Source organism: Chelatococcus daeguensis (genome assembly GCF_001887265.1).
Classification (GTDB): Bacteria; Pseudomonadota; Alphaproteobacteria; order Rhizobiales; family Beijerinckiaceae; genus Chelatococcus_A; species Chelatococcus_A sambhunathii.
The window spans coordinates 2,411,870-2,465,773 of sequence record NZ_CP018095.1 but is presented as its reverse complement, the minus strand read 5'-3'; the positions used below and the strand labels follow the sequence as shown (position 1 = coordinate 2,465,773).

The window sequence follows — 53,904 nt, the reverse complement described above, 5'->3', positions numbered from 1 at the left end:
GATTCCCCAGCGGCAAGAAACATGAATCCCGGTCAGTGGATAGCGCATCTTCTCATTCGTGGCTACCAGCTCACGCTGTCGGCCTTCGTCGGGCGCCAGTGCCGGCACTGGCCGAGCTGCTCGGCCTATACGGACGAGGCGATCCAGGCGCATGGCCTGTGGGCCGGCGGGTGGATGGGGTTTGCCCGGATCTGCCGTTGCACGCCGCTCGGCACGAGCGGCATCGATCCCGTGCCGGAGGCGTTGCCGCCGGCAAGCGCCTGGTATAAGCCGTGGACCTATGGGCGCTGGCGCGGCGTCAACGCGCCGCCGGCCTTCGCCTGCGAGGCCGTCGAACCGGGCGGCGACGGTGCCTCGCCCGCGCAAGGAGCGCCGTCCGGACAACCCTGAGATGAAAACGCTTACCTGCCGTCGTTTGCAGGAGTGAGCGGGAGACTGTTGATGATCACGCTGACCTTTCCCGATGGCGCCGCGCGCCAGTTCCCCGAAGGCATTTCCGGGCGCGAGGTCGCCGAAGGCATCGCGAAGTCGCTTGCCAAGCGCACCGTGGCCATGGCGCTTGACGGCAACCTCGCCGACCTTGCGGACCCGATCACGCGCGATGCCAGGATCGAGTTCGTCTCGCGCGACGATCCGCGCGCGCTGGAACTCATCCGGCACGACTGCGCCCATGTGCTGGCCGAGGCGGTGCAGACGCTCTTTCCCGGTACCCAGGTCACCATCGGCCCGGTCATCGAGAATGGTTTCTACTACGACTTCTATCGCGAGAAGCCCTTCACGCCCGAGGATTTCCCGGTGATCGAGGCCAAGATGCGCGAGATCATCGCCCGCGACGCTGCCTTCACCAAGGAGGAGTGGTCCCGCGAGCAGGCGCGCTCGCATTTCGAGATGAAGGGCGAAGCCTTCAAGGTCGAACTGGTCGATACCATCCCTCCGGGCGAGACGCTGAAGATCTACCGGCAGGGCGAGTGGCTGGATCTCTGCCGCGGGCCGCACATGACGAGCGTCGGCAAGGTCGGCACTGCCTTCAAGCTGATGAAGGTGGCCGGTGCCTACTGGCGCGGCGATTCCAACAATCCGATGTTGACCCGCATCTACGGTACCGCCTGGGCCACCCAAGAGGACCTCGACGCCTATCTCAGGCAGCTCGAGGAAGCCGAAAAGCGCGACCATCGCCGCCTCGGGCGGGAGATGGACCTGTTCCACTTCCAGGAGGAGGGGCCGGGCACCGTCTTCTGGCATCCCAAGGGCTGGACGCTGTTCCAGAACCTCATCAGCTACATGCGTCGGCGCCTCGCCGCCGACTATGAGGAGGTGAATGCGCCTCAACTCCTCGACAAGTCGCTGTGGGAGATCTCCGGCCACTGGGGCTGGTATCGCGAGAACATGTTCGCGGCGACCTCGGCTGGCGACGAGACCGAGGACGAGCGCGTCTTCGCCATCAAGCCCATGAACTGCCCGGGCCACGTGCAGATTTTCAAGCACGGGCTGAAGTCCTACCGCGATCTGCCGCTGCGGCTTGCCGAATTCGGCGCCGTGCACCGCTACGAACCTTCGGGCGCCCTGCACGGGCTGATGCGTGTGCGCGCCTTCACGCAGGACGACGCGCATGTCTTCTGCACGGAGGATCAGCTTGCGGAGGAATGCCTGAAGATCAACGATCTCATTCTGTCGACCTATGCCGACTTCGGCTTCGACGAGATCGTCGTCAAGCTCTCCACCCGGCCGGAGAAGCGCGTCGGCTCAGACGCCCTGTGGGACCACGCCGAAGCGGTGATGGGCAAGGTGCTCGAACAGATTGCCGCGCGGTCGGGCAATCGCATCAGGACGAGCATCAACCCGGGCGAGGGGGCCTTCTACGGGCCGAAGTTCGAGTATGTGCTGCGGGACGCCATCGGCCGCGACTGGCAATGCGGCACGACGCAGGTGGATTTCAACCTGCCGGAGCGCTTTGGCGCCTTCTATGTCGATCAGGACGGTCAGAAGAAGACGCCTGTGATGGTGCACCGCGCCATCTGCGGCTCGATGGAGCGTTTCGCCGGCATCCTCATCGAGCATTTCGCCGGGCATTTCCCGCTATGGCTCGCGCCCCAGCAACTGATGGTCTGCACCATCACCTCGGAGGCGGACGATTATGCCGTCGAGGTGCTGAAGGCGGCGAAGAAGGCCGGCCTGCGCGGCGATGTCGACCTGCGCAACGAGAAGATCACCTACAAGGTGCGCGAGCACTCGCTCGCCAAGGTGCCGGTGCTCCTCGTCGTCGGCAAGAAGGAGGCGGCGGAGCGCACGGTCTCCATTCGCCGGCTCGGCTCGCAGCAGCAGGTATCGATGACGCTCGATGAGGCGCTCGCCTCGCTGGTGGACGAGGCGGTGCCGCCGGACCTCCGCCGCGAGCGCGCCGAGACGCCGGCGCTCAAGCAGGCCGTGGCCTGAGAAGCCATTCCCTCTCCCCCGCGCGGGGAGAGGGAATCCATGCTCTCCCCTACCGCGCCACCACCTCGATGTCGCGGTCCTGCCCGCTTTCGACGGTGAATTCGCGCGTGTAGACCTGGCCCTCGTGGCGGGCGATGACGACGTATTCGCCTTCCGCCAGGACGAAGGAGGGGAAGGCGCCGATCTCTTCGCGGATGACGTCCCCGCCCGGGGTCAGCACGCTGAAGGCGGTGCCGGCGAAGGCTTCGCCGCCCGCAGCGCGGACCAGCTTCAGCGTCACCGTGGCGGCGCGATGATTGAGCGTGGCGTCGGTGAGCTTGCCGTTCTCGACCTTGAGGTCAGCCCGCATGAGGGCATTGGAATCGCCATAGCTGGAGACAACGTGGTAGGTCCCCTCCGGCAGGCGCACGACCGAGCCCGAGCGCGCCTTCTCGACGACGAGGCGGCCTTCGTCGTTGTTGCCGACGGGCACGAAGACGGAAAAGGTCATCTTCTCGGGCGGGATGGGGTTCGTGCCGATGGCGCCGCGGATGCGCAGGCCGCCGGCCGCGATGGTCAGCCGCTCGACGGTGTCGCGCGTGAGGGAGACGCGGCGCGTGGCGCTGGCGAAGCCATAGGCCGCGTGGATGCGGTAGTCGCCCTTGGGCAGGGTGACGGAGGGCGACGCGTCCTGCGACTTGACCATGATCTTGAAGTCCTCGCCGTCCGGCGCATCGGCATAGACGCGCCAGACGAGCCCTTCTCCGATGGGCTTGGTCTCGCCGGAGAAGACGGCGCTCAGATAGAGGGTCGCGGTGCCTTGCGTGTCCTGGAGCTGCGGCGGCGGCGCGTTCTGCAGCCGCGGGGGCATCTGCGCAAGAGCGCCGGCTGCCAGCAAAGGCAGGCAGAACGCCGTCAGGGCAAGTGCGCTCCAGCGATTGAAGACCTTGATCACGTTGCTGGTTTTCCGTTCGTGCCGGGAGCCGGAGAGATCTTTCCATAAGCGCCCCGGCGAGCAGTTGCCACCCAATTGTGAATGGAAGGTGGCATCGTGCGGCGGCACGGCCTCGCGCGGGGGGCATTGCCGCGCGGGCGGCCATGCGCGCGACGGCGTTGACGCAGGGCGGCGGAGTCGCGATGACAACGGCGGGCACGAGGCGCCGAAACGACGCTTTTTTTCAAGCAGTTCCAGTCTGGAGCGAAGAGCCGATGTCGAATGAAACGATCGCACTCCTCAGCGCGCGCCGCTCCGTGGCCGCACGCCAGATGCAGGCCCCGGCGCCAAGCGATGAGGAGCTCAATACGCTCCTGACCCTCGCCGCGCGGGTGCCCGACCACGGCAAGCTTGTCCCCTGGCGTTTCATTGTCTTCTCGGGCGAAGCCCGCGTGAAGGCCGGGGAGATCATCGCGGCCGCCTTCGCCGCCGACAATCCGGAGGCGGACGAGAAGCGCCTCGCCGCCGAGCGCGAGCGCCTGACGGGTGCTCCGCTCGTCGTCGCGGTCGTCTCGCGGGCGACGCCGCATCCGAAGATCCCGGAGTGGGAACAGGTGCTGTCAGCCGGCGCGGTGTGCATGAACCTCGTCGTCGCCGCGAATGCGATGGGCTTCGCCACGAGTTGGATCACCGAGTGGTACGCCTATGACCGGCGCGTGCTCGAGGCGTTCGGCCTTGCCGCCAACGAGCGTATCGCCGGCTTCGTCCACATCGGCACGGCCAGCGAGACGCCGCCGGACCGGCCGCGGCCGGAGCTGTCCGCCATCGTCACCCGTTTCGATGAGCAGGGCCGATGATCTACGACGCCGTCGCCCGTGACCACGGGCTGCCGCACGATCCCTTCAAGGCTCTCGTCGCGCCGCGGCCGATCGGCTGGATCTCGTCCCTCAACGAGCGGGGCGAGGTCAATCTCGCGCCCTACAGCTTCTTCAACGCCTTCTCGACCTACCCGGCCATCGTCGGCTTTTCGAGCGAGGGACAGAAGGATTCCGTCGCCTTCATCGCTGAGACGGGCGAGTTCGTCTGCAACATTGCGACCTATCCGTTGCGCGACGCGATGAATGCGACCTCGGCGCCGCTGCCGCGCGGCGTCAGCGAGTTCGAGGCGGCTGGGCTCGTGCCGGAGCCTTCGCGCTTCGTCAAGCCGCCGCGGGTGCGCGGCATCGCGGCGGCGCTCGAATGCAGGCGCCTGCAGATCATCCGGCTCGAGGACATGGACGGACGCGCGCTCGACCGGTGGCTCGTCCTTGGCCAGGTGGTCGGTATCTATATCGACGACCGCTACCTCAGGGACGGGCTCGTCGACACCGCCGCCATGCAGCCCATTGCCCGGCTCGGCTATCATGACTACAGCGTCGTGGACGAGGTGTTCTCCCTGGTGCGGCCGAAGGGTGGGGAGTAAGAGGGGCGGGTCCGTCGTGCAAATGCTCCCTCTCCCTGCGTGCGGGGAGAGGGATACGTCGCGCCCGGCCGATCCGGCGACCTATGAGGTGCGACCTTCAATCCTCGTCGGCGCACGCGCGAGCACGCGCTCGGCGCGCTTCAGGTGCGGACGGTCGACCATCTCGCCACCGACGGCGAGCACACCGGCCTGCGGATTGGCGGCGAAGGCCTCCACGATGGCGCGGGCTTCGGCCATTGCCTCGGGCGTCGGCGTGAAGGCGGCATTGATGACTGGCACCTGCGCCGGGTGGATCGCCATCTTGGCGACGAAGCCGTCGCGCCGGGCCGCCTCGCATTCGGCGGAGAGCCCGTCGAGATCGCGGAAATTGGTGAAGACGGCGTCGACCGCATCGACGCCCGCTGCCGCGGCGCCCATGAGGGTCAGCGAACGGGCGAGGCGATAGGGCTCGGCATACCGGCCGTCCGGCAGGCGGTTCGTCTCGGCTCCGATGTCGGCTGAGAGATCCTCGCCGCCCCAGGCGAGGCCCGTGAGGCGATGGCTCGCGCCGGCATAGGTGCCGAGCGCGAAGACGCCGCGGGCCGTCTCAGTGCCAATGGCGAGGATGCGGGTCCTGCCGTCGCCGAGGCCGAATTCGGCCTCGCGCACCGCGATCTTGGCGCCGAGATGCGACACGTCGGGGCCGCCGGCGGCCTTCGGCAGCACGATGCCATCGGGTCCCGCCGCCATGACGGCGTCGAGATCATCTTCGCTCAGGCCGCTGTCGAGCGCGTTGATGCGCACGTAGAGCAGGGGCCGCGCCGGCTGGTTGCCGACATCGCGCAGGAAGTCGGCGGTGACGCGCCGAGCGGTTTCCTTCTCCGACAGCGCGACGGAATCCTCGAGGTCGAGAATCAGGGCGTCCGCCCCGGCCGTCAGTCCCTTGTCCAGCTTCCTGCGGCTGTCGCCGGGGACGAAGAGCAGCGAGCGCATGGTCGTCACACCACGGGGCGCTTGCGCATGAAGGCCTGCCGCCGACATTCGGCGACGAGCGTGCCATCCTGCTTGTAGGCGCGGTGCAGGAAGTCGACGATGCCGGCGTCGGGGCGCGAACGCGAAATGCGCACGGCAACCACCTCCGTCGTCACATTGATGGTGTCGCCCTCGAAGAGCGGCGCGGGAAAGCGCACATCCGTCATGCCGAGATTGGCGATGGTGGTGCCGACGGTGGTGTCGTTCACCGAAATGCCGATCATCAGGCCGAGGGTGAACAGCGAGTTCATCAGCGGCCGGCCCCATTCGGTCTCGGTGGCGCAGAAATGCGCGTCGATGTGCAGAGGCTGGGGATTGAGCGTCATGTTCGAGAACAGCATGTTGTCCATCTGCGTCACGGTTCGCGTGAGGCGATGGCGGATGAGCTGGCCGACGCTGAAGTCTTCGAAGTAGAGCCCGCCGCGCGGATGCGGACTACCGTTTGCCTGGGCCGTCATGGAGCAGAGGTCCCCTCCGATTACCGTGTTCAGACTTCGTTTACCATAACCGCCTCATGCTGCGAGGCGAGCCATATCGCACTCTCCCCCGTTCCTGTGACCCGGGGAAACCGCGATATGCACATATGGCTTGGTGGGCGTGCGGACCGGAGGGGCTCCGGCCGCATCCGCCGGTTGGGATCGGGGCAATGATCATCCGCCGCTTTCTGCACTGGGTTCGCTCCGCCGCGGCAAGCGAGCGGGCGCGAGGGGCGGGGGCGCTCGCTCGTGCCTATGTTGCGGCCCGGCTCTCGCCTGAGGAGCGGCGGGAGGCGGAGGCGGCGCTGCTCAGCCTCCTTGATGACACGTCCGCAGCCGTCCGGCGCGCCGTGGCGCGTGAACTCGGCTCCGAACTCGACATCCCGCGCCATCTCGTGCTGGCGCTCGCGCGTGATCAGAGCGACGTCGCGGCCCTCGTCCTCGCCCGCTCGCCGCTGCTGATGGCCTCCGACCTCGTCGATTGTGTCGAGGCGGGAGATGCCCTCGCGCAGACCGCCGTCGCGGTTCGCCCGGGGTTGCCGCTTGCGGTCGCCTCGGCGCTCGTCGCGGTCGGCGCGCCGGATGCGCTCGTGGCACTTGCGGAGAATCACGGCGCGCCCCTGCCCGAGTTCCTGATGCACCGCATGCTCGATCGACATGCGAAGTTGCCGGCCCTGCGCGAGGCTTTGCTGGCGCGGCCCGGCCTGCCGGCCGCCGTGCGCCAGCGGATCGCCGTGGCCGTTGCCGAGCAGTTGACGGCCTTCGTCGCCCGCCGGCGCTGGCTCGGCATGGAGCGCGCGGAAGGCGCCGCGCGCGAATCGGGCGAACGGACGGTGCTGACCATCGCCGCGACGGCGCCGGACGATCCCTCCGTCGCGGCGCTCGTGCGGCAACTGCGGCAGGAGGGTCGGCTGACGCCGCGACTGCTGCTGCGCGGACTCCTCAGCGGCGAGGAACGGCTGTTCGCCGGTGCGTTGGCGGAACTCGCCGAGGTGCCGCCGGGACGGGTCGCGGCGCTCGCCGGAGACGAGCGCGGACGGGGGCGCGAGGCCCTGCTGGAACGGGCCGGTATTCCCGTTGCCCTGCGGCCGGCCTTTCTCGTCGCCTGGTCCGCCTGCCGGGCGTACTCCGGCCACCGGTGGGAAGAAGGTGGTCCCGTCGGCCTGTTCCGTCCGATTCTGGAGCGTGTGATCGCCGCCTGCGCCTCGCGCGGCGATGCCGACGGGGATGCCTTGACGGCGCTGCTGCGGCGCTTCGAGGCCGAGATTGCGCGGGAGGAGGCGCGGGGCACGGCGGCGCGCCTTGCGGAGAGCGCAGCGCTCGGCGCGCTGATCGAGGCGGACCGCGCCGTCATCGAGGGACAGCGCTCCGTTTCGCGGCCCATTGCTGCCTGAGGCAGTCAATAGCCGAATTGCTCACGTAGGATGCGCTCGTCCAGGCTGTGGCCGGGATCGTGCAGCATGACGAGGTCCACGCTGCGGTCCATGGCGATATCGACCCGCGTCACAGAGCGAAACTCCGTATGGTCGGCCACGGCGCTGACCGGGCGCTTGTCGGCTTCGAGCACGTCGACGCGCACGCGCGCGTGGTCTGGCAGCAGGGCGCCGCGCCAGCGCCGCGGGCGGAAAGCGGAAATCGGCGTCAGCGCCAGGAGCGGTGCGTTGAGCGGCAGGATCGGCCCGTTGGCGGAGAGGTTATAGGCCGTCGAGCCGGCGGGGGTTGCGACAAGCAGGCCATCGGCGGTCAGTTCCTCGAGCCGCACGAGGCCGTCGACGGAGACGCGCAGCTTCGCCGCCTGATAGGTCTGGCGCAGCATGGAGACCTCGTTGATGGCCCGTGCCTGGTGCGGCATGCCGGCTGCGTCGTGCGCGATCATCAGCAGGGGATGCACCACGCTGCGCTCGGCCTCCTCCAACCGGTCCACGAGGTCGTTCTCATGGAACTCGTTCATCAGGAAGCCGACGGAGCCGCGGTTCATACCGTAGATCGGCTTGCCGGTGCCCATGAAGCGGTGCAGCGTCTGCAGCATCAGGCCGTCACCGCCGAGGGCGACGATCACGTCGGCTTCGTCCGGCGGGTGGGTGCCGTAGCGGGCGACGAGACTGGCTGCGGCCTTCTGCGCCTCGGGCGCGTCACTTGCGACGATGGCGATCTTACCGAAACGGCGGGCCATGGGCGCCTCTGTCCTCGCAGGCCGAAACAGCGCAGGCGGGCGCCCGGCGCATCCATCGGCGGGGAGGAGACCCATAGCCGCAATGGGGGCATCCCGTCCAGCAAGGATGCCGGACGGGCCGCGGCGCGAGGAATGCCGCGCCGGTCCGCATGTTCAGATGATGGGGCTCCAGGCCACGGGCACGAAGGCGAAGCCGTCGCCATCGCGGGCGATATGGCCGGTCGCCGGGAAAGGAGCGTGGTAGAAAGCCACCTGCATCTTCTCGCTTGCCACCATGTCGAGCAGGCGCTTGCGCGTCTCGCGCGCCATGTCGCCGTCCATGTCGAAGATGGCTTGCCACTCGGGATTGCGAACGAAGAGGGCTGGGTGGTTGGTGGTGTCGCTCATCACCATGAGGCGTCCGTCGCCGGCGGCGACGGCAAAGGCCGTATGGCCCGGCGTATGGCCATAGGCGGCGACGGCCGTCACGTTGGGCACCACTTCGCTGTCGGCCTTGAAACGCTTCACGTCGCCCGCGATGGGGCCGAAGACGCGGCGCACGTTCTGGAAGGCGCCCTTCATACCATCGGGTGCCGCGGCCATCCTGGCATCGTCCATCCAGAAGGCCCATTCGGCCTCTGGCACCAGCACCTCCGCGCCCGGGAAGACGGCCGTGCCGTCCTTGAGTCTCAGCCCGTTGATGTGATCACCGTGGAAATGGCTGATGACCACGGTTTCGACGGCGGCGGGATCAAAGCCGGCGGCGCGGAAGTTCGTCATCCACAGGCCGCTTGTCGGCGCACCCGAATCGCCGTTGCCCGTGTCGATCAGCGTCAGCTTGCCGCCACGGTCGATGACGAGGGTGGTGAACGGGATGGTGAGGCTGTCGCGCGGCAGGAAGGCGGCATCGAGCGCGCCGTGGACATCATCGATCTGCGCGTTGCGGATGAATCCGTCGAGCGGCCGGCGGGCAACCCCGTCGTTGACCGCCGTGATCATCAGGTCGCCCACCCTGTAGCGATAGAAGCCTGGCGCCTGTCGGTCAGGCTCGACCGGCGCGGCGGCGGGAAGCGTCTGGGCGGAGGCAGGAACGGCCATGGCGCTGCCGGCCGCGGCGGCCGAAACGAGTAGACTGCGACGATCCAGCATGGCTGCCTGCTCCTCCCAGTGTCGATGAAATTCCTGCCGGCGGCCTCCCGGCCGGGAGGATGCTTCACGAGCCCGTCCGGCCCAGCCGTTCCGGCACCCTCGATATGGTCCACAGCCTGCGCCGAGGGTCGATCCGCCTTCCCGTCACAAGTGTGTGACCCCGGGTTGTGCGGCGGGGGAATGCCGCGTCACTGGCGCGAGCGGCTTGGCGACATCATATTCTCGCCCGGTGGGCGTGATGTGTTCGCGGCCAGACGTCAAGAAGGATCAGATCATGCAGGGGTACGACCCCCGTTTTGGCCCGCAGATGCGCATTGTGCGCCTGTCCCGCTGGCAGCTTTGGCTTGCAGCCGCCGTGGGGCTGGCGCTCGTCGTCACGCTCGCCATCGTCGCGGCCGGCGTCTTCCTCGTCGTGCTGCCGGTCGTCGTCGTTGCGGGGCTCGGCTATCACCTGTGGATGAAGTGGCGCGGGCAACGCCCCGGGGGGCGCGCCGGCGACATGGTCATCGATGCCGAATATTCGATTGTACGCCGCGAGGATGAGCGGCACATCGACGCGCGCGGTGCGCCCGAGGACCGTCGATAGCAGGAGCCGTGCCGGCCGCGCCATGTCAGGCCGTCAGGCCAGTCGGGATATCAGGCCCTCAGGCTGGTAGGAGCCGACCGCCCTCGGCTTCTCAGCGGCGCCGCGGCGGAGGGCCACGCCGGGCGGCACCGGGACCGGGCGCGCCGCCGTCGGTTTTGTGACGGAAGGTGATGCGGCCCTTGTCCATGTCATAGGGCGTCATTTCCACGGTCACACGGTCACCAGCGAGGGTGCGGATGCGGTGACGCTTCATGCGGCCTGCGATGTAGGCCAGGATTTCGTGGTCATTCTCGAGGACGACGCGAAACTTGCCGTCGGGCAGCACGTCGACAACGGTGCCTTCAAACTCGATGGTATCTTCTTTCGACAACAGCTCTTCCTTTCAGAACGCGGACGATCCGCTTCCCTGCCGCAGCAGCCAAGGCGCCCCGACGAGGCCGGAGATGCGATCCGGCGCCGGCCGCAAGGCTCGTGACGAGGCTCATGGCGAGGCTCATGGCACGCCTCGCCCGATGAACCGATCACCCGCCGTTCGGCGCGCCTTTGAACAGGCCTCTGGACTGTGCGGCATGCCAATAGCGGCGCCACCGTTGCGGTCAGGGAAACACGACCGAGGCATGCGTGTGCCTTCCGCAGGCACGAGGCTGGCCGGAACGGCGCCACCGGCGCGCTCATAGCACACTTTATGCCATCAGCGCCAACAAAAGCGATGTGATCGGCGCCAGCCCGTCATCAGGCCGCGCTACAGGAAGAGCCAAGCAAGGACAGCGAGTGTCAGGCTGGCGAGCAGGATGACAAGAACCGGCCGTCCGAGCCGCCCCTGCCTTGCTTCGCGCGGGGTGAGTTGCGGTTCATCGGCCATCGCTCGCCTCCGTCGCTCCGATAAAATGACTCCCGTCAGACGCCATCGCCCGCCAAGGCGCGATGGCCTGCGATGTTCTCCCCCGGCGCCGCCCGGCCCTAGCGCCGCGGCAGCGACCGTTTTGAAACGACTGTCGCCCGCAATGCCTCATGCCTGCGGGCGACGGTCATGGGCCCACGATCGGGCCGGATGGCTCAATAGCACTCGCGATAACGGCGGCCACGATAGTAGTAATATTCACACTGCTGGCCGGTGGCGGCACCGACCATGGCACCGCCGGCCGCGCCGATGGCGCCACCCACGACGGCGCCGCCGGCCGTTCCGGTCGCGGCTCCGCCAACGGCGGCGCCGGCCGCACCGCCGATCAGCGCGCCGCCAACGGCCCGCTCCTCAGGAGTGTTGCACGCAGCAAGGGTGAGGGCCACAGCGGCGCAGACAAGATATTTCGTCATGTGGTCATCCTTTCGGATTCGTCTTCCTGGTGCTTTATGGAAAAGCATCTCGTCGCGCAGTCGCCATGAGTGCTTCCGCCATGAGTGCTTCCGCAAGGCAAAACGCATCATCTGCGTGTTGGTTCCCGGCCACCGTCGTTTCGGTCGCAGGCTCGTCTGCGGCGCACGCTGCCAGAACGCGCCAGGGTGCCGGTTGTTCATCGTCGGCCGTCACGATAGAGGCGAATGAGCTTCTTGCCGCGGTCGCTGATAACGATGCGCGACGGCCGCTCGACGGCCAGGCCGAGCTCGAGGAGCAGATGCCGCATGAGTGGCGGGATGAGATCCGCCTCCGGCGCGCCGCGGTTGAGGCGCTGCAGGGCTTCCCACTCCTCCTCCGACAGGTCCGACCGATCGACAGCCATAGCTTTTCCGGGCTTCCGTCCTCGTTGGCGCGGCCTGCTGCCCTCCGGCAGTCCCGGCAGCATTGCCTCTTGCGGCCGCGGGCGAAGCCTGTTAGCCGAAATGCATGGGCCGGCGCCGGTTTAGCTCAGTTGGTAGAGCAACCGCCTTGTAAGCGGTAGGTCGTCAGTTCGAGTCTGACAACCGGCACCATCTTGCTGCCCCGGTCGGGGCGCCGCTTTTCCACCTCAACCGTGCCCTGGAGCCCCTGACCTGGCGCGGCAGCGCCTCGTGTGACGGCGCACGGCGCCGCGGTGGGTGCGGGCGCATCGTTTCATCACATCCGATATCCGCAATCCCTCTGGGATGCGGCGGGTGCTACCGGAGGATGGAACGATGAACCGCATGAGCCCGAAGATCCTTGCTATCCCGCTCGCCTGCGCCACTCTCGGCGCGAGCTTCATCGCCACGACCGGCGAGGCCGAGGCCCGGTGGCGCGGCCGGCACTACGGCGGTGCCGTGGCCGCGGGCGTCATCGGCGGGCTTGCCATCGGTGCGCTCGCCGCTTCGGCGGCGCGGCCGGCCTATGGCTATCCGGGCCCCGTCTATGTGGCTGACCCCTACTGCTACAAGGTCCGGGAACGCGTGTTCGTGCCCGGGTACGGCTGGACTACACGGCGTATGACCGTTTGCGACTGATTGCGACTGAGGCCGCGTCTCGCTGCGATCCGCCAGTGCGAAGGCCGGCGAATATCCCGCGCCGGCCTGTGCGCTTGTCCGCAAATTGCCGCAGTGCGGGTGACGAATAGGGAACAGGGATGGTTCATCGGGCGTTCAGCCACAGGAGACTAGCATCCCCACGATGACGCTGCAGGGGGAGTGCGGAGCGCTCCCCGGTTTGGGAGAAGAACCATGATGTTCCCGCTCAAGGCTCGAAAGGTCGCCGCAATCGGCCTTGCCGGCTTGACCCTCGCCGGGGCCTTCGCCGCGACCACCGGAGAGGCCGAGGCACGCTGGCGCCGCGGCGGCATTGCCGGGGCGGCTGTGGCCGCCGGTATCATCGGCGGCCTCGCCGTCGGCGCGCTGGCCGCTTCGGCGGCGCGGCCCGCCTACGGCTATCCCGCGCCCGTCTACGACTACGGCCCGCCGCCCTATGCCTACGGACCCGGGCCGGCCTACTACGATTACGAGCCGGAATGCTTCGTGAAGACCCGCCGCGTGTGGGTGGACGGCTGGGGCTGGCGCGTTCGTCGCGTCACGGTCTGCGATTGATCCGCCGTCCGCTTCGCCAGCGAAAAGGCCCCGCCGGGAGACCGGCGGGGCCTTTCGTTTCGGAGCCATCAGGCTCTGGCTGTGTCAGCCTTCGTACTTGAAGATGTCGCGGTCCTTCGTCTCGGGCACGAAGAGCAGGCCGACGACGAAGGTCATGAGGGCGACCACGATCGGGTACCAGAGGCCGTAGTAGATGTCGCCCGTCGCGGCCACCATGGCGAAGGCGGTGGTGGGCAGGAAGCCGCCGAACCAGCCGTTGCCGATGTGATAGGGCAGCGACATGCCCGAGTAGCGGATGCGCGTCGGGAAGAGCTCGACGAGCTGGGCGGCGATGGGGCCATACACCATCGTCACGAAGAGGACGAGCAGCGTCAGGATGGCGACGATGGCGACCGTGTTCATCTTCGCCGGATCGGCCTTGGCCGGATAGCCCGCTGCGCGGATGACCTCCGTCATCTTGGTGTTGAAGGCCGCGCTCTGCTCCTTGAAGGCAGCGGCATCGAGCGTCAGGCCGTCGAAGGAGGCGATGACCTGGTCGCCGACCTTGACCTGCGCCACCGTACCCGCCGGGGCCGCCTCGTTCGCATAGTTCACCGAGTTGCGGGCAAGGAAGCTCTTGGCGATGTCACACGAGGAGCGGAACTGTGCCGTGCCGACCGGGTTGAACTGGAACGAACATTCCGACGGGTCCGCGATGACCGTTACCGGGGCATTGGCCTGCGCCGCCGCGAGATCGGGATTGGCGAACTTCGTCAGGCCGTTGAACAGCGGGAAATAGGCGATGGCCGCGATGAGGCAGCCGCCGAGGATGATCGGCTTGCGGCCGACCTTGTCCGACAGCCAGCCGAAGAAGATGAAGAATGGCGTGCCGATGGCGAGCGAGATGGCGATGAGAATGTTCGCCGTGGCGGCATCGACCTTCAGCGTCTGCGTGAGGAAGAACAGGGCATAGAACTGGCCCGTGTACCAGACGACCGCCTGGCCCGACGTGCTGCCGAAAAGGGCGAGCAGGCCGACCTTGGCGTTCTTCCAGGTACCGAAGGCTTCCGTCAGCGGTGCCTTGGACTGGGTGCCTTCCTCCTTCATCTGCTTGAAGGCGGGCGACTCCTGCAGCTGCAGCCGGATCCAGATCGAGATGCCGAGCAGCACGATGGAGATCAGGAACGGAATGCGCCAGCCCCAGGCCGCGAAGGCTTCCTCACCGAGATAGGTGCGGGTGCCGAGGATGACGATGAGCGACAGGAAGAGGCCGAGCGTCGCCGTCGTCTGAATGAAGCTGGTATAGTAGCCGCGCCGGCCTTGGGGTGCGTGTTCTGCGACGTATGTCGCCGCGCCGCCGTATTCGCCGCCGAGCGCCAGCCCCTGCACGAGGCGCAGGATGATGAGGATGACGGGCGCGAGGATGCCCCACGTTGCATAGGTGGGCAGGATGCCGACGATGAAGGTCGACAGGCCCATCAGCACGATAGTGACAAGGAAGGTATACTTGCGGCCGACGAGGTCGCCGAGGCGGCCGAAGACGAGCGCGCCGAAGGGCCGGACAGCAAAGCCGGCTGCGAAGGCCATCAACGCGAAGATGAAGCCGGCGGTCGGATTGACGCCCGAGAAGAACTGGGCGGCGATGATCGCCGACAGCGAGCCGTAAAGATAGAAATCGTACCACTCGAATACGGTGCCGAGCGAGGAAGCGAAGATGACCTTCTTCTCCTCCCGGGACATCGGCCGGGCCTTGACACCCGTCGCCGTTGCGTTTGCCATGCTCATGGCCGAGGCTCCTTGGAATGTTCCATGACCTGCAGCCGGCCGAGGCGACGAGCGAACGCCGCGCGGCAGCCGGACCTCCGGCCCTCTGCCGCGCGGTCTTGCGATCGACGAGACGATCGGTGGATCTGACGCCCACGGCCGCCCGACAACGGGCTGTTTCCCTCATTCGGCGGGGGCGGGGCCCCGCGCCGCTTCCGCAACTGCTCGCAGCCCGGAAGGTGAGGGAAAGCTTAAGAGCCGCGCTCTACGCTGTCGCTCGACAATTGGTCGTCATTCCAAAGTCTTAAGTGCGCCGCAATAGTGCGTCGCAGCATGTTCAGCCGGCGGTGCGGCTCGCCGCATAGAGGGCGATAGCAGCGGCGTTCGAGACGTTCAGACTCTTGATGGCGCCCGGCATGTCGAGGCGGGCAAGATCGCTGCAGCGCTCGCGCGTCAGCTGGCGCAGCCCCTTGCCCTCAGCGCCGAGGACAAGGCCGAGCGGGCGGGTGAGGGGGATGTCGCCGAGCGGCGTCGGCCCGGCCGAATCGAGGCCGACGAGCTGGAAGCCACGCTCGCGCAGAGCGAGCATGGCCTCGGCGAGATTGCGCACCACGATGAAGGGGACGTGCTCGAGTCCGCCCGAGGCGGACTTGGCGAGCACGCCCGTCGCAGCCGGGCTGTGGCGGGCGGTGGTGACGATGGCCGCAACGGAGAAGGCGGCCGCCGTGCGGACGATGGCGCCGACGTTGTGCGGATCCGTGATCTGGTCGAGCACGAGGACGAGCGCATCCGCCGGCAGCGAATCGATGGCCGGGGACGGGAGCGGGTCAGCCTCGAGCAACAGGCCCTGGTGGACGGCGTCGGGCTCGAGCAGCCGGTCGATCTCACCGGGCCGGACGATCTCGGGCGCGATCGGCAGGTGCCCGAATCGCTCGAGTAGGCGCTTGTAGGCATTCTCGGTGGCCATCAACCGGCGCGGTCGGCGCCGTGGATTGGCGAGGGCCTCGACCACGGGATGCCAGCCGTAGAGAACCGCGACGTCGATGGCGCCCGGGGGGGTGGGGCGGCGCGGGCCGCCCTTGCCGTTTGCCGGCTTTCCGGCCTTGCCGAAACGCGGGCCGCGCCCATGCCGGGCCAGCGCCTGCGCGTTGCGGGGCAGCTTTCTGGTCGTCTGTCCGGCCGGCGGGGCCTTGTCGCTCGTCATGGGTCCAGTGTCCGGAATTGGCTGAGCCTCCTGTGGCACGAGTGAGCCGTGGATGCCAGTTGGTTTTGTGTTGACACCGGGGATCGGCCTCACCATAAGAGGCCCCGCGCTGTCGGCGTCGTCGCGTTCCGAAGATTTTCGTGAAGCATGCGGCGGCTCGGCGCGTCGCCCGGCGGTGCTTCCGAGGATTGAGTCGGAGGGGTGCCCGAGTGGTTAAAGGGGACGGACTGTAAATCCGTTGGCTACGCCTACGTTGGTTCGAATCCAACCCCCTCCACCATTCCCGAAGCAGCCAGTGCGCGGGTGTAGCTCAATGGTAGAGCAGCAGCCTTCCAAGCTGATGACGAGGGTTCGATTCCCTTCACCCGCTCCACCGCCTTCCGCATCGTTTCGCTCAGATTTCTTCTGCGGTCGAAGCCGGCGGCCGGCGCGCTGGCGGGGACTCGACAATCCCGTCCGGCTCGGGCTAAAGGCTCGCCTCCATGATCCTCGGCGCCCGGTGGGGAAAATTCTCGGGCCCGAGGTAAATTCGCTCTTGAAGTATGGGGCGAAGGGTCTTAATCGACCGCAACCCAAAAGCCACACGTGCAGAGGCGTCTAGGATCCTACGATGGCGAAGGAAAAGTTTGAGCGCACGAAGCCGCACTGCAACATCGGGACGATTGGTCACGTTGACCATGGCAAGACGTCTCTGACGGCGGCGATCACGAAGGTTCTTGCGGAGAAGGGCGGAGCGTCGTTCACGGCGTACGACCAGATCGACAAGGCGCCTGAGGAGAAGGCGCGCGGGATCACGATCTCGACGTCGCATGTCGAGTACGAGACGGACAAGCGGCACTATGCGCACGTGGACTGCCCGGGCCACGCGGACTACGTGAAGAACATGATCACGGGCGCGGCGCAGATGGACGGCGCGATTCTTGTGGTTTCGTCGGCTGACGGGCCGATGCCGCAGACGCGCGAGCACATCCTGCTGGCGCGTCAGGTTGGCGTGCCGGCGCTTGTGGTGTTCATGAACAAGGTCGACATGGTGGACGACCCCGAGCTTCTTGATCTTGTGGAGCTTGAGGTGCGCGAGCTTCTGTCGAAGTACGACTTCCCCGGGGATGACATCCCGATCATCAAGGGCTCGGCGCTGTGCGCGCTGGAGGACCGCAATCCGGAGATCGGGCGGGACGCTGTTCTGAAGCTGATGGATGCGGTTGACGCGTACATCCCGCAGCCGGAGCGTCCGAAGGACCAGCCGTTCCTGATGCCGGTTGAGGACGTGTTCTCGATTTCGGGCCGCGGGACGGTGGTGACGGGGCGTGTGGAGCGCGGCGTGATCAAGGTCGGCGAGGAAGTCGAGATTGTTGGGTTGCGTCCGACGCAGAAGACGACGGTGACGGGCGTTGAGATGTTCCGCAAGCTGCTCGATCAGGGCGAGGCGGGGGACAACATCGGGGCGCTGCTGCGCGGGACGAAGCGCGAGGACGTGGAGCGCGGCCAGGTTCTGTGCAAGCCGGGCTCGGTGAAGCCGCACACGAAGTTCAAGGCCGAGGCGTACATCCTGACGAAGGAAGAGGGTGGCCGTCACACGCCGTTCTTCAACAACTACCGCCCGCAGTTTTACTTCCGCACGACGGACGTGACGGGGATGGTGAAGCTGCCCGAGGGCACTGAGATGGTGATGCCGGGCGACAACGTGGCGATGGAGGTCGAGCTGATCGTCCCGATCGCCATGGAGGAGAAGCTGCGCTTCGCCATCCGCGAGGGTGGCCGCACGGTTGGCGCCGGCGTCGTCGCCTCCATCATCGAGTAAGCAAGGCACAAGGCCGCGCGCCGCACCACGCGGCGCCGGTCTTCTCCGGGGAGCCTTCCCGACGTGATTTTCACCGCCTCGCGAAGCGGCTTTGCTGAGCGGCGGCGATGGGATATAGGAGGCGGCGGTCGCGTCGTCCCCACCTCATCGGGCGGATTTCACCCGATGAGGCAAAGCCGGTGGGCGACGTCGATCCGCCGGTTCCGCTAGGAGTGTAGCTCAACTGGTTAGAGCACCGGTCTCCAAAACCGGGGGTTGGGGGTTCGAGTCCCTCCACTCCTGCCAGCGGATCTTTCGAGTGGCTCTTGTCCCAGTGTCAAGAAGGCTGCTTGTGCCGGGAGCGATTGACGGCGTGTGACCGCAACGGCACGCGCCGCGTCGTGATTCGAGGCGGTCGCGCACGCTGTTGCGACGAGAGGCGGGGGCGAAGCCCGCGGACGTGAGGACGATGGCAAAGACGAACCCGTTCGAATTCCTGCAGCAGGTCCGCAACGAGGCGGCCAAGGTCACTTGGCCGACGCGCAAGGAGACCATGGTCACGACCGCCATGGTCTTTGTCATGGTGATCATTGCCGCGCTGTTCTTCCTCGCTGCCGACCAGATCATCCGCTTCGGCGTCGGCCTGATCCTCGGTGTCGGACGCTGAGGGGAGAAAGTCATGAGCTATCGCTGGTACATCGTCCACGCCTATTCAAACTTTGAGAACAAGGTGGCGCAGTCGCTGCGCGACCAGGCGCAGCAGCGTGGGCTCGAAGACAAGTTCGAGGAGATCCTCGTCCCGACCGAGAAGGTCGTCGAGGTGCGCCGCGGCCGCAAGATCGACACCGAGCGCAAGTTCTTTCCCGGCTATGTGCTGGTGAAGTGCGACCTCACGGACGAGGTCTATCACCTCATCAAGAACACGCCGAAGGTCACGGGCTTTCTCGGCGCCGACAAGTCGAAGCCGCTGCCGATCCCGGACCATGAGGCCGAGCGCATCAAGGGCCAGGTCGCCGAGGGTGTCGAGCGGCCTAAGTCGTCGGTTCACTTCGAGGTGGGCGAGCAGGTGCGTGTCGCCGACGGCCCCTTCGCGTCGTTCAGCGGCGTGGTGGAAGAGGTGGACGAGGGCCGCGCCCGGCTCAAGGTGGCGGTGTCCATCTTCGGCCGTGCGACGCCGGTCGAGCTCGAATACGGGCAGGTCGAGAAGGTCTGAACGACGGATCGCGTTCCGCCACCGTCATGGCCGGGCTCGTCCCGGCCATCTGCGTTTTTGGCATTACAGGATTTTCCCGGGCGTGGATGCCCGCGACAAGCGCGGGCACGACGACTTGTGGAACCGGTCGCCCAGCCCTTCGCCGCCTCGTCATCCCTCACGGGCCGCGCGTCGCGGCGCTTGCGTGTTATCGGGATAACACCTTCGCATCGCCCCGCGCCTGTAGCCTTCCTGCTTGCGACAGCAAGGGAGGAAACAATGGCAGGCAAGCGCATCCTGATGATCGTCGGCGATTTCGGCGAGGACTACGAGATCATGGTGCCGTTCCAGGCGCTGCTCGCCGTCGGCCATACCGTGCATGCCGTCTGCCCGGGCAAGAAGGCGGGCGAGGCGGTGGCCACGGCCATCCATGATTTCGAGGGCCAGCAGACCTATTCGGAAAAGCGCGGCCACAATTTCACCCTCAACGCCACCTTCGCCGAGGTCGAGCCCGCGTCCTACGACGCCCTCGTCATCCCCGGCGGCCGGGCCCCCGAATATCTGCGCCTCAACGAGCGCGTCGTCGCCTGCGTGCGGCACTTCTTCGAGACGGGCAAGCCGGTGGCGGCCATCTGCCACGGTGCGCAGCTCCTCGCGGGCGCCGGCGTGCTGAAGGGGCGCACCTGCTCCGCCTATCCGGCCTGCCGGGCCGAGGTGGAGCTCGCGGGCGGCACCTATGCCGATATCGCCATCGACGCCGCCGTGACGGACGGCAATCTTGTCTCGGCCCCGGCCTGGCCGGCCCATCCGGCCTTCATCGCGCAGTTCCTCGCGGTGCTGGGCACCGAAATCCGCCACGGCTGACGTGCCGGATCCTGCTGCGGCCCCACGCTGCGATCTTGCGCTCCGCCCGGCCGGTCGCGCTAGACTGCCGGCGCCGACAGGAGGGGAGGGACGGCCATGTGCAAGCTTTTTGTGAATGCCGATCCGCAGCTATGGGAGACGCGCCTGCGGTCGCTCAGGCTCAATGGCTTTTCCACCAGCGTGCGCCTGGAGAATCTCTACTGGCGCGTGCTCGAGGAGATCGCCGGGCGCGACGGCATGAGCGTGGCGCAACTGCTCGGCCGGCTCTATGAGGAATTGCTGGAGGCGCGGGGCGAGGTCGAGAACTTCGCCTCGTTCCTGAGGGTCTGTTGCGGACGCTATCTCATGCTGCAGCTTGCGGGAGAGGTATCGAGCGATGCGGCGCAGCCGATCGCCGGGCTCGATGCCGATGCCATCCTCGCACGCGAGGCGCGGCGCCTGGCGCCGGCTGCCCTGATGCCGGCGGCGTGAGGATTAGCCGGCGCCAGGGGCTTTCCTTCTCTGCCGTTATGGTGTAGGCGATCCGCCGTTCCCTCATGGGGACGACCATCCGCGGGAGGCACGCCCGGTTCGCCAGCCGGAGCAAGCGGGCCGCAACCGCGATCACCAACCATCCGCCGCCTGCGGTCTTTCGTGGCGCGGCGGACTTTGCGTTGCACGCCATGGCAGGCGGGCGACGCCGAGTGAGCATCCCATGGCGAAGAAAATCACGGGTTACGTGAAGCTTCAGGTGCCGGCGGGCGCGGCCAATCCGTCGCCGCCGATCGGCCCGGCGCTCGGCCAGCGCGGCCTCAACATCATGGAATTCTGCAAGGCCTTCAACGCGAAGACCGCGCAGATGGAGAAGGGCATGCCGATTCCGGTGGTCATCACCGTGTATCAGGACCGCTCCTTCACCTTCGACATGAAGCAGCCGCCGGTCTCCTACTTCCTGAAGAAGGCCGCCAAGCTGGACAAGGGGTCCAAGACCCCCGGCCGTGGCACCGTCGGCAAGGTCACGCGCGAGGCGCTGCGCGACATCGCCGAGAAGAAGATGGCAGACCTCAACTGCGACACCGTCGATTCCGCGGTGGCGATGATCGAAGGCTCGGCCCGTTCGATGGGCCTCGAGGTCGTGGGCTGAGGAGAGCGATCATGGCTAAGATTGCAAAGCGCGTGGCCGCGAGCCGCACCGGTATCGACCGCGTCAAGCTCTACGGGCTCGAGGAGGCCGTGAAGCTCGTCAAGGAGCGGGCCACGGCCAAGTTCGACGAGACGATCGAGGTCGCGATGAACCTCGGCGTCGACCCGCGCCATGCGGACCAGATGGTGCGCGGCGTGTGCAACCTGCCGAACGGCTCGGGCCGCACGGTGCGCGTCGCCGTCTTTGCCCGCGGCCCGAAGGCCGACGAGGCCAAGGCCGCCGGTGCCGATATCGTCGGCGCTGAGGACCTGCTCGAGCGCATCCAGGGCGGCACGATCGACTTCGACCGCTGCATCGCGACGCCGGACCTGATGCCGCTCGTCGGCCGCCTCGGCAAGGTGCTCGGCCCGCGCGGCCTGATGCCGAACCCGAAGGTCGGTACGGTGACCATGGACGTCGCCGGCGCGGTGAAGGCCGCCAAGGGCGGCGCGGTCGAGTTCCGCGTCGAGAAGGCGGGCATCGTCCATGCCGGCATCGGCAAGGCCTCGTTCGACGCCGACAAACTCGTCGAGAACATCAAGGCCTTCGCCGACGCGGTCGCCAAGGCGAAGCCCTCCGGCGCCAAGGGCACCTACATCCAGCGCATCGCCATCTCCTCGACGATGGGCCCGGGCGTGAAGGTGGAGCCGTCGACGGTCGTCGGCGCCTGAGATTAACGGACCGCGGCACTGCGCCGCGGTCCGTGTCCTGCCTTGGTGTGAGGCGATGACGGGCCGGCCTGTTTCCCGCGCCTCCTTGCGGCATGCCCCCCTTGGCAAACTGCCTGCGAGGCGTTAAATACCGGTTCGTGTCTGGTGAGACCGGTGCGGGGGAACAGGGTTCTGCCCGTATTCATCATCGAATTCCGTCTGGGTCACCAGGCGGTGGAAGGCCGGCAGGCCGAGGGGTAACCCTTTGCCTGCGCGGCCTTATGTCCTGTCCGAGACTGCAGGTGCCGAACGGGCTTTCCGGGCGGCATAATTTCGCTCCGATGCCTGCATAGACGGGGGAAGACTGGTTCGTATTGCCGCCGGCGCGTCCGGCGGCGGTGTGGTCGGTTCGAACCTACTCGCCGGTTGCGTTTCTGGCGCATCCGGTTGGACAGGGCTCACGAGCGCCGTCCGGCGATCGTGGCCTTTGGCCGGGGTCGCATTCGGGCGGCATGTGCAGCCGGCGGCGGGCGAGTGCTCGCCGTCAACCGGAGAGAGCAAGGTGGACAGAGCGGCAAAAGCTGATCTCGTCGCGACGCTCAACGATGTGTTCAAGAGCACGGGCGTTGTCGTCGTGGCCCACTATGCGGGCCTCACGGTTGCCGACATGCAGAAGCTTCGTCGCGAGATGAAGCAGGTCGGCGCTACCGTGAAGGTTGCGAAGAACCGCCTCGCGAAGATCGCTCTCGAAGGCACGGATGTCGCTTCCATCGGTCCCCTTCTGAAGGGGCCGACGTTGCTGGCCTATTCCAGCGACCCGGTTGCGGCGCCGAAGGTCGCGGTGGATTTCGCCAAGGCGAACGACAAGTTCGTCATCCTCGGCGGGGCCATGGGCGCGACTGCCCTGAATACGGACGGTGTGAAGGCGCTCGCCTCCCTGCCGTCCCTCGACGAACTGCGCGCCAAGCTGGTCGGCCTCATCCAGGCTCCGGCCACGAAGATCGCTCAGGTCGTCAACGCGCCTGCCGCCAAGGTGGCGCGCGTCTTCGGGGCCTATGCCAAGCGAGACGAAGCGGCGTGAGGCCGCGTGAAAACCGAACCCAAATCGAACCGATCCAGGAATTGAACAATGGCTGATCTTGCGAAACTCGTCGACGAGCTGTCGAACCTCACGGTCCTCGAGGCGGCCGAGCTCGCCAAGCTGCTCGAAGAGAAGTGGGGCGTCTCCGCGGCTGCCGCCGTGGCCGTCGCCGCTGCTCCGGGCGCTGGTGGCGCCGCTGCCCCGGCCGCCGAGGAGAAGACCGAGTTCGACGTCATTCTTGCCGCCGCCGGCGACAAGAAGATCGAGGTCATCAAGGAAGTGCGCGCCATCACCGGCCTCGGCCTGAAGGAGGCGAAGGACCTCGTCGAGGGCGCCCCGAAGCCGCTGAAGGAAGGCGCGCCGAAGGACGAGGCCGAGAAGATCAAGGCTGCCCTCGAGAAGGTCGGCGCCAAGGTCGAGCTCAAGTGATGTTCCGGGGCCGCGTCCTGCGGCTCCGCATCGCAGATTGCGGCGGTCCCGGGGGAGTTTTCCCCGGGGCCGTCGCGTCGTCGCTGGCAGGGCATGGGGCCCGACGGCGACGGTGGACCGGAAGGCCCACGTGAAGCGGCGGAAACCGCCGTCAACCGCGCGACGGCTAGCGCGGTCTACATGAAGTTCCGCCGAGGGGCGGAGCGGCTGACCCGGCGGCCAGGTGGCCGCACGACCGGACCGCCCGGTCAGCCGTGCGTGAGGAGCGAGAACCGAACATGGCCCAGACGATCACCGGCCGGAAACGCGTCCGCAAGTTCTTCGGCAAGATCCGGGAAGTGGCGGAGATGCCCAACCTCATCGAGGTTCAGAAGGCGTCCTACGACCAGTTCCTGATGGTCGAGGAGCCGAAGGGCGGACGCCCCGAGGAGGGGCTTCAGGCGGTCTTCAAGTCCGTTTTCCCGATCTCGGACTTTTCCAACACGTCCCTGCTGGAGTTCGTCAAGTATACGTTCGAGCCACCGAAGTATGACGTCGACGAGTGCCGCCAGCGCGGCATGACCTTTGCCGCACCGCTCAAAGTGACGCTGCGCCTCATCGTGTTCGATGTCGACCAGGATACCGGCGCCAAGTCCGTCAAGGACATCAAGGAGCAGGATGTCTACATGGGCGACATGCCGCTCATGACGGACAACGGTACCTTCATCGTCAACGGCACCGAGCGCGTCATCGTCTCGCAGATGCACCGCTCGCCGGGCGTGTTCTTCGACCATGACAAGGGCAAGACGCACTCGAGCGGCAAGCTGCTGTTCGCGGCCCGCATCATTCCCTATCGCGGCTCATGGCTCGACATCGAGTTCGACGCCAAGGACATCGTCTATGCGCGCATCGACCGGCGCCGGAAGATTCCGGTGACGTCGCTGCTCTATGCGCTCGGCCTCGATGGCGAGGAAATCCTCGACACCTTCTACGACAAGGTGCACTACGCGAAGGACAAGGACGGCTGGCGCATGCCGTTCGACGCCGGCCGCATGAAGGGCTTCAAGGCCGTCAGCGACCTTATCGACGCCGACAGCGGCGAAGTCGTCCTCGAGGCCGGCAAGAAGCTCACGGCCCGGGCTGCCCGCCTCCTCGAGGAAAAGGGTGTCAAGGCCCTGCGCGCCAGCGATGAGGATCTTTACGGCCAGTACATCGCGGAGGACCTTGTCGATCTGTCGACGGGCGAGATTCATGCCGAGGCTGGCGAGGAGATCACGGCCAAGCTGCTCGCAACGCTCGTCGAGCAGGGCTTCACCGATATCCCGGTGCTCGACATCGACCACGTCAACATCGGCCCGTACATCCGCAACACGCTTGCCGTCGACAAGAACTCCTCGCGCGAGGAGGCCCTGTTCGACATCTATCGCGTGATGCGCCCGGGCGAGCCGCCGACGTTGGAGACGGCGGAGGCCATGTTCCATTCGCTGTTCTTCGACGCCGAGCGCTACGACCTCTCGGCGGTCGGCCGCGTAAAGATGAACATGCGCCTCGACCTCGACTGCCCGGATACGGTGAGGACGCTGCGCCGCGAGGACATGCTCGCGGTGGTGAAGGCGCTCGTCGACCTGCGCGACGGCCGCGGCGAGATCGACGACATCGACCATCTCGGCAACCGCCGCGTGCGCTCGGTAGGAGAGCTTATGGAGAACCAGTATCGCCTGGGTCTTCTCCGGATGGAGCGCGCCATCAAGGAGCGCATGTCTTCGGTCGACATCGACACGGTGATGCCGCAGGACCTCATCAACGCCAAGCCCGCCGCCGCGGCGGTGCGCGAGTTCTTCGGCTCTTCCCAGCTGTCCCAGTTCATGGACCAGACCAACCCATTGTCGGAGGTGACGCACAAGCGTCGCCTCTCGGCGCTGGGCCCGGGTGGTCTCACCCGCGAGCGCGCCGGCTTCGAGGTGCGCGACGTGCACCCGACGCACTACGGCCGCATCTGCCCGATCGAGACGCCGGAAGGCCCGAATATCGGCCTCATCAACTCGCTCGCCACCTTTGCGCGCGTCAACAAGTACGGCTTCATCGAGGCGCCCTACCGCAAGGTGAAGGACGGGCGGGTCACCGAGGAGGTGGTCTACCTCTCGGCGATGGAGGAGCAGAAGTACAACGTCGCCCAGGCGAACGCTGCCATCGACGGCGAAGGCCGCCTGACGGAGGATCTCGTGGTCTGCCGCCGCGCCGGCGACGTCGTGGTCATGCCGCCGGATCGCGTCGACTACATGGACGTGTCGCCGAAGCAGCTCGTGTCGGTCGCTGCGGCGCTCATCCCGTTCCTCGAGAACGACGACGCCAACCGCGCCCTGATGGGCTCCAACATGCAGCGCCAGGCCGTGCCGCTGGTGAAGGCGGATGCGCCCTTCGTCGGCACCGGCATGGAGGCGGTGGTTGCCCGTGACTCCGGCGCGGCCATTGCGGCCCGCCGCACCGGCATCGTCGACCAGGTGGACGCGACGCGTATCGTCATCCGCGCCACGCAGGATCTCGACCCGACCAAGTCGGGCGTCGACATCTACCGGCTGCAGAAGTTCCAGCGCTCCAACCAGTCGACCTGCATCAACCAGCGCCCGCTGGTGAAGGTGGGCGACATGGTGAAGAAGGGCGACATCATCGCCGACGGTCCCTCGACCGATCTCGGCGAGTTGGCGCTCGGCCGAAACGTGCTCGTCGCGTTCATGCCCTGGAACGGCTACAACTTCGAGGATTCCATCCTCCTCTCCGAGCGCATCGTGAAGGACGACGTGTTCACCTCGATTCACATCGAGGAGTTCGAGGTCAGCGCCCGTGACACCAAGCTCGGGCCGGAGGAGATCACGCGCGATATTCCGAACGTGTCGGAAGAGGCGCTGAAGAACCTCGACGAGGCCGGCATCGTCTATATCGGCGCTGAAGTTCACGCCGGCGACATTCTCGTCGGCAAGATCACGCCGAAGGGCGAGAGCCCGATGACGCCTGAGGAGAAGCTGCTGCGCGCCATTTTCGGCGAGAAGGCCTCCGACGTGCGCGACACTTCGCTGCGCGTGCCGCCCGGTGTCACCGGAACCATCGTCGAGGTGCGCGTCTTCAACCGCCATGGCGTCGACAAGGACGAGCGCGCCCAGGCCATCGAACGCGAGGAGATCGAGCGCCTGGCCAAGGACCGCGACGACGAACAGGCGATCCTGGACCGCAACGTCTACGCCCGCCTCGCCGAGGTGCTCACGGGCCAGACGGCGATCGCGGGGCCGAAGGGCTTCAAGCGTGACGCCGCGCTGACCCGCGAGGCGCTCAACGAGTATCCGCGCTCGCAGTGGTGGCAGTTCGCCGTCGCCGACGATGCGGTGATGAGCGAGCTCGAGGCAATGCGCAAGCAGTACGACGAGTCGAAGAAGCGCCTTGAGCAGCGTTTCCTCGACAAGGTCGAGAAGCTGCAGCGGGGCGACGAGTTGCCGCCCGGCGTGATGAAGCAGGTCAAGGTCTTCATTGCGGTCAAGCGCAAGATCCAGCCGGGCGACAAGATGGCCGGGCGGCACGGCAACAAGGGTGTCGTGTCGAAGATTGTGCCCATCGAGGACATGCCCTTCCTCGATGACGGCACACACGTGGACATCGTGCTGAACCCGCTCGGCGTGCCGAGCCGCATGAATGTCGGCCAGATCCTGGAGACGCACCTTGGCTGGGCCTGCGCCGGCCTCGGCCGGCAGGTCGGCGAGGCCTACGACGCCTACATGAAGACGCAGAACCTCGGACCGTTGCGTCAGAAGCTCGGCGAGGTCTACGGCGACAATGGCGAAGTGGCGTCGATGTCGGACGAGGAACTCGTCGAGATGAGCGCCAATCTCCGGCGCGGTGTGCCGATTGCGACGCCGGTCTTCGACGGCGCCAAGGAGGCCGACATCGAGCAGATGCTGGAGCAGGCAGGTCTTCACCGCTCGGCACAGTCGACGCTCTTCGACGGACGCACGGGCGAGGCGTTCGACCGCAAGGTGACCGTGGGCTACATCTACATGCTGAAGCTTCACCACCTGGTTGACGACAAGATCCACGCCCGCTCGATCGGCCCCTATTCGCTCGTCACGCAACAGCCGCTGGGTGGCAAGGCGCAGTTCGGCGGCCAGCGTTTCGGCGAGATGGAGGTCTGGGCGCTCGAGGCCTACGGCGCGGCCTATACCTTGCAGGAGATGCTGACGGTCAAGTCGGACGACGTCGCCGGCCGCACCAAGGTTTACGAGGCCATCGTGCGCGGAGATGACACCTTCGAGGCCGGCATCCCGGAGAGCTTCAACGTGCTCGTCAAGGAGATGCGCTCGCTCGGCCTCAACGTCGAGCTCATCTCGACGAAGAAGCCGTCCGTGGAACTGCCGCCTTCGGAGGCAGCGGAGTGACCGGCGCCTCCGGCGCCGCGTGGCCCGCGCGAGGGTGAGGGACAAGGGGCGCGGACGGCATGAGCCCGCGCCTCGATCGTAACAAGCGTCGATGTCGGGGGACGCCCCGATGTCCGCATGAAATGCCGGCGGAGACGGGTCGCCCAGGCGGCGCCTCCGCAACCGAGGAGACGGCGATGAATCAAGAGGTCATGAATCTCTTCAATACCCAGGCTCCGGCGCAGACCTTCGACCAGATCAAGATCTCGCTTGCCAGCCCGGAGAAGATTCTGTCCTGGTCCTACGGCGAGATCAAGAAGCCGGAGACGATCAACTACCGCACGTTCAAGCCCGAGCGTGACGGCCTGTTCTGCGCGCGGATCTTCGGCCCGATCAAGGACTATGAGTGCTTGTGCGGCAAGTACAAGCGCATGAAGTACAAGGGCGTCATCTGCGAGAAGTGCGGCGTCGAGGTGACGCTGGCGCGCGTCCGGCGCGAGCGCATGGGCCATATCGAGCTCGCTGCGCCAGTGGCGCACATTTGGTTCCTGAAGTCGCTGCCGTCGCGCATCGGCCTGCTGCTCGACATGACGCTCAAGGATCTCGAGCGGATCCTTTATTTCGAGTACTACGTCGTCATCGAGCCGGGCATCACCCCCCTCAAGGAGCGCCAGCTCCTGTCGGAGGAGGAGTATCTGCGCGCGCAAGACGAGTATGGCGAGGACAGCTTCACGGCGATGATCGGCGCCGAGGCGATCCGCGAGATTCTCCGGAGCCTCGACCTCGAGAAGATTGCGGCGGACCTGCGCCAGGAGATTGCCACGACGACCTCCGAGCTCAAGCCGAAGAAGCTGATGAAGCGCCTCAAGATCATCGAGGCCTTCATCCAGTCCGGCAACAAGCCCGAGTGGATGATTCTGACCGTCGTGCCGGTGATCCCGCCGGACCTGCGCCCGCTCGTCCCGCTCGACGGCGGCCGCTTCGCAACGTCGGATCTCAACGATCTCTACCGCCGCGTCATCAACCGCAACAACCGCCTGAAGCGGCTGATCGAGCTCAGGGCGCCCGACATCATCATCCGCAACGAGAAGCGGATGCTGCAGGAGGCTGTCGACGCGCTGTTCGACAACGGCCGGCGCGGCCGCGTCATCACGGGTGCCAACAAGCGCCCGCTGAAGTCGCTCGCCGACATGCTGAAGGGCAAGCAGGGCCGCTTCCGTCAGAACCTGCTCGGCAAGCGCGTCGACTATTCCGGCCGCTCGGTGATCGTCGTCGGGCCCGAGCTCAAGCTGCATCAGTGCGGCCTGCCGAAGAAGATGGCGCTCGAACTGTTCAAGCCGTTCATCTATGCGCGGCTTGACGCCAAGGGCCTCTCGGCCACGGTGAAGCAGGCGAAGAAGCTCGTCGAGAAGGAGAAGCCCGAGGTCTGGGACATCCTCGACGAGGTGATCCGCGAGCATCCGGTGATGCTCAACCGGGCGCCCACGTTGCACCGTCTCGGCATTCAGGCCTTCGAGCCGACCCTCATCGAGGGCAAGGCCATCCAGCTGCACCCGCTCGTCTGCGCGGCGTTCAACGCCGACTTCGACGGTGACCAGATGGCCGTGCACGTGCCCCTCTCGCTGGAAGCCCAGCTCGAGGCGCGTGTGCTGATGATGTCGACGAACAACATCCTGCACCCGGCCAACGGTCAGCCGATCATCGTGCCGTCGCAGGATATCGTTCTCGGCCTCTACTATCTCTCGATCCTCGCCGAGGGCGAGCCGGGCGAGGGCAAGGTGTTCGCCGACATGGGCGAACTCGAGCATGCGCTTGCGGCCAAGGTTGTCACCCTGCACTCGAAGATCAAGTATCGCTGGACGGGTGTGGCCGAGGACGGTTCTACCTTCTCCCGAATCTACGAGACGACACCGGGCCGCGTGATCCTGTCGCGCGTCCTGCCCCGGCACCCGGCCGTTCCCTTCGATGTCGTGAACAAGCTCATGACGAAGAAGGAGATCTCGAACATGATCGACACCGTCTACCGCAACTGCGGGCAGAAGGAATCGGTCATCTTCTGCGATCGCATCATGGGTCTCGGCTTCTACCATGCGTTCAAGGCCGGCATCTCGTTCGGCAAGGACGACATGGTGGTGCCCGAGAACAAGTGGTCGATCGTCGACGAGACGCGCGCGCTCGTGAAGGACTACGAGCAGCAGTACCAGGACGGTCTCATCACGCAGGGCGAGAAGTACAACAAGGTCGTCGACGCCTGGGCCAAGTGCTCGGATCGCCTTGCCGGCGAGATGATGGCGCGTATCTCGGCCGTGCAGAAGGACGAGAATGGCCGCGACAAGCCGGTGAACTCCATCTACATGATGGCCCATTCCGGCGCCCGCGGCTCGCCGGCGCAGATGAAGCAGCTCGCGGCCATGCGCGGCCTGATGGCCAAGCCCTCCGGCGAGATCATCGAGAGCCCGATCATCTCGAACTTCAAGGAAGGCCTCGACGTGCTCGAGTACTTCAACTCGACGCACGGCGCTCGCAAGGGCCTCGCCGACACGGCGCTCAAGACGGCGAACTCGGGCTATCTCACCCGCCGTCTCGTCGACGTGGCGCAGGATGCGGTCATCCGTGAGCCCGACTGTGGCACCGACAAGGGCATCCGCATGCGGGCCATCGTCGATGCCGGCCAGATCGTGGCCTCGCTCGCCTCGCGTATCCTCGGCCGCACCGCCGCGGAGGATCTCGTGGATGCGGACGGCAAGGTCATCGTGCCCGCCGGCACCATGATCGAGGAATGGCACATCGAACCGATCACCGCCGCCGGCATCCAGGAGGTGAAGATCCGCTCGGTGCTGACCTGCGAGGCCAAGAACGGCGTCTGCGCCACCTGCTACGGGCGCGATCTGGCGCGAGGCACGCCGGTCAACTACGGCGAGGCCGTCGGTGTCATCGCGGCGCAATCGATCGGCGAGCCGGGCACGCAGCTCACGATGCGCACGTTCCACATCGGCGGCGCCGCGCAGATCGCCGACCAGTCGTTCGTCGAGTCCAACTTCGAGGGCACCGTCAAGATCCGCAACCGGAACGTGGCGCGCAACTCGGACGGGGATCTCATCGCCATGGGCCGCAACCTCGCCGTGCTCATCGTCGGGCCGGACGGGCAGGAGCGGGCAGTGCACCGCATCCAATACGGTGCGCGCCTCAAGGTCGACGAAGGCGACACCATCAAGCGTGGCCAGCGCATCGCCGAGTGGGATCCCTACACCCGGCCGATCCTGACCGAGGTCGACGGTGTGGTCGGCTTCGAGGACCTCGTCGAGGGTGCCTCGATGTCGGAACAGATCGACGAGTCGACCGGCATCGCCAAGCGCGTCGTTATCGACTGGCGCGGCTCGGCCCGCACGTCGGACCTGCGGCCCGCCATCGTCATCCACGACGAGAGCGGCAAGATCGCCAAGCTCGCCCGCGGCGGCGAGGCCCGCTCGCTGCTCGCGGTCGATGCCATCATCGGCGTGGATCCGGGCGCGAAGGTCAAGGCCGGCGACGTGCTTGCCCGTATCCCGATGGAGAGCGCCAAGACGCGCGACATCACTGGCGGTCTGCCGCGGGTGGCCGAGCTGTTCGAGGCGCGCCGGCCGAAGGATGCGGCGATCATTGCCGAGAAGTCCGGCACGATCCAGTTCGGGCGCGACTACAAGAACAAGCGCCGCCTGACGCTCGTGCCGCATGACGGCTCGGAGTCGGTCGAGTACCTCATTCCGAAAGGCAAGCACATCCACCTTCAGGACGGTGACGTGGTGGAGGTCGGCGACTTCATTGTCGACGGCAATCCCGCGCCGCACGACATCCTTGCCATCAAGGGCGTCGAGGAACTGGCCGCCTATCTCGTCAACGAGATCCAGGAAGTGTATCGCCTGCAGGGCGTGAACATCAACGACAAGCACATCGAGGTGATCGTTCGCCAGATGTTGCAGAAGGTCGAGATCCAGGAGCCCGGTGACAGCGAGTTCCTGCAGGGCGAGCAGGTCGACCGCCTGGAAATGGAAGAGGCGAACGAGGCACTCGTCGCCCAAGGCAAGAAGCCGGCGGTGGGCACGCCGGTCCTGCTCGGCATCACCAAGGCGAGCCTTCAGACCCGCTCGTTCATCTCCGCCGCCTCCTTCCAGGAGACGACGCGCGTCCTTACCGAGGCCGCCGTCAACGGCAAGACGGACATGCTCGAGGGCCTCAAGGAGAACGTCATCGTGGGCAGCCTCATTCCGGCCGGCACCGGGGCCGTGGCTGCCCGCCTGCGCGAGATCGCGCAGCGCCGCGACGAACTCATCCTCGCGCAGAAGGCGAACGAATCCGGCCACGCCGCTGCGGCGGCCGTGGGCGGGGAACTGCCGCCCGCCGCGGCGGAGTAAGGCGCTTCCGCCAACGACAGGGAAGGGGCTGCCCCTGCGGGCGGCCCCTTCGCCGTTTCGGATATGTCGCAGATGCCCGGCTCCGTTTCCGAATGTTGCCGGGGGCGGGCGCAACCTTGGCAGATCGTGCGGGTTAGCTGCAGCAGGTGCTCGCCGGCCGGAAATCGAAGGCTGCAAACGAGAAAGACGTTGACGACGGGCGACTCAAGGGGTAAAAACCGCCCACTTCCGGCAGGCCGTAGGTCTCTCTGTCGGGGCAGCAGCCCTGACCTTTAGGTCCTAAACGCTGTCGAATTCAGCACCGACTGGCAGCAAGTCAGGCTTGTAGAGTCAGATCAGGAGCATGACCGCGGCCCGCCGTGGTCCTCTGCGGGCTAACGCGCCGGAGGCATTCCGCCGAAGGCGCGGATTTGTTTTGCTTGCGGCCGGGCGTTTGTGCGCGCCGCATCAATGGGAAGGTCGCACGGCTTCATTCGGTGCTGTGCGGTTGGAGCAGTCTAGGCAAGCGGCCGGAAGGCCGGAGCGAAGAGAGCGAAGCATGCCGACGATCAGCCAGCTGATCCGCAAGCCGCGGACGGCGCAGAAGAGCCGGAACAAGGTTCCTGCACTCGAGGCCTGCCCGCAGAAGCGGGGTGTGTGCACGCGCGTCTATACGACGACGCCGAAGAAGCCGAACTCGGCTCTGCGTAAGGTCGCCAAGGTGCGCCTGACGAACGGTTTCGAGGTCATCGGCTACATCCCGGGCGAGGGGCACAACCTCCAGGAGCACTCCGTGGTCATGATCCGCGGCGGTCGCGTCAAGGATCTTCCGGGTGTGCGTTACCACGTTCTGCGCGGCGTCCTCGACACTCAGGGCGTCAAGAACCGTAAGCAGCGCCGTTCGAAGTACGGTGCCAAGCGTCCGAAGTAATTCGGGCGCTTTCCGAAATTTCAAGGCGGAGCGGAGCATATGTCCCGTCGTCACAGTGCCGAGAAGCGCGAGATCATCCCGGACGCCAAGTTCGGTGACGTGGTTCTCACGAAGTTCATGAACTCCGTGATGCGCGATGGCAAGAAATCGGCTGCCGAGGCCATCGTCTATGGCGCGTTCGACATCATCGAGCAGAAGCTGAAGGCTGACCCTCTCGAGGTCTTCCGTCAGGCGCTCGACAATGTCTCGCCGGCGATCGAGGTGCGGTCCCGCCGCGTCGGCGGCGCCACCTACCAGGTGCCCGTCGAGGTGCGCTCGGAGCGCCGTCAGGCGCTCGCCATCCGCTGGCTGATCCAGGCCGCGCGCTCGCGCAACGACCGCACCATGGTCGATCGGCTGTCGGCCGAACTCATCGACGCCGCCAATAACCGCGGCAGCGCGGTGAAGAAGCGCGAAGACACGCACCGCATGGCGGAAGCGAACCGCGCCTTCTCGCACTACCGCTGGTAATCGGCGCAAGATCGGACGGAGCTCGTACAATGCCCCGCAGTCATGCCATCGAGAAATACCGCAATTTCGGCATCATGGCCCACATCGATGCCGGAAAGACGACGACGACCGAGCGGATTCTCTACTACACCGGCAAGAGCCACAAGATCGGGGAGACCCATGAGGGCTCCGCGACCATGGACTGGATGGCGCAGGAGCAGGAGCGCGGCATCACCATCACGTCGGCCGCGACGACCTGCTTCTGGCGCGAGAACCGTCTGAACATCATCGACACGCCCGGCCACGTCGACTTCACCATCGAGGTAGAGCGTTCGCTGCGCGTGCTCGACGGTGCCGTGTGCGTGCTTGATGGCAGCCAGGGCGTCGAGCCCCAGACCGAGACCGTGTGGCGCCAGGCCGACAAGTACGACGTGCCGCGCATCGTGTTCGTCAATAAGATGGACAAGGTGGGTGCCGATCTCTTCCGCTGCGTCGATTCGATCGTCGATCGCGTCGCCGGCAAGCCGGTCTGTCTGCAGCTGCCGATCGGTTCCGAGGGCGGTTTCAAGGGTGTGGTCGATCTCGTCGCCATGAAGGCGCTCGTCTGGGAAGACGATGCCCTCGGTGCGAAGTTCAACATCACCGATATCCCGGCCGATCTCGCCGACAAGGCTGCCGAGTACCGCACCAAGCTGGTCGAGGCTGCGGTCGAGCTCGATGATGACGCTATGAGCGCTTATCTCGAGGGGCAGGAGCCGGACGAGGCCACCCTGCGCAAGCTGATCCGCGTCGCGGTGCAGCAGCGTGCTTTCCATCCGGTGCTGTGCGGCACGGCTTTCAAGAACAAGGGTGTGCAGCCCCTGCTCGATGCCGTCGTGGATTACCTGCCGTCGCCGCTCGACCGTGGCGCCATCAAGGGCATCGACGCCAACACGGAAGAGCCAATCGAGCGCAAGCCGTCCGACGACGAGCCGTTTTCCATGCTCGCCTTCAAGATCATGGACGACCCGTTCGTCGGCACGATCACCTTCTGCCGCGTCTATTCCGGCAAGGTGGAATCGGGCTCCTCGATCGTCAACTCGACGCGCGAGAAGAAGGAGCGCGTCGGCCGCATGCTCCTGATGCATGCGAACAACCGCGAAGACATCAAGGAAGCCTATGCCGGTGACATCGTGGCGCTCGCGGGCCTCAAGGAAGTCCGCACCGGCGACACGCTCTGCGACCCGCTGAAGCCCGTCATCCTCGAGAAGATGGAGTTCCCGGCACCGGTCATCGAGATCGCCATCGAGCCGAAATCGAAGGCCGACCAGGAGAAGCTCGGCATCGCGCTGTCCAAGCTCGCTGCGGAGGATCCGTCCTTCCAGGTGTCGACGGACCAGGAATCCGGCCAGACCATCCTCAAGGGCATGGGCGAGCTCCATCTCGACATCAAGGTCGACATCCTGCGCCGCACTTACAAGGTGGATGCCAATGTCGGCGCGCCGCAGGTGGCCTATCGCGAGCGCATCTCCAAGCGCGTCGAGGTGGACTACACGCACAAGAAGCAGACCGGTGGCTCGGGCCAGTTCGCGCGCGTCAAGATCGTTGCCGAGCCGACCGAGCCGGGCGCGGGTTACTCGTTCGAGTCGAAGATCGTCGGTGGTGTGGTGCCGAAGGAGTACATCCCGGGTGTCGAGAAGGGCCTCGAGTCCGTTCTCGGCGCGGGCGTGCTCGCCGGTTTCCCCGTCGTCGACCTCAGGGTGGAGCTGATCGACGGCGCCTATCACGAGGTCGACTCGTCGGCGCTGGCCTTCGAGATTGCGGCCCGTGCCGCGCTGCGCGAAGCGCTGCAGAAGGGCGGTGCCGTCCTTCTCGAGCCGATCATGAAGGTCGAGGTGGTGACGCCGGAGGACTACACCGGTTCGGTCATCGGCGACCTCAACTCCCGCCGTGGCCAGATCCAGGGCCAGGACATGCGCGGCAACGCGGTGGTCATCAATGCGATGGTGCCGCTGGCTAACATGTTCGGTTACGTGAACACGCTGCGCTCGATGAGCCAGGGGCGCGCGACCTACACGATGCAGTTCGACCACTACGAGCAAGTGCCGCAAGCGGTCGCCGCCGAGGTTCAGGCCAAGTACGCCTGAACCTGAAACGAGAACGAGACACGACTGACGTCGAGTTCCTTTGAAGGAGCCCTACGATGGCGAAGGAAAAGTTTGAGCGCACGAAGCCGCACTGCAACATCGGGACGATTGGTCACGTTGACCATGGCAAGACGTCTCTGACGGCGGCGATCACGAAGGTTCTTGCGGAGAAGGGCGGAGCGTCGTTCACGGCGTACGACCAGATCGACAAGGCGCCTGAGGAGAAGGCGCGCGGGATCACGATCTCGACGTCGCATGTCGAGTACGAGACGGACAAGCGGCACTATGCGCACGTGGACTGCCCGGGCCACGCGGACTACGTGAAGAACATGATCACGGGCGCGGCGCAGATGGACGGCGCGATTCTTGTGGTTTCGTCGGCTGACGGGCCGATGCCGCAGACGCGCGAGCACATCCTGCTGGCGCGTCAGGTTGGCGTGCCGGCGCTTGTGGTGTTCATGAACAAGGTCGACATGGTGGACGACCCCGAGCTTCTTGATCTTGTGGAGCTTGAGGTGCGCGAGCTTCTGTCGAAGTACGACTTCCCCGGGGATGACATCCCGATCATCAAGGGCTCGGCGCTGTGCGCGCTGGAGGACCGCAATCCGGAGATCGGGCGGGACGCTGTTCTGAAGCTGATGGATGCGGTTGACGCGTACATCCCGCAGCCGGAGCGTCCGAAGGACCAGCCGTTCCTGATGCCGGTTGAGGACGTGTTCTCGATTTCGGGCCGCGGGACGGTGGTGACGGGGCGTGTGGAGCGCGGCGTGATCAAGGTCGGCGAGGAAGTCGAGATTGTTGGGCTGCGTCCGACGCAGAAGACGACGGTGACGGGCGTTGAGATGTTCCGCAAGCTGCTCGATCAGGGCGAGGCGGGGGACAACATCGGGGCGCTGCTGCGCGGGACGAAGCGCGAGGACGTGGAGCGCGGCCAGGTTCTGTGCAAGCCGGGCTCGGTGAAGCCGCACACGAAGTTCAAGGCCGAGGCGTACATCCTGACGAAGGAAGAGGGTGGCCGTCACACGCCGTTCTTCAACAACTACCGCCCGCAGTTTTACTTCCGCACGACGGACGTGACGGGGATGGTGAAGCTGCCCGAGGGCACTGAGATGGTGATGCCGGGCGACAACGTGGCGATGGAGGTCGAGCTGATCGTCCCGATCGCCATGGAGGAGAAGCTGCGCTTCGCCATCCGCGAGGGTGGCCGCACGGTTGGCGCCGGCGTCGTCGCCTCCATCATCGAGTAAGCAAGGCACAAGGCCGCGCGCCGCACCACGCGGCGCCGGTCTTCTCCGGGGTCGGCCCAAGGGGTCTGTTATGAACGGTCAGAATATTCGAATCCGCCTGAAAGCGTTCGACCATGGCATCCTCGACGCGTCGACGCGCGAGATCGTGTCGACCGCGAAGCGGACGGGCGCGGAGGTCCGGGGCCCGATCCCGCTGCCGACGCGCATGAAGAAGTTCACGGTCAACCGCTCGCCGCACATCGACAAGAAGTCGCGCGAGCAGTTCGAGATGCGCACGCATATGCGTGTCCTCGACATCGTTGAGCCGACTCCGCAGACGGTCGATGCGCTCATGAAGCTCGACCTCGCTGCGGGCGTCGATGTGGAAATCAGGCTCTGATGGGCTTTTGCCCATCAGCCTCGGGAACGCCTTAGAGGATACGCTCATGCGCTCTGGCGTCATTGCAAAGAAGGTCGGCATGACCCGCGTCTTCACCGACGCCGGGGAACATGTTCCGGTCACGGTCCTGAAGGTGGACAACTGCCAGGTTGTCGCGCACCGGACGATGGAAAAGAACGGCTACACCGCGCTGCAGGTCGGCGTCGGCACGGCCAAGGTCAAGAACGTGTCGAAGGCCGAGCGCGGCCGCTTCGCGGCTGCCGAGGTGGAGCCGAAGAAGCGCCTCGCCGAGTTCCGGGTCGACCCCGAGCACGTCATCCCCGTGGGCGCCGAGATCACGGCCGACCACTTCGTCGTCGGCCAGTTCGTCGACGTGACGGGCGTGACGACCGGCAAGGGCTTCGCCGGCGGCATGAAGCGCTGGAACTTTGGTGGTCTTCGTGCCTCGCACGGCGTGTCCATCTCGCACCGCTCCATCGGTTCGACCGGCGGCCGCCAGGATCCGGGCAAGACCTTCAAGAACAAGAAGATGCCCGGCCATCTCGGCAGCGAGCGGGTCACGACCCAGAACCTGCGCGTCGTCCAGACGGACGCGGAGCGCGGTCTGATCCTGGTGCAGGGCGCGGTCCCCGGCGTTGCCGGCGGTTGGATCATGGTTCGCGACGCGGTCAAGCGCGCGCTGCCGAAGGACGCTCCGGTTCCGGGTGCGTTCCGCGAGCGTGGCAACGGCGCGGCCGCACCGGCGATCGAAGGTGAGGAGCGCGCGTGATGAAGCTCGACGTGACGACGCTCGACGGCGGCAAGGCCGGCTCGATCGAGCTCAACGAGGCGATCTTCGGCCTTGAGCCGCGGGCCGACCTCATCCACCGCTACGTGCGCTGGCAGCTGGCGAAGCGCCAAGCCGGCACGCACAAGACGCTCGGCCGCTCGGAGATCAGCCGGACGACCAAGAAGCTGTACCGCCAGAAGGGCACGGGTAACGCCCGCCACGGCGCGGCCTCCGCGCCGCAGTTCCGCGGTGGCGGCAAGGCTTTCGGCCCGGTCGTGCGCGATCACGACCATGACCTGCCGAAGCGGGTGCGCCAGCTCGCGCTGCGCCACGCCCTCTCGGCTAAGGCCAAGGACGGATCGATCGTCGTTCTCGAAGCCGCGACGGTGAGCGAGCCGAAGACCAAGGCGCTCAAGGAGCGTTTCGGCAAGCTCGGCCTGACCAATGCGCTGATCATCGACGGCGCGACGGTGGACGGCAATTTCGGCCTGGCGGCCCGCAACATTCCGAATGTGGACGTGCTGCCGGTCCAGGGCATCAACGTCTACGACATCCTGCGGCGGGACAAGCTGGTCCTGACCAAGGCCGCCGTGGACGCGCTGGAGGCACGCTTCAAATGAGCATCGATCCGCGCCATTACGACGTCATCGTCGCTCCGGTGATCACCGAGAAGGCGACCTCTGCCTCCGAGCAGAACAAGGTCGTGTTCAAGGTCGCCAGGACGGCGACGAAGCCGCAGATCAAGGCGGCTGTCGAGAAATTGTTCGACGTGAAGGTGACGGGCGTCAACACGCTCGTCACGAAGGGCAAGGTCAAGCGCTTCCGCGGCATGGTCGGTCAGCGCTCCGACGTCAAGAAGGCGGTCGTCACCCTCGCCGAGGGGCAGACGATCGACGTGACGACGGGTCTTTGAGCAGGTGAGGGAGTGAGCCGATGGCTCTGAAGACATTCAAACCGGTCACGCCGGGCCTGCGCCAGCTCGTCATCGTCGACCGTTCGGAGCTCTACAAGGGCAAGCCGGTCAAGACGCTGACCGAGGGCAAGTCCGGTTCGGGTGGCCGCAACAACAACGGCCGCGTGACCGTGCGGTTCCGCGGCGGCGGCCACAAGCAGAGCTACCGGCTCGTCGACTTCAAGCGCCGCGAGAAGCTGGGCGTGCCCGCCACCGTCGAGCGGATCGAGTACGATCCGAACCGTTCGGCCTTCATCGCGCTGGTGAAGTACGAGGACGGTACGCTCTCCTACATCCTCGCGCCGCAGCGCCTGTCGGCGGGTGACGTGGTGATGGCGGGCGAGCAGGCCGACATCAAGCCGGGCAATGCGATGCCGCTGGGCAACATCCCGGTCGGCACGATCGTGCACAACGTCGAGCTGAAGATCGGCAAGGGGGGCGCGCTGGCCCGCTCGGCCGGCACCTATGCGCAGATCGTCGGCCGTGACCAGGGCTACGTCATCCTGCGTCTCAATTCGGGCGAGCAGCGCCTGGTCCATGGCCAGTGCTTCGCGACCGTGGGCGCGGTGTCGAACCCGGACCACATGAACATCTCGATTGGCAAGGCTGGCCGCTCGCGCTGGCTCGGCCGTCGGCCGCACAACCGCGGCGTGACGATGAACCCGATCGATCACCCGCACGGTGGCGGTGAAGGTCGCACCTCCGGTGGTCGCCATCCGGTGACCCCCTGGGGCAAGCCGACGAAGGGCAAGAGGACCCGCTCGAACAAGCGGACGGACGATTTCATCGTCACGAGCCGCCACCAGCGGAAGAAGAAGTAAGGGGCGCGCGATGGCACGTTCGGTTTGGAAGGGCCCGTTCGTCGACGGCTACCTCCTCAAGAAGGCCGAGGCCGCTCGCGGTTCCGGTCGCTCTGAGGTGATCAAGATCTGGAGCCGTCGCTCCACGATCCTGCCGCAGTTCGTCGGCCTGACGTTTGGGGTCTACAACGGTCAGAAGCATGTCCCGGTCCTGGTGACCGAGGAGATGGTCGGCCACAAGTTTGGCGAATTCTCTCCGACGCGGACCTTTTATGGGCACGCGGCGGACAAGAAGGCGAAGAGGAGGTGAGGCATGGGTAAGCAGTCCGCTACCCGCGCGCTCAACGACAACGAGGCCAAGGCGGTGGCGCGCAACCTGCGCGTCTCCCCGCAGAAGCTCAACCTCGTTGCCGCTTTGATCCGCGGCAAGAAGGTCTCGACCGCGCTCGCCGATCTCGAGTTCAGCCGCAAGCGCATTGCCGTCGACGTCAAGAAGGCGCTCGAGAGCGCGATCGCCAACGCCGAGAACAACCATGACCTCGACGTCGACGATCTCGTCGTTGCCGAGGCGCATGTCGGCAAGTCGCTTGTCATGAAGCGCTTCCACGCCCGCGCCCGCGGTCGCGGGGCGCGCATCGAGAAGCCGTTCTCGAACCTGACCATCGTGGTTCGGGAAGTCGCTGCGGAAGCGTGAGGAGCAACTGATGGGACAGAAAGTCAACCCGATCGGTCTGCGGCTCGGCATCAACCGGACCTGGGACTCGCGCTGGTTCGCCGACAAGGGCGAATACGGCAAGCTTCTGCACGAAGACATCGCAATCCGCGAAGCGCTGATGAAGCAGCTCAAGCAGGCGGCGGTGTCGAAGATCGTCATCGAGCGTCCGCACAAGAAGTGCCGTGTCACGATCTATTCCGCCCGTCCGGGCGTGGTGATCGGCAAGAAGGGCGCGGACATCGACAAGCTGCGCAAGACCGTGGCCAAGATGACCGACGCGGACGTGGCGATCAACATCGTCGAGGTGCGCAAGCCTGAGATCGACGCGACGCTCGTCGCCGAGTCGATCGCCCAGCAGCTCGAGCGTCGCGTCGCCTTTCGCCGCGCGATGAAGCGCGCCGTCCAGTCTGCGATGCGTCTCGGGGCCGAGGGCATCCGTATCAACTGCTCGGGCCGCCTCGGCGGCGCCGAGATCGCCCGGATGGAATGGTACCGCGAGGGCCGCGTGCCGCTGCACACGCTGCGCGCCGATGTCGATTACGGCACGGCCACGGCGTTCACGACCTACGGCACGTGCGGCATCAAGGTGTGGATCTTCAAGGGCGAGATCCTCGAACACGATCCGATGGCGCAGGACAAGCGGCTTGCCGATGAAGGCGGGCAGCGCTCCGGCGGCCGTCGCGAGGCCGCGGCGTAAGGCCGCCGGCGGTCAGGAGGCAGGATAATGCTGCAGCCCAAGAAGACAAAGTTCCGTAAGCAGTTCAAGGGGCGCATCCATGGCGTCGCCAAGGGCGGCACGGACCTGAATTTCGGCCAGTTCGGCCTCAAGGCCCTCGAGCCGGAGCGCATCACCGCGCGCCAGATCGAGGCCGCGCGTCGTGCCATCACGCGCCACATGAAGCGCGCCGGCCGCGTGTGGATCCGGATCTTCCCGGACGTGCCCGTGACCGACAAGCCGACCGAAGTGCGTATGGGTAAGGGCAAGGGCGCGCCGGAGTACTGGGCGTGCCGCGTGAAGCCCGGCCGCATCATGTTCGAGCTCGACGGCGTCGCCGAGGACATCGCTCGCGAGGCGCTGCGTCTCGGTGCGGCCAAGCTGCCGATCAAGACGCGCTTCATCCAGCGCATTGCCGAGTGAGGGAGCGGGAGATGAAGACCAAGCAGCGGCTCTCCGACCTCAAGACCATGACGGTCGATCAGCTCCAGGACGAGCTCGTGAAGTTGAAGAAAGAGCAGTTCAATCTTCGCTTCCAGCGTGCTACGGGGCAGCTTGAGAACACCGCCCGCGTCCATGAGGTCCGCAAGGACATCGCGCGCGTGCGCACGTTGCAGCGGGCCAAGCTCGCTGAAGCGAAGGCTTGAGGAGGCGACTATGCCGAAACGTGTATTGCAGGGCGTCGTCGTCAGCGACAAGCAGGACAAGACCGTCGTGGTCAAGGTCGAGCGCCGGTTCACGCATCCGCTCTTCAAGAAGACGGTGCGCCGGACGAAGAACTACCACGCCCACGACGAGAACAACCAGTTCAAGGTCGGCGACATCGTCTGGATCGAGGAGTCGCGGCCCTTGTCCAAGCTGAAGTCCTGGGTTGTGCGCGAAGAGGCGACCAAGGGCTGAGGCTCGGGACAGGTCGTGCGGGCGACAATCCGCCGGCCGTCCCGCGATTATCTGGTTGCACGGGCTTTTCCGAACGTCCGCCCCCTTTCCCCGGGGCGGACATTCGGTTATGGAGCGTGCGCTAATGCGTAGGCGAGGGGACGGGAGATCCCCGTCAGGCGTAGTCCGGCAGGCAGGGCCGAGCCGGAAACCGCTTGAGACACAGAAAGGATCGTTGCCATGATCCAGATGCAAACCAATCTCGACGTCGCCGACAATTCCGGCGCCCGTCGCGTGATGTGCATCAAGGTATTGGGTGGTTCGAAGCGTAAGTATGCCGGCGTCGGCGACATCATCGTCGTCTCGGTGAAGGAAGCCATTCCGCGCGGGCGCGTCAAGAAGGGCGACGTCATGAAGGCGGTCGTCGTGCGCACCGCCAAGGACATTCGCCGGGCCGACGGATCGGTCATCCGCTTCGACCGCAATGCGGCCGTTCTGATCAACAATCAGAAGGAGCCCGTCGGCACCCGCATCTTCGGGCCCGTGCCGCGTGAGCTGCGCGCGAAGAACCACATGAAGATCATTTCGCTGGCGCCCGAGGTGCTGTGATGGCTGCGAAGATCAAGAAGGGCGACAAGGTTGTCGTGCTGACCGGCCGCGACAAGGGCCGCACCGGCGAAGTCGTCCAGGTCATGCCGAAGGACGAGCGTGCGCTCGTTCGCGGCATCAACATCGTCAAGCGCCACCAGCGCCAGACGGCGAACCAGGAGGGCGGCATCATCTCCAAGGAGCTGCCGGTGCACCTGTCGAATCTCGCCGTTGCCGATCCCAAGGACGGCAAGCCGACCCGCGTCGGTTTCAAGGTGCTCGAGGACGGGCGCAAGGTTCGGTTCGCCAAGCGCTCGGGAGATCTGATCGATGGCTGAGACGGCGAAGATGGACGCGGCCTACACGCCGCGCATGAAGAAGCATTACGACGAGGTCGTTCGGCCGAAGCTCATCGAGGAGTTCGGCTACAAGAACCCCATGCAGGTTCCGACCATCGAGAAGATCGTGATCAACATGGGTGTCGGCGAGTCCGTCAACGACTCCAAGAAGGCGTCTGTGGCGGCCGAGGATCTCGGCCTCATCGCCGGTCAGAAACCGGTGATCACGCGAGCCCGGAAGGCCATCGCCGGCTTCAAGGTGCGCGAGAACATGCCGATCGGCGCCAAGGTCACCCTGCGCAAGAGCCGCATGTACGAGTTCGTCGACCGTCTCATCACGGTGGCGCTGCCGCGCGTGCGCGACTTCCGGGGCCTCAACCCGAAGTCGTTCGACGGGCGCGGCAACTTTGCTCTCGGGATCAAGGAGCACCTGGTGTTCCCCGAGATCAACTACGACAAGGCCGAGGCGATCTGGGGCATGGACATCATCGTCTGCACCACCGCCAAGACCGATGAGGAGGCGCGTGCCCTCCTCAAGCACTTCAACTTCCCGTTCCGGCAGTGAGAGCCCTTTCTCTCAAACGCGGACACCGGAGATAGACATGGCGAAGAAGAGTTCAGTCGAGAAGAACAAGCGGCGCGAGCGGCTTGTGAAGAAGTATGCGGGCCGGCGCGAGCGTCTGCTCGCCATCGCCAACGACGAGTCGAAGTCGATGGAGGAGCGCTTCGAGGCGCGCCTGAAGCTGGCGGAAGTTCCGCGCAACGCGAATCCCACGCGCATCCGCAACCGGTGCGAGGTGACGGGCCGTCCGCGCGCCTACTACCGCAAGCTGAAGATGTCGCGTGTCGCGCTGCGCGAGCTCGGGTCGAAGGGGCTCATCCCCGGCCTTGTGAAGTCGAGCTGGTAAGGAGGATCCCCCATGGCGATCAATGATCCGCTCGGCGATATGCTGACCCGCATCCGCAACGCGCAGATGCGTCGTCGCGGCAAGGTTTCCACCCCCGGCTCGAAGCTGCGGGCACGCGTCCTCGACGTGCTGCAGTCCGAAGGCTACATCCGCGGCTATTCGACGACCGAGTACGGCAACGGCCGGACCGAGTTCGAGATCGAGCTGAAATACTACGACGGCGAGCCGGTCATCCGCTCGATCGAGCGTGTGTCGAAGCCCGGCCGTCGCGTCTATGCCTCGGTCGATACCATGCCGCGCGTGGCCGACGGCCTCGGCATCACCATTCTCTCGACGCCGCGTGGGGTCATGGCCGACCACCTGGCGCGCGAGACGAACGTGGGCGGCGAAGTGCTCTGCAAGGTCTTCTGATCTTCAGGGCACGGACTAGAACCACGGAGAGGCCAAATGTCTCGTATCGGTAAGAAGCCTGTTGCGGTGCCGTCCGGCGTGACGGCCAGCGTCGACGGCCAGACGGTGAAGGTGAAAGGCGCCAAGGGCGAGCTGTTCTTCATCGTTCCCGACGACGTCATCGTCGTCCTCGAAAATGGGGCGATCAAGGTCGACCCGCGCGACGATTCCAAACGTGCGCGTGCCCTTTGGGGCATGTCGCGCTCCCAGCTGTCGAATATCATCGAAGGCGTGTCGAAGGGCTTCGAGAAGAAGCTCGAGATCAACGGCGTCGGCTACAAGGCCGCTGTTGCCGGCAAGGTGCTGAAGCTGTCCCTCGGCTACAGCCACGACATCGATTTCGAGATCCCGCAGGGGATCACGATTGCGACGCCGAAGCCGACGGAGATCGTCGTCGGGGGTATCGACAAGCAGCAGGTCGGCCAGATTGCGTCGGAGATCCGCAGGTTCCGCGGCCCCGAGCCCTACAAGGGCAAGGGCGTGAAATATGCGGACGAGTTCATCTTCCGCAAGGAAGGCAAGAAGAAGTAAGGAGCGGATGAGATGGGCAAGCACCTCAACGCGACGGAACGCCGCACGGCGCGCGTGCGTCGCGCGATCCGCGCCGCCGCCAATGGCCGCCCGCGGCTGAGCGTTTTCCGGTCGTCGAAGCAGATCTACGCGCAGATCATCGATGACGCTGCAGGCCGCACGCTGGTTGCGGCCTCGACGCTGGAGAAGGACATGCGCGAGCAGCTCAGAACCGGTGCGACGGTCGAGGCCGCTGCTGCCGTCGGCAAGCTGATCGCCGAGCGTGCCGTCAAGGCAGGCGTGAAGGAAGTCGTGTTCGACCGCGGACCGTTCATCTACCACGGCCGCGTGAAGGCGCTGGCTGAAGCGGCCCGCGAGGGCGGCCTCAGCTTCTGAGGCAGGATGACCGGTGGCGGGCGGAGTGCCGGAGACGGCGCTTCGCCCGTTTCCGTCGCCGGAACGGCCTGTGAAACGCAAAGGCGCGCAGCCGCTTTTGCGTTTCAGAGTCCGGTTGGGCTCTTGTCATTGGCTCTCGTGCGTTGCATGTGTGTCCCACATTGCAGGCGCGAGTCTGCCACTGGCGGCATGTTTTGCGAGCGGAGCCGCCCCGCGTCAGTCGAGAAGAAGATATGGCTAGAGAACGTCAACCGCGTGAGCGCGAGGAGCGCGACAGCGAGTTCGTGGACCGCCTGGTCCACATCAACCGCGTCGCCAAGGTCGTGAAGGGTGGCCGCCGCTTCGGCTTCGCCGCCCTCGTCGTCGTCGGCGACCAGAAGGGCCGCGTCGGCTTTGGCCACGGCAAGGCCCGCGAGGTGCCGGAGGCCATCCGCAAGGCCACCGATGCCGCCAAGCGCGGCATGGTCCGCGTGCCGCTGAAGGAAGGCCGCACGCTGCATCACGACGTTGCCGGGCGCTGGGGCGCCGGCCGCGTCGTCCTGCGCGCCGCTCCGGCCGGTACCGGCATCATCGCCGGCGGCCCGATGCGCGCCGTCTTCGAGACGCTTGGCATGCACGATGTCGTGGCGAAGTCGCTCGGCTCGTCGAACCCGTACAACCTCGTGCGGGCAACGTTTGACGCGCTGAAGCGCGAGGACAGCCCGCGTTCGGTCGCTGCCCGCCGCGGCCTCAAGGTTTCCACTCTCCAGGCCCGTCGTCGCGATGGTGACGCCGAGGCCGCCGGCGCCGATGCGTGAGGGGAGTGCTGGTGATGACTGACAAGAAGTCCGCCAAGACCGTCACGGTCGTGCAGATCGGCAGCCCGCTGCGCCGTCCCGGCGTGCAGCGCCAGACGCTGATCGGCCTCGGCCTCAACAAGCTCCATCGTCGCTCGACCCTCGAGGACACGCCCGCCGTGCGCGGCATGATCGCGAGCGTCAAGCACCTCGTGCGCGTCGTCGACGAGCAGTGAGGAGGGAAGACCCATGAAACTCACTGACATTCGCGATAACGAAGGCGCGACCAAGAAGCGCATGCGCATCGGCCGGGGCATCGGCTCGGGCAAGGGCAAGACCGGCGGGCGTGGCGTCAAGGGCCAGACCTCCCGCTCGGGCGTGCGCATCAAGGGCTTCGAGGGTGGCCAGATGCCGCTCTACCGGCGCCTGCCGAAGCGCGGCTTCTGGAACCCCTTCTCGCGTGATCTCAACGAGGTCAACGTGGGCCGCGTCCAGGAGGCCGTCGATGCCGGCAAGCTCGACGCCGCGGCTCCGGTCACGGTCGAGGCGCTCGTCGCCGCCGGCATCTGCGCCCGTGCGCGCGACGGCGTGAAGATCCTCGGCCAGGGCGAGCTCACCGCCAAGCTCGTGTTCGAGGTCGCCGGCGCGTCCAAGAACGCGGTTTCGGCCATCGAGAAGGCCGGCGGTTCGGTGAAGATTCTCGCGCAGTCCGTGGCGGAAGCGTGAGCTAGATCCCACTTGAGCAACGGTGCGGCGGCTGGGGCCTTCTCCGGCCGCCGCGTCCATGCGGGGGATCGTAAGGGATGAAGCGATATGGCATCGGCAGCTGAACAGCTCGCAGCGAATCTGAATTTCGGGGCCTTGGCCAAGGCCGAGGAACTCAAGAAGCGCATCTGGTTCACGCTCGCCGCCCTCGTCGTCTATCGCGTCGGCACCTACATTCCACTGCCGGGCATCGATCCCAATGCCGTCGCGGACATCTTCCGCCAGGCGCAGGCCGGCGTGCTTGGCCTCTTCAACATGTTCGCGGGTGGAGCGGTCGGCCGCATGGCCATCTTCGCCCTCAACATCATGCCGTACATCTCGGCATCAATCATCGTGCAGCTCCTGACCAGCGTCGTGCCGACGCTCGAGGCCCTCAAGAAGGAGGGTGAGCAGGGCCGCAAGGTGATCAACCAGTACACGCGCTATCTGACCGTGCTCCTGGCCGTGTTCCAGGCCTATGGCATCGCGATCGGGCTCGAGAGCTCCGGCAACGTGGTGCAGGATCCCGGCATGTTCTTCCGCATCTCGACGGTGATCACGCTGACGGGCGGCACCATGTTCCTGATGTGGCTCGGCGAGCAGATCACCTCGCGTGGCATCGGCAACGGCATTTCGCTCATCATCTTCGCCGGCATCGTGGCGGAGCTGCCATCGGCGGTGGCCGGCACGCTCGAGCTCGGCCGCCAGGGCGCGGTCTCGACCGGCCTCATCCTGGGCGTGATCGTGATGGCGGTCGCCGTCATCGCCTTTATCGTCTTCATGGAGCGCGCCCAGCGCCGGCTGCTGATCAACTATCCCAAGCGCCAAGTCGGCAACCGCATGTACGAGGGGCAGACGTCCTTCCTGCCGCTCAAGCTCAACACGGCCGGCGTGATCCCGCCGATCTTCGCCTCGTCGCTGCTGCTGCTGCCGACGACAATTGCCACCTTCTCGCAGGACCAGGGTACCGGCATCCTGTCGACGATCTCGGCCTATATCGGCCACGGCCGGCCCGTGTACATGATCCTCTACGTGGCGCTGATCGTCTTTTTCGCGTTCTTCTATACGGCCATCGTGTTCAATCCGACGGAGACCGCGGACAATCTCAAGAAGCATGGCGGCTTCATTCCGGGCATCCGGCCCGGCGAGCGCACCGCCGACTATATCGATACGGTACTGACGCGCATCACGGTCATCGGCGCGGCCTATCTGGCGCTGATCTGCCTCATTCCGGAGATTCTCATCTCCTATGCCGCATTGCCGTTCTATTTCGGTGGCACATCGCTCCTCATTGTCGTGAGCGTGACCATGGATACGGTCGCGCAGGTGCATGGGCATCTTCTCGCCCATCAGTACGAAGGGTTGGTGAAGAAGGCCAAGCTGCGGGGGGCAAGGCGCAAATGAGGCTCATTCTGTTGGGGCCGCCGGGAGCGGGCAAGGGCACACAGGCCAAGCGGCTGGTGGCCCGCTACGGCATACCGCAGCTTTCGACCGGCGACATGCTGCGCGCCGCTGTGGCCGCGGGGACGCCCATCGGCCTGAAGGCCCGGGCGGTCATGGATGCCGGACAGCTCGTCTCCGACGACATCGTCATCGGCATCGTTGCCGAGCGACTGGACGAGCCGGATGCCCGCAAGGGTTTCATTCTCGACGGCTTTCCGCGGACCGTCGCCCAGGCGAAGGCACTCGACGACCTGCTGGAGAGCAAGGGGCTCAAGCTCGACGCCGTGGTCGAGCTCAAGGTGGATCAGGATGAACTCGTCGGTCGTATCGTGAAGCGGGCCGAGGAGACGAGGGCCCGGGGCGAAGCTGTGCGCAAGGACGACGATCCGGAGGTCTTCAAGACCCGGCTCGCGGCCTACAACCGTGATACTGCGGTTGTCGCGCCCTATTACGCGGAGCGGGGCCAGCTCGCCGTGATCGACGGCATGCAGGACATCGACAAGGTCTCGGCGGACATCGAGCGCGTACTCGTCGCCGCCTGACGGATTTGTTCGGGCGGGTTGACTTTGCCTCGACAAGGCGGTAGTGGACGCGCCCTACGTTCATGAGCGATGCTGCTTCCTCCGCGAGAGGCGGCGGCGTCGCTCGTCTTATTGACGCCTGCAAGGGCCGGGCTCCACCGGACGCAGGCCACAACGCCCGGTCGGGTTGTCCGGCCGGCACATGGAGACGGCAATGGCCCGTATCGCTGGTGTAAACATTCCGACGAGCAAGCGCGTGGTCATCGCGCTGCAGTACATCCACGGCATCGGCCCGAAGAACGCGGGCGAGATCTGCGAGAAGGTCGGCATTCCGGCCGAGCGGCGCGTCAACGAACTGACCGACCAGGAAGTGCTGCAGATCCGCGAGACGATCGACCGCGACTATCTCGTCGAAGGCGACCTGCGCCGCGAAGTGTCGATGAACATCAAACGGCTCATGGACCTCGGGTGCTACCGCGGCCTGCGCCACCGCCGCAACCTGCCGGTTCGCGGCCAGCGCACGCACACGAATGCGCGCACCCGCAAGGGCAAGGCCAAGCCGATCGCCGGCAAGAAGAAGTAACCCCGGCAGTCGGCAATCGGCGGTCGGCAATCGGGACAATTATCCGACTGCCTACTGCCTACTGACTACTGCCTCCCAGCAATCCCGAGCGCCTGGTGTGACGGGCGCGCTTGAAGGATCCTGAAGAATGGCAAGAGAAGCCACCCGCGTTCGCCGCCGTGAACGCAAGAACATCGTGTCGGGCGTCGCCCACGTGAACGCCTCCTTCAACAACACGATGATCACCATCACCGACGCGCAGGGCAACACGATCTCCTGGTCGTCCGCCGGCGCCATGGGCTTCAAGGGCTCGCGCAAGTCGACCCCCTATGCAGCCCAGGTTGCGGCCGAGGATGCGGCGCGCAAGGCGGCCGAGCACGGCATGCGCACGCTCGAGGTCGAGGTGTCGGGCCCGGGCTCGGGTCGCGAATCGGCTCTGCGCGCGCTTCAGGCGGCGGGCTTCACAGTGACGTCGATCCGCGACGTGACGCCGATTCCCCACAACGGCTGCCGCCCGCGCAAGCGCCGGCGCGTCTGATGCCTTGTCGGCACGGCTCAGCCGCCGTGCCGCGCCTGTAGCGGGCGAGGCTGTCGTGCCCCGCCCGACGTTTGAGACACGCATGAGGTGCGGTCGTGATCCAGAAGAACTGGCAAGAGCTCATCAAGCCGAACAAGCTCGAGGTGTCGCCGGGTGACGATGCCAGGCGCGTGGCGACGGTCGTCGCCGAGCCGCTGGAGCGCGGGTTCGGCCTGACGCTCGGCAACGCGCTGAGGCGCGTGCTGCTGTCGTCGCTGCAGGGCGCGGCGGTGACGGCCGTGCACATCGACGGCGTCCTGCACGAGTTCTCGTCCATTCCCGGCGTGCGGGAAGACGTGACGGACATCGTGCTCAACATCAAGACCATCGCGGTCAAGATGCAGGGCGACGGTCCCAAGCGCATGACGCTGCGCAAGCAGGGCCCGGGCGTCGTAACGGCGGGTGATATCGCAACGGTCGGCGATGTGGAGATCCTCAACCCGGAGCTGGCCCTGTGCACGCTCGATGAGGGCGCGGAGATCCGCATGGAGTTCACGGTCAACACGGGCAAGGGCTACGTGGCGGCCGAGCACAACCGTCCCGAGGATGCGCCGATCGGCCTCATCGCCGTGGACAGCCTCTACAGCCCGGTCAAGAAGGTCTCCTACCGCGTGGAGAACACGCGCGAGGGCCAGATCCTCGACTACGACAAGCTGACGATGACGGTCGAGACGAACGGAGCCGTCAGCCCGGAGGACGCGGTGGCCTATGCCGCGCGCATCCTGCAGGACCAGCTCGCCGTGTTCGTCAACTTTGAGGAGCCCCGCCGCGAGGAGGCCGCCGTCTCGACGCCGCAGCTGCCCTTCAACCCGGCGCTGCTCAAGAAGGTGGACGAGCTCGAGCTTTCGGTGCGTTCGGCCAACTGCCTCAAGAACGACAACATCGTCTACATCGGCGACCTCATCCAGAAGACGGAAGCCGAGATGCTGCGCACGCCGAACTTCGGCCGCAAGTCGCTCAACGAGATCAAGGAAGTGCTCGCCTCCATGGGCCTGCACCTCGGCATGGAAGTGAGCGGCTGGCCACCGGACAACATCGACGAGCTCGCCAAGCGCTTCGAGGAACACTACTGAATAGCAATCGGCAGTTGGCATGAGGCAGTCGGAGTTCGGTTCCGATTGCCGGTTGCCCACTGCCTCAAGAACAATGGACGGCCGTACCTTGGCACGGCGGCCGTGAGACAAGGAGAGAGCCATGCGTCACGGTTTCGCGCATCGTCGTTTCAACCGCTCGTCCGAGCACCGCAAGGCGATGTTCGCCAACATGGCCGGTGCGCTGATCAAGCACGAGCAGATCGTCACCACGCTGCCCAAGGCGAAGGACCTGCGTCCGGTGGTCGAGAAGCTTGTCACCCTCGGCAAGCGCGGCGACCTGCACGCCCGCCGCCAGGCGATCGCCCAGATCCGCGACGTCGCCCTCGTCAAGAAGCTCTTCGACGTGCTCGGTCCGCGCTACAAGGAGCGCAACGGCGGCTACACGCGCGTGCTGAAGGCCGGCTTCCGCTACGGCGACAACGCGCCGATGGCCGTGATCGAGTTCGTCGATCGCGACGTCGATGCCAAGGGCCAGGATTCGGGCCCGACGCAGAAGGAAGAGGTCGTCGAGGCCGGCGAGAGCTGAGCCTTCGCCTTGCCGGCGTTGAACGAGGGCGGCTTCGGCCGCCCTTTTGTTTTGCGCCGTTTTGGTCCAGCTCCGTGGGAGAAAGGTGGCCCGAGAGGCGCGCCCCGCTTTGCGCGTAATCGCGCGGGAAACTATATCTGCCGGAGAGACCTTTCCGGATCCGTCTACGGCAGCACAGCGAGACACCATCGATGCATCGTTCGCTTGTCCTTCCTGCTCTCGTCGCGGCCCTCGTCGCAGCGGGGCCGGTGCCGGCGCAGGAGCGCCAGGTGCCCGCCAACAGGGCGCAGGTGCAGCTCTCGCTCGCGCCGGTCGTCAAGGAGACGGCGCCGAGTGTCGTCAACGTCTACGGCGCACGCGTCGAGAAGCGGCCGTCCAATCCCTTCTTCGATGATCCCTTCTTTCGCCGCTTCTTCGGGGACGGCGGCTTCGGCGTGCCGCGCGAGCGGGTGCAGCGCTCGCTTGGCTCGGGCGTCATCGTCGATCCGTCCGGTCTCGTCGTCACCAACAATCACGTCATCGAGGGCATGACGGAGGTGAAGGTGGCGCTCGCCGACCGACGCGAGTTCGCCGCCGAGATCGTGCTGCGCGACCCGCGGACGGATCTTGCCGTGCTTCGGCTTGCAGAGAAGGGTCCGTTCCCGGCGCTCAGCTTCGGCGATTCCGAAGGGCTCGAGGTCGGGGATTTTGTCATTGCCATCGGCAATCCGTTCGGGGTCGGGCAGACGGTGACACAGGGCATCGTGTCGGCGCTCGCCCGGACCCAGGTGGGTATCAGCGACTTCCAGTCCTTCATCCAGACGGATGCCGCGATCAACCCGGGCAATTCGGGCGGGGCGCTCGTCAACATGCGCGGCGAACTCGTCGGTATCAACACGGCGATCTTCTCGCGTTCCGGCGGCAGTCATGGCATCGGCTTCGCCATTCCCTCGGCCATGGTGCGCGTCGTCGTCGAATCGGCGCGCAACGGGGGCGCCGCTGTGCGTCGGCCGTGGTTCGGCGCGCGGCTCCAGCAGGTCACCAGCGATATCGCGGAAAGCCTTGGCCTGCCGCGGCCGGCGGGGGCACTGGTCGCCTCGGTCGACGAGCGCGGGCCAGCAGCCAAGGCGGGGCTCCGGCGCGGCGACCTCATCACGGCCGTCGGGGGGCAGCCCATCGACGATCCGGATGGTTTCGGCTACCGCTTCGCGACGCGGCCGATCGGCGGAACATTACCGCTGACGGTGCTGCGCGGCGGCAAGGAGGTAACGCTTTCGGTTCCGCTCATCGCCGCGCCCGAGGATCCGCCGCGCGATCCGGTTACGGTCGGCGGGCGCACGCCGTTGACGGGCATTACCGCGGTCAACCTGTCACCCGCTGTGGTGGAGGAGCTGTATCTCGAGGAGGCGGAGAGCGGCGCTGTCGTCGCGGAGCTCGCCGAGGGCAGTCCGGCGGCGCAGTTCGGCTTCCAGAAGGGCGATATCATCATGGCGATCAACGGCGTGAAGATCGCCTCCTCGCGGGATCTCGCCCGTGCGACGAGCCAGCGCGCCCGCTATTGGGAGCTGATGATCAACCGCAAGGGCCAGGTCTTCACCACGGTGCTCGGGGGCTGAGCCGGTGCGATGACCGATCTCTTCGGGGCAGCGGGGCTGGACAAGGAAGCGCCGCGACCGCTCGCCGACCGGCTGCGGCCGCAGCGCCTCGCCGAGGTCGTGGGGCAGGACCATCTCGTCGGGCCGAACGGGGCGCTGACGCGCCTCCTGCGCTCCGGGTCGGTGGGCTCTCTCATCTTCTGGGGGCCGCCGGGGACCGGCAAGACGACCGTCGCGCGGCTGCTCGCCGGCGAGACGAAGCTCGTCTTCGAGCCGATGTCGGCCATCTTCTCCGGCGTCGCCGACCTCAAGAAGGCCTTCGAGACGGCCCGCGGCCGCCGCGCCGCGGGGCAGGGCACCCTGCTCTTCGTCGATGAGATTCACCGCTTTAACCGGGCGCAGCTCGATGCCTTCCTGCCGGTGATGGAGGACGGCACCATCACGCTCGTCGGCGCGACGACGGAGAACCCGTCCTTCTCTCTCAACGCCGCGCTCCTCTCCCGCGCCCGGGTGATGACCTTCAAGGCCCTCGATGAGGAAGCGATTCAGAAGCTCCTCGCAAGGGCCGAGGAAATCGAGGGAAAACCGCTGCCGCTCGATGCGGAGGCGCGGCTGTCGCTCGTGCGCATGGCCGATGGGGACGGGCGCGCCTCGCTGACGCTGGCGGAGGAGATCTGGCGCGCCGCGGGCGAGGGCGAAATGTTCGACACGGCCAAGCTGCAGGATATCGTGCAGCGCCGGGCGCCGATCTACGACAAGGCGCAGGACGGGCACTACAACCTCATCTCGGCCCTGCACAAGACGATCCGCGGCTCCGATCCCGACGCCGCGCTCTATTATCTCGCCCGCATGCTGGACGCGGGCGAGGACCCGCTGTTCCTCGCCCGCCGCC

General features: G+C 66.2%; 62 protein-coding genes and 4 tRNA genes (1 of these 66 running past the window's edge). 56 read left to right on the top strand and 10 right to left on the bottom strand.

Features of this window, described 5'->3' with window-relative positions; genetic code table 11:
* Positions 1-21: 21 nt before the first annotated feature.
* Both yidD and thrS read left to right on the top strand, forming a co-directional pair.
* On the top strand, positions 22-390 hold the full coding sequence (gene yidD / locus BOQ54_RS11720) for a membrane protein insertion efficiency factor YidD (RefSeq protein ID WP_071923955.1): 369 nt from the start codon (positions 22-24) through the stop codon (positions 388-390).
* Positions 391-441: 51 nt separating this feature from the next.
* The gene (gene thrS, locus BOQ54_RS11715; protein WP_071923954.1) at positions 442-2,433 is read left to right on the top strand and encodes a threonine--tRNA ligase; all 1,992 of its coding nucleotides are present in this window, start codon (positions 442-444) and stop codon (positions 2,431-2,433) included.
* A gap of 49 nt (positions 2,434-2,482) precedes the next feature.
* Here the strand turns inward: thrS and BOQ54_RS11710 are convergent, their stop codons facing one another.
* Positions 2,483-3,367: a hypothetical protein gene (locus BOQ54_RS11710; protein WP_055457282.1), complete on the bottom strand. Its 885-nt coding sequence runs from the start codon at positions 3,365-3,367 to the stop codon at positions 2,483-2,485.
* 254 nt (positions 3,368-3,621) lie between these two features.
* Here BOQ54_RS11710 and BOQ54_RS11705 point away from each other — a divergent pair, with 254 nt between their 5' ends.
* Positions 3,622-4,203, top strand: coding sequence for a nitroreductase family protein (locus tag BOQ54_RS11705; RefSeq protein ID WP_063189072.1), 582 nt, complete (start codon positions 3,622-3,624; stop codon positions 4,201-4,203).
* Positions 4,200-4,808: a flavin reductase family protein gene (locus tag BOQ54_RS11700; protein ID WP_071923953.1), complete on the top strand. Its 609-nt coding sequence runs from the start codon at positions 4,200-4,202 to the stop codon at positions 4,806-4,808. The genes BOQ54_RS11705 and BOQ54_RS11700 overlap by 4 nt, the downstream gene beginning before the upstream one ends.
* 81 nt (positions 4,809-4,889) lie before the next feature.
* Here the strand turns inward: BOQ54_RS11700 and BOQ54_RS11695 are convergent, their stop codons facing one another.
* Both BOQ54_RS11695 and BOQ54_RS11690 read right to left on the bottom strand, forming a co-directional pair.
* Positions 4,890-5,780 (bottom strand): HpcH/HpaI aldolase/citrate lyase family protein, encoded by an 891-nt coding sequence (locus tag BOQ54_RS11695; RefSeq protein ID WP_055457866.1) that lies wholly within the window; start codon positions 5,778-5,780, stop codon positions 4,890-4,892.
* 5 nt (positions 5,781-5,785) lie between these two features.
* The gene (locus BOQ54_RS11690; RefSeq protein WP_055457279.1) at positions 5,786-6,277 is read right to left on the bottom strand and encodes a MaoC family dehydratase; all 492 of its coding nucleotides are present in this window, start codon (positions 6,275-6,277) and stop codon (positions 5,786-5,788) included.
* A gap of 188 nt (positions 6,278-6,465) precedes the next feature.
* On the opposite strand from BOQ54_RS11690, the gene BOQ54_RS11685 reads away from it, so the two are divergent.
* Positions 6,466-7,689 carry a DUF2336 domain-containing protein gene (locus BOQ54_RS11685; RefSeq protein WP_055457278.1) on the top strand — a complete coding sequence of 408 codons (1,224 nt, stop codon included), beginning with the start codon at positions 6,466-6,468 and terminating at the stop codon, positions 7,687-7,689.
* A 5-nt stretch (positions 7,690-7,694) separates the two neighbouring features.
* On the opposite strand, the gene BOQ54_RS11680 is transcribed toward BOQ54_RS11685, so the two are convergent.
* On the bottom strand, positions 7,695-8,468 hold the full coding sequence (locus BOQ54_RS11680; protein WP_055457277.1) for an NAD kinase: 774 nt from the start codon (positions 8,466-8,468) through the stop codon (positions 7,695-7,697).
* Between the two features lie 153 nt (positions 8,469-8,621).
* Positions 8,622-9,596, bottom strand: coding sequence for an MBL fold metallo-hydrolase (locus BOQ54_RS11675; RefSeq protein WP_071923952.1), 975 nt, complete (start codon positions 9,594-9,596; stop codon positions 8,622-8,624).
* Positions 9,597-9,870: 274 nt separating this feature from the next.
* On the opposite strand from BOQ54_RS11675, the gene BOQ54_RS11670 reads away from it, so the two are divergent.
* Complete coding sequence (locus BOQ54_RS11670) at positions 9,871-10,182, top strand: hypothetical protein (RefSeq protein WP_071924484.1); 312 nt, start codon at positions 9,871-9,873, stop codon at positions 10,180-10,182.
* A 91-nt stretch (positions 10,183-10,273) separates the two neighbouring features.
* Here the strand turns inward: BOQ54_RS11670 and infA are convergent, their stop codons facing one another.
* From infA to BOQ54_RS11655, 3 genes are all read right to left on the bottom strand, one after another.
* Positions 10,274-10,552: a translation initiation factor IF-1 gene (gene infA, locus BOQ54_RS11665; RefSeq protein ID WP_055457274.1), complete on the bottom strand. Its 279-nt coding sequence runs from the start codon at positions 10,550-10,552 to the stop codon at positions 10,274-10,276.
* A 686-nt stretch (positions 10,553-11,238) separates the two neighbouring features.
* Positions 11,239-11,496 carry a glycine zipper domain-containing protein gene (locus BOQ54_RS11660; protein ID WP_055457273.1) on the bottom strand — a complete coding sequence of 86 codons (258 nt, stop codon included), beginning with the start codon at positions 11,494-11,496 and terminating at the stop codon, positions 11,239-11,241.
* Between the two features lie 197 nt (positions 11,497-11,693).
* Entirely contained in the window at positions 11,694-11,900 is a 207-nt protein-coding gene (locus BOQ54_RS11655; RefSeq protein ID WP_055457272.1) for a hypothetical protein, read from the bottom strand.
* A 114-nt stretch (positions 11,901-12,014) separates the two neighbouring features.
* On the opposite strand from BOQ54_RS11655, the gene BOQ54_RS11650 reads away from it, so the two are divergent.
* From BOQ54_RS11650 to BOQ54_RS11640, 3 genes are all read left to right on the top strand, one after another.
* Positions 12,015-12,090, top strand: a tRNA-Thr gene (locus tag BOQ54_RS11650).
* Positions 12,091-12,273: 183 nt separating this feature from the next.
* Positions 12,274-12,576, top strand: coding sequence for a hypothetical protein (locus BOQ54_RS11645; protein ID WP_082464640.1), 303 nt, complete (start codon positions 12,274-12,276; stop codon positions 12,574-12,576).
* A 213-nt stretch (positions 12,577-12,789) separates the two neighbouring features.
* Positions 12,790-13,149: a hypothetical protein gene (locus BOQ54_RS11640; RefSeq protein WP_083585964.1), complete on the top strand. Its 360-nt coding sequence runs from the start codon at positions 12,790-12,792 to the stop codon at positions 13,147-13,149.
* Between the two features lie 84 nt (positions 13,150-13,233).
* Here BOQ54_RS11640 and BOQ54_RS11635 read toward each other — a convergent pair whose 3' ends face one another.
* Positions 13,234-14,907 (bottom strand): MFS transporter, encoded by a 1,674-nt coding sequence (locus tag BOQ54_RS11635; protein WP_186438059.1) that lies wholly within the window; start codon positions 14,905-14,907, stop codon positions 13,234-13,236.
* A gap of 322 nt (positions 14,908-15,229) precedes the next feature.
* Positions 15,230-16,096: a TrmH family RNA methyltransferase gene (locus BOQ54_RS11630; protein ID WP_082464639.1), complete on the bottom strand. Its 867-nt coding sequence runs from the start codon at positions 16,094-16,096 to the stop codon at positions 15,230-15,232.
* Positions 16,097-16,291: 195 nt separating this feature from the next.
* On the opposite strand from BOQ54_RS11630, the gene BOQ54_RS11625 reads away from it, so the two are divergent.
* The 47 genes from BOQ54_RS11625 to BOQ54_RS11395 form a co-directional block, all read left to right on the top strand.
* A tRNA-Tyr gene (locus BOQ54_RS11625) sits at positions 16,292-16,376 on the top strand.
* Between the two features lie 19 nt (positions 16,377-16,395).
* Positions 16,396-16,469 (top strand) — tRNA-Gly (locus BOQ54_RS11620).
* Positions 16,470-16,706: 237 nt separating this feature from the next.
* On the top strand, positions 16,707-17,897 hold the full coding sequence (gene tuf, locus BOQ54_RS11615; RefSeq protein WP_063187829.1) for an elongation factor Tu: 1,191 nt from the start codon (positions 16,707-16,709) through the stop codon (positions 17,895-17,897).
* Between the two features lie 208 nt (positions 17,898-18,105).
* Positions 18,106-18,182 (top strand) — tRNA-Trp (locus BOQ54_RS11610).
* A 163-nt stretch (positions 18,183-18,345) separates the two neighbouring features.
* Positions 18,346-18,543 (top strand): preprotein translocase subunit SecE, encoded by a 198-nt coding sequence (gene secE, locus BOQ54_RS11605; RefSeq protein ID WP_019400034.1) that lies wholly within the window; start codon positions 18,346-18,348, stop codon positions 18,541-18,543.
* Positions 18,544-18,555: 12 nt separating this feature from the next.
* Positions 18,556-19,089 carry a transcription termination/antitermination protein NusG gene (gene nusG / locus BOQ54_RS11600; protein WP_055461093.1) on the top strand — a complete coding sequence of 178 codons (534 nt, stop codon included), beginning with the start codon at positions 18,556-18,558 and terminating at the stop codon, positions 19,087-19,089.
* 258 nt (positions 19,090-19,347) lie between these two features.
* Complete coding sequence (locus BOQ54_RS11595) at positions 19,348-19,932, top strand: DJ-1/PfpI family protein (protein ID WP_063187657.1); 585 nt, start codon at positions 19,348-19,350, stop codon at positions 19,930-19,932.
* A 96-nt stretch (positions 19,933-20,028) separates the two neighbouring features.
* Positions 20,029-20,403 (top strand): ribbon-helix-helix domain-containing protein, encoded by a 375-nt coding sequence (locus BOQ54_RS11590; protein WP_055461091.1) that lies wholly within the window; start codon positions 20,029-20,031, stop codon positions 20,401-20,403.
* Between the two features lie 223 nt (positions 20,404-20,626).
* The gene (gene rplK / locus BOQ54_RS11585; RefSeq protein WP_019400029.1) at positions 20,627-21,055 is read left to right on the top strand and encodes a 50S ribosomal protein L11; all 429 of its coding nucleotides are present in this window, start codon (positions 20,627-20,629) and stop codon (positions 21,053-21,055) included.
* Between the two features lie 11 nt (positions 21,056-21,066).
* Complete coding sequence (gene rplA, locus BOQ54_RS11580) at positions 21,067-21,765, top strand: 50S ribosomal protein L1 (RefSeq protein ID WP_055461090.1); 699 nt, start codon at positions 21,067-21,069, stop codon at positions 21,763-21,765.
* Between the two features lie 541 nt (positions 21,766-22,306).
* Complete coding sequence (rplJ, locus tag BOQ54_RS11575; RefSeq protein WP_055461089.1) at positions 22,307-22,825, top strand: 50S ribosomal protein L10; 519 nt, start codon at positions 22,307-22,309, stop codon at positions 22,823-22,825.
* A 48-nt stretch (positions 22,826-22,873) separates the two neighbouring features.
* Positions 22,874-23,254, top strand: a complete 381-nt coding sequence (rplL, locus tag BOQ54_RS11570) for a 50S ribosomal protein L7/L12 (protein WP_019400026.1) — start codon at positions 22,874-22,876, stop codon at positions 23,252-23,254.
* A gap of 278 nt (positions 23,255-23,532) precedes the next feature.
* A complete protein-coding gene (gene rpoB, locus BOQ54_RS11565; RefSeq protein WP_063187661.1) occupies positions 23,533-27,654 on the top strand; it encodes a DNA-directed RNA polymerase subunit beta in 4,122 nt (1,373 codons plus the stop codon).
* Positions 27,655-27,830: 176 nt separating this feature from the next.
* Positions 27,831-32,024 carry a DNA-directed RNA polymerase subunit beta' gene (rpoC, locus tag BOQ54_RS11560; RefSeq protein ID WP_055461087.1) on the top strand — a complete coding sequence of 1,398 codons (4,194 nt, stop codon included), beginning with the start codon at positions 27,831-27,833 and terminating at the stop codon, positions 32,022-32,024.
* A 538-nt stretch (positions 32,025-32,562) separates the two neighbouring features.
* Entirely contained in the window at positions 32,563-32,934 is a 372-nt protein-coding gene (rpsL, locus tag BOQ54_RS11555) for a 30S ribosomal protein S12 (RefSeq protein WP_019400023.1), read from the top strand.
* A gap of 39 nt (positions 32,935-32,973) precedes the next feature.
* Positions 32,974-33,444, top strand: coding sequence for a 30S ribosomal protein S7 (gene rpsG / locus BOQ54_RS11550; protein ID WP_055461086.1), 471 nt, complete (start codon positions 32,974-32,976; stop codon positions 33,442-33,444).
* A 29-nt stretch (positions 33,445-33,473) separates the two neighbouring features.
* Positions 33,474-35,549, top strand: a complete 2,076-nt coding sequence (fusA, locus tag BOQ54_RS11545) for an elongation factor G (protein WP_071923951.1) — start codon at positions 33,474-33,476, stop codon at positions 35,547-35,549.
* A gap of 56 nt (positions 35,550-35,605) precedes the next feature.
* Positions 35,606-36,796, top strand: coding sequence for an elongation factor Tu (tuf, locus tag BOQ54_RS11540; RefSeq protein ID WP_063187829.1), 1,191 nt, complete (start codon positions 35,606-35,608; stop codon positions 36,794-36,796).
* A 70-nt stretch (positions 36,797-36,866) separates the two neighbouring features.
* Positions 36,867-37,175: a 30S ribosomal protein S10 gene (gene rpsJ / locus BOQ54_RS11535; protein WP_055457951.1), complete on the top strand. Its 309-nt coding sequence runs from the start codon at positions 36,867-36,869 to the stop codon at positions 37,173-37,175.
* Between the two features lie 46 nt (positions 37,176-37,221).
* Positions 37,222-37,944, top strand: coding sequence for a 50S ribosomal protein L3 (rplC, locus tag BOQ54_RS11530; RefSeq protein ID WP_055457952.1), 723 nt, complete (start codon positions 37,222-37,224; stop codon positions 37,942-37,944).
* Positions 37,944-38,564, top strand: a complete 621-nt coding sequence (gene rplD, locus BOQ54_RS11525; protein WP_055457953.1) for a 50S ribosomal protein L4 — start codon at positions 37,944-37,946, stop codon at positions 38,562-38,564. The genes rplC and rplD overlap by 1 nt, the downstream gene beginning before the upstream one ends.
* On the top strand, positions 38,561-38,857 hold the full coding sequence (locus BOQ54_RS11520; RefSeq protein WP_055457954.1) for a 50S ribosomal protein L23: 297 nt from the start codon (positions 38,561-38,563) through the stop codon (positions 38,855-38,857). Before rplD ends, BOQ54_RS11520 begins: the two co-directional genes overlap by 4 nt.
* Before the next feature lie 20 nt (positions 38,858-38,877).
* A complete protein-coding gene (rplB, locus tag BOQ54_RS11515; RefSeq protein ID WP_055457955.1) occupies positions 38,878-39,717 on the top strand; it encodes a 50S ribosomal protein L2 in 840 nt (279 codons plus the stop codon).
* A gap of 10 nt (positions 39,718-39,727) precedes the next feature.
* Positions 39,728-40,006 (top strand): 30S ribosomal protein S19, encoded by a 279-nt coding sequence (rpsS, locus tag BOQ54_RS11510; protein ID WP_055457956.1) that lies wholly within the window; start codon positions 39,728-39,730, stop codon positions 40,004-40,006.
* Positions 40,007-40,009: 3 nt separating this feature from the next.
* Positions 40,010-40,390 carry a 50S ribosomal protein L22 gene (gene rplV / locus BOQ54_RS11505; RefSeq protein WP_055457957.1) on the top strand — a complete coding sequence of 127 codons (381 nt, stop codon included), beginning with the start codon at positions 40,010-40,012 and terminating at the stop codon, positions 40,388-40,390.
* A 10-nt stretch (positions 40,391-40,400) separates the two neighbouring features.
* Positions 40,401-41,108 (top strand): 30S ribosomal protein S3, encoded by a 708-nt coding sequence (gene rpsC / locus BOQ54_RS11500; protein ID WP_019403817.1) that lies wholly within the window; start codon positions 40,401-40,403, stop codon positions 41,106-41,108.
* Between the two features lie 27 nt (positions 41,109-41,135).
* Positions 41,136-41,549, top strand: a complete 414-nt coding sequence (gene rplP / locus BOQ54_RS11495; protein WP_019403816.1) for a 50S ribosomal protein L16 — start codon at positions 41,136-41,138, stop codon at positions 41,547-41,549.
* Between the two features lie 11 nt (positions 41,550-41,560).
* Complete coding sequence (rpmC, locus tag BOQ54_RS11490) at positions 41,561-41,773, top strand: 50S ribosomal protein L29 (protein WP_055457958.1); 213 nt, start codon at positions 41,561-41,563, stop codon at positions 41,771-41,773.
* A gap of 10 nt (positions 41,774-41,783) precedes the next feature.
* A complete protein-coding gene (gene rpsQ / locus BOQ54_RS11485) occupies positions 41,784-42,026 on the top strand; it encodes a 30S ribosomal protein S17 (protein WP_055457959.1) in 243 nt (80 codons plus the stop codon).
* Between the two features lie 219 nt (positions 42,027-42,245).
* A complete protein-coding gene (gene rplN, locus BOQ54_RS11480; protein WP_019403813.1) occupies positions 42,246-42,614 on the top strand; it encodes a 50S ribosomal protein L14 in 369 nt (122 codons plus the stop codon).
* Positions 42,614-42,931 (top strand): 50S ribosomal protein L24, encoded by a 318-nt coding sequence (gene rplX, locus BOQ54_RS11475; RefSeq protein ID WP_055457960.1) that lies wholly within the window; start codon positions 42,614-42,616, stop codon positions 42,929-42,931. The genes rplN and rplX overlap by 1 nt, the downstream gene beginning before the upstream one ends.
* A complete protein-coding gene (gene rplE, locus BOQ54_RS11470) occupies positions 42,924-43,496 on the top strand; it encodes a 50S ribosomal protein L5 (protein WP_055457961.1) in 573 nt (190 codons plus the stop codon). The genes rplX and rplE overlap by 8 nt, the downstream gene beginning before the upstream one ends.
* A gap of 37 nt (positions 43,497-43,533) precedes the next feature.
* On the top strand, positions 43,534-43,839 hold the full coding sequence (gene rpsN, locus BOQ54_RS11465) for a 30S ribosomal protein S14 (RefSeq protein ID WP_055457962.1): 306 nt from the start codon (positions 43,534-43,536) through the stop codon (positions 43,837-43,839).
* A 12-nt stretch (positions 43,840-43,851) separates the two neighbouring features.
* The gene (rpsH, locus tag BOQ54_RS11460; protein ID WP_019403809.1) at positions 43,852-44,250 is read left to right on the top strand and encodes a 30S ribosomal protein S8; all 399 of its coding nucleotides are present in this window, start codon (positions 43,852-43,854) and stop codon (positions 44,248-44,250) included.
* Between the two features lie 36 nt (positions 44,251-44,286).
* Complete coding sequence (gene rplF, locus BOQ54_RS11455) at positions 44,287-44,820, top strand: 50S ribosomal protein L6 (RefSeq protein WP_055457963.1); 534 nt, start codon at positions 44,287-44,289, stop codon at positions 44,818-44,820.
* A gap of 12 nt (positions 44,821-44,832) precedes the next feature.
* A complete protein-coding gene (rplR, locus tag BOQ54_RS11450) occupies positions 44,833-45,195 on the top strand; it encodes a 50S ribosomal protein L18 (RefSeq protein ID WP_055457964.1) in 363 nt (120 codons plus the stop codon).
* Positions 45,196-45,428: 233 nt separating this feature from the next.
* Positions 45,429-45,992: a 30S ribosomal protein S5 gene (rpsE, locus tag BOQ54_RS11445; RefSeq protein ID WP_019403806.1), complete on the top strand. Its 564-nt coding sequence runs from the start codon at positions 45,429-45,431 to the stop codon at positions 45,990-45,992.
* A 14-nt stretch (positions 45,993-46,006) separates the two neighbouring features.
* Positions 46,007-46,207 (top strand): 50S ribosomal protein L30, encoded by a 201-nt coding sequence (gene rpmD, locus BOQ54_RS11440; protein WP_019403805.1) that lies wholly within the window; start codon positions 46,007-46,009, stop codon positions 46,205-46,207.
* 13 nt (positions 46,208-46,220) lie between these two features.
* The gene (rplO, locus tag BOQ54_RS11435) at positions 46,221-46,697 is read left to right on the top strand and encodes a 50S ribosomal protein L15 (protein ID WP_055457965.1); all 477 of its coding nucleotides are present in this window, start codon (positions 46,221-46,223) and stop codon (positions 46,695-46,697) included.
* An 87-nt stretch (positions 46,698-46,784) separates the two neighbouring features.
* A complete protein-coding gene (secY, locus tag BOQ54_RS11430; RefSeq protein WP_055457966.1) occupies positions 46,785-48,119 on the top strand; it encodes a preprotein translocase subunit SecY in 1,335 nt (444 codons plus the stop codon).
* Positions 48,116-48,700 carry an adenylate kinase gene (locus BOQ54_RS11425; protein ID WP_055457967.1) on the top strand — a complete coding sequence of 195 codons (585 nt, stop codon included), beginning with the start codon at positions 48,116-48,118 and terminating at the stop codon, positions 48,698-48,700. Before secY ends, BOQ54_RS11425 begins: the two co-directional genes overlap by 4 nt.
* Positions 48,701-48,893: 193 nt before the next feature.
* The gene (rpsM, locus tag BOQ54_RS11420) at positions 48,894-49,262 is read left to right on the top strand and encodes a 30S ribosomal protein S13 (protein ID WP_055457968.1); all 369 of its coding nucleotides are present in this window, start codon (positions 48,894-48,896) and stop codon (positions 49,260-49,262) included.
* A 127-nt stretch (positions 49,263-49,389) separates the two neighbouring features.
* A complete protein-coding gene (rpsK, locus tag BOQ54_RS11415; protein ID WP_019403800.1) occupies positions 49,390-49,779 on the top strand; it encodes a 30S ribosomal protein S11 in 390 nt (129 codons plus the stop codon).
* 95 nt (positions 49,780-49,874) lie between these two features.
* Positions 49,875-50,891: a DNA-directed RNA polymerase subunit alpha gene (locus tag BOQ54_RS11410; protein WP_019403799.1), complete on the top strand. Its 1,017-nt coding sequence runs from the start codon at positions 49,875-49,877 to the stop codon at positions 50,889-50,891.
* A 121-nt stretch (positions 50,892-51,012) separates the two neighbouring features.
* Positions 51,013-51,438: a 50S ribosomal protein L17 gene (gene rplQ, locus BOQ54_RS11405; RefSeq protein ID WP_055457969.1), complete on the top strand. Its 426-nt coding sequence runs from the start codon at positions 51,013-51,015 to the stop codon at positions 51,436-51,438.
* Between the two features lie 191 nt (positions 51,439-51,629).
* Entirely contained in the window at positions 51,630-53,033 is a 1,404-nt protein-coding gene (locus tag BOQ54_RS11400; RefSeq protein WP_063187986.1) for a DegQ family serine endoprotease, read from the top strand.
* 9 nt (positions 53,034-53,042) lie between these two features.
* A protein-coding gene (locus BOQ54_RS11395) for a replication-associated recombination protein A (RefSeq protein WP_071923950.1) crosses the window boundary here: on the top strand, positions 53,043-53,904 show its 5' portion. It continues 446 nt past the right edge of the window; the window shows 862 of its 1,308 coding nt (coding positions 1-862); its start codon is at positions 53,043-53,045; its stop codon lies off the right edge, out of view.

Coding starts and splice junctions, on each gene's coding strand:
- yidD (WP_071923955.1), top strand. CDS start 22: ATGAATCCCGGTCAGTGGATAGCGCATCTTCTCATTCGTGGCTACCAG.
- thrS (WP_071923954.1), top strand. CDS start 442: ATGATCACGCTGACCTTTCCCGATGGCGCCGCGCGCCAGTTCCCCGAA.
- BOQ54_RS11705 (WP_063189072.1), top strand. CDS start 3,622: ATGTCGAATGAAACGATCGCACTCCTCAGCGCGCGCCGCTCCGTGGCC.
- BOQ54_RS11700 (WP_071923953.1), top strand. CDS start 4,200: ATGATCTACGACGCCGTCGCCCGTGACCACGGGCTGCCGCACGATCCC.
- BOQ54_RS11695 (WP_055457866.1), bottom strand. CDS start 5,780: ATGCGCTCGCTGCTCTTCGTCCCCGGCGACAGCCGCAGGAAGCTGGAC.
- BOQ54_RS11690 (WP_055457279.1), bottom strand. CDS start 6,277: ATGACGGCCCAGGCAAACGGTAGTCCGCATCCGCGCGGCGGGCTCTAC.
- BOQ54_RS11685 (WP_055457278.1), top strand. CDS start 6,466: ATGATCATCCGCCGCTTTCTGCACTGGGTTCGCTCCGCCGCGGCAAGC.
- BOQ54_RS11680 (WP_055457277.1), bottom strand. CDS start 8,468: ATGGCCCGCCGTTTCGGTAAGATCGCCATCGTCGCAAGTGACGCGCCC.
- BOQ54_RS11675 (WP_071923952.1), bottom strand. CDS start 9,596: ATGCTGGATCGTCGCAGTCTACTCGTTTCGGCCGCCGCGGCCGGCAGC.
- BOQ54_RS11670 (WP_071924484.1), top strand. CDS start 9,871: ATGCAGGGGTACGACCCCCGTTTTGGCCCGCAGATGCGCATTGTGCGC.
- BOQ54_RS11660 (WP_055457273.1), bottom strand. CDS start 11,496: ATGACGAAATATCTTGTCTGCGCCGCTGTGGCCCTCACCCTTGCTGCG.
- BOQ54_RS11655 (WP_055457272.1), bottom strand. CDS start 11,900: ATGGCTGTCGATCGGTCGGACCTGTCGGAGGAGGAGTGGGAAGCCCTG.
- BOQ54_RS11645 (WP_082464640.1), top strand. CDS start 12,274: ATGAACCGCATGAGCCCGAAGATCCTTGCTATCCCGCTCGCCTGCGCC.
- BOQ54_RS11640 (WP_083585964.1), top strand. CDS start 12,790: ATGATGTTCCCGCTCAAGGCTCGAAAGGTCGCCGCAATCGGCCTTGCC.
- BOQ54_RS11635 (WP_186438059.1), bottom strand. CDS start 14,907: ATGGCAAACGCAACGGCGACGGGTGTCAAGGCCCGGCCGATGTCCCGG.
- BOQ54_RS11630 (WP_082464639.1), bottom strand. CDS start 16,096: ATGACGAGCGACAAGGCCCCGCCGGCCGGACAGACGACCAGAAAGCTG.
- tuf (WP_063187829.1), top strand. CDS start 16,707: ATGGCGAAGGAAAAGTTTGAGCGCACGAAGCCGCACTGCAACATCGGG.
- secE (WP_019400034.1), top strand. CDS start 18,346: ATGGCAAAGACGAACCCGTTCGAATTCCTGCAGCAGGTCCGCAACGAG.
- nusG (WP_055461093.1), top strand. CDS start 18,556: ATGAGCTATCGCTGGTACATCGTCCACGCCTATTCAAACTTTGAGAAC.
- BOQ54_RS11595 (WP_063187657.1), top strand. CDS start 19,348: ATGGCAGGCAAGCGCATCCTGATGATCGTCGGCGATTTCGGCGAGGAC.
- BOQ54_RS11590 (WP_055461091.1), top strand. CDS start 20,029: ATGTGCAAGCTTTTTGTGAATGCCGATCCGCAGCTATGGGAGACGCGC.
- rplK (WP_019400029.1), top strand. CDS start 20,627: ATGGCGAAGAAAATCACGGGTTACGTGAAGCTTCAGGTGCCGGCGGGC.
- rplA (WP_055461090.1), top strand. CDS start 21,067: ATGGCTAAGATTGCAAAGCGCGTGGCCGCGAGCCGCACCGGTATCGAC.
- rplL (WP_019400026.1), top strand. CDS start 22,874: ATGGCTGATCTTGCGAAACTCGTCGACGAGCTGTCGAACCTCACGGTC.
- rpoB (WP_063187661.1), top strand. CDS start 23,533: ATGGCCCAGACGATCACCGGCCGGAAACGCGTCCGCAAGTTCTTCGGC.
- rpoC (WP_055461087.1), top strand. CDS start 27,831: ATGAATCAAGAGGTCATGAATCTCTTCAATACCCAGGCTCCGGCGCAG.
- rpsL (WP_019400023.1), top strand. CDS start 32,563: ATGCCGACGATCAGCCAGCTGATCCGCAAGCCGCGGACGGCGCAGAAG.
- rpsG (WP_055461086.1), top strand. CDS start 32,974: ATGTCCCGTCGTCACAGTGCCGAGAAGCGCGAGATCATCCCGGACGCC.
- fusA (WP_071923951.1), top strand. CDS start 33,474: ATGCCCCGCAGTCATGCCATCGAGAAATACCGCAATTTCGGCATCATG.
- tuf (WP_063187829.1), top strand. CDS start 35,606: ATGGCGAAGGAAAAGTTTGAGCGCACGAAGCCGCACTGCAACATCGGG.
- rpsJ (WP_055457951.1), top strand. CDS start 36,867: ATGAACGGTCAGAATATTCGAATCCGCCTGAAAGCGTTCGACCATGGC.
- rplC (WP_055457952.1), top strand. CDS start 37,222: ATGCGCTCTGGCGTCATTGCAAAGAAGGTCGGCATGACCCGCGTCTTC.
- rplD (WP_055457953.1), top strand. CDS start 37,944: ATGAAGCTCGACGTGACGACGCTCGACGGCGGCAAGGCCGGCTCGATC.
- BOQ54_RS11520 (WP_055457954.1), top strand. CDS start 38,561: ATGAGCATCGATCCGCGCCATTACGACGTCATCGTCGCTCCGGTGATC.
- rplB (WP_055457955.1), top strand. CDS start 38,878: ATGGCTCTGAAGACATTCAAACCGGTCACGCCGGGCCTGCGCCAGCTC.
- rpsS (WP_055457956.1), top strand. CDS start 39,728: ATGGCACGTTCGGTTTGGAAGGGCCCGTTCGTCGACGGCTACCTCCTC.
- rplV (WP_055457957.1), top strand. CDS start 40,010: ATGGGTAAGCAGTCCGCTACCCGCGCGCTCAACGACAACGAGGCCAAG.
- rpsC (WP_019403817.1), top strand. CDS start 40,401: ATGGGACAGAAAGTCAACCCGATCGGTCTGCGGCTCGGCATCAACCGG.
- rplP (WP_019403816.1), top strand. CDS start 41,136: ATGCTGCAGCCCAAGAAGACAAAGTTCCGTAAGCAGTTCAAGGGGCGC.
- rpmC (WP_055457958.1), top strand. CDS start 41,561: ATGAAGACCAAGCAGCGGCTCTCCGACCTCAAGACCATGACGGTCGAT.
- rpsQ (WP_055457959.1), top strand. CDS start 41,784: ATGCCGAAACGTGTATTGCAGGGCGTCGTCGTCAGCGACAAGCAGGAC.
- rplN (WP_019403813.1), top strand. CDS start 42,246: ATGATCCAGATGCAAACCAATCTCGACGTCGCCGACAATTCCGGCGCC.
- rplX (WP_055457960.1), top strand. CDS start 42,614: ATGGCTGCGAAGATCAAGAAGGGCGACAAGGTTGTCGTGCTGACCGGC.
- rplE (WP_055457961.1), top strand. CDS start 42,924: ATGGCTGAGACGGCGAAGATGGACGCGGCCTACACGCCGCGCATGAAG.
- rpsN (WP_055457962.1), top strand. CDS start 43,534: ATGGCGAAGAAGAGTTCAGTCGAGAAGAACAAGCGGCGCGAGCGGCTT.
- rpsH (WP_019403809.1), top strand. CDS start 43,852: ATGGCGATCAATGATCCGCTCGGCGATATGCTGACCCGCATCCGCAAC.
- rplF (WP_055457963.1), top strand. CDS start 44,287: ATGTCTCGTATCGGTAAGAAGCCTGTTGCGGTGCCGTCCGGCGTGACG.
- rplR (WP_055457964.1), top strand. CDS start 44,833: ATGGGCAAGCACCTCAACGCGACGGAACGCCGCACGGCGCGCGTGCGT.
- rpsE (WP_019403806.1), top strand. CDS start 45,429: ATGGCTAGAGAACGTCAACCGCGTGAGCGCGAGGAGCGCGACAGCGAG.
- rpmD (WP_019403805.1), top strand. CDS start 46,007: ATGACTGACAAGAAGTCCGCCAAGACCGTCACGGTCGTGCAGATCGGC.
- rplO (WP_055457965.1), top strand. CDS start 46,221: ATGAAACTCACTGACATTCGCGATAACGAAGGCGCGACCAAGAAGCGC.
- secY (WP_055457966.1), top strand. CDS start 46,785: ATGGCATCGGCAGCTGAACAGCTCGCAGCGAATCTGAATTTCGGGGCC.
- BOQ54_RS11425 (WP_055457967.1), top strand. CDS start 48,116: ATGAGGCTCATTCTGTTGGGGCCGCCGGGAGCGGGCAAGGGCACACAG.
- rpsM (WP_055457968.1), top strand. CDS start 48,894: ATGGCCCGTATCGCTGGTGTAAACATTCCGACGAGCAAGCGCGTGGTC.
- rpsK (WP_019403800.1), top strand. CDS start 49,390: ATGGCAAGAGAAGCCACCCGCGTTCGCCGCCGTGAACGCAAGAACATC.
- rplQ (WP_055457969.1), top strand. CDS start 51,013: ATGCGTCACGGTTTCGCGCATCGTCGTTTCAACCGCTCGTCCGAGCAC.
- BOQ54_RS11400 (WP_063187986.1), top strand. CDS start 51,630: ATGCATCGTTCGCTTGTCCTTCCTGCTCTCGTCGCGGCCCTCGTCGCA.